Origin of the sequence: Cupriavidus sp. SHE, assembly GCF_000812445.1 — a bacterium.
In the GTDB taxonomy this organism is placed as follows: Bacteria; Pseudomonadota; Gammaproteobacteria; order Burkholderiales; family Burkholderiaceae; genus Cupriavidus; species Cupriavidus metallidurans.
The window spans coordinates 112,611-156,158 of the sequence record NZ_JWMB01000060.1; the positions used below are offsets into that span (position 1 = coordinate 112,611).

The window sequence follows — 43,548 nt, forward strand, 5'->3', positions numbered from 1 at the left end:
ATCCTTCAGGCGCAGCGTCAGGTTGCCCTGGACCGTGTCGCTCGTGATGATGTTCAGATTCGTGAAGTCCGCGAACACCTGCAGCAGCGAGCGAATGTCGATGTTCTGGAAGTTCAGGGACAGCCGCTCGCCGCGGAAGCCTTGGCCCGCGATCAGCTTGTTCGGGTCATCCTTGACCTGCCGCACCTCCACTACGAACTGGTTGTCCGTCTGGTACGAGCTGTACTCCCAGTTGCCACGCGGCTCGATCGTCAGTTTCGCGCTGCCGTTGGCATCGCTCGCGCGCATGCTCTGGATTGGCGTGCCGAAATCGGTCACATCAAAGCGGCGGCGCAGATCCGCCGGCACCGACGTGCCCATGAAGTCGACCACGAGGTTCTGGCCCTGCTGCGCGATGTTGATGCCTGAATCACGCGACGAGAGATCCACCACCACACGCCCGGCGCCATCGCCCCCGCGACGGAAATCGATGTTCCGAATCGACGGACGATTCGCTGCCATCGCCGATGTCTGCACCGTCGCCGCCGGTGCGAACGTCGGCACCGCGCCGGTTGCGGCCTGCTGGACGTTGTCCAGCATCACCACGAACTGGTTGCCGCGCACCTCGGTGCGGTATGTTGTCGACCGGCTCAGGTTCAGCACCACGCGTGTGCGGTCCCCGATCTGCATCACGTTGGCGCTCTTGAGCACCTTGCCGCCGTACTCGTACTGGGCGCGCCCCGCCGCGAAGCCCGTGTCGAAGAAGTCGATTGCGATCTTCGCCGGATTCTGCGTGGTGAAGTCCGCTGGTTTCTGCGCCAATGGTCCCTGCAGATCGACCGTAAATACGGTCTGCTCGCCAAGCACGTTGGCTTCCATCTGCTTGACCTGGTTGTTCTGCGCCAGCGCCGCCGGAGAGGCGAGCACCAGCACCATCGTTGCCGCGCCCGCGAGCGCCTTGACCCATCGTGCCGTGATCATGCCGATGCCTCCAGCTTCAGGCTGGTCATTTTCTCTTTCCACTCTGAGACCCCTTCCCGGACCAATTCGCGCAGCACGATCTCCTGATCGGTGATGCGGACCACCCGGCCATAGTTCTGGCCGAGATACTGACCCACCTTTACGTGATGGATCTTGTTATCTACGCGTACGACACCGTAGGTCTCGCCGTTTTTCTTCAGCATCCCGAGCATCTTGAAGTTCTCCAACGGATAGTCTTCAAGGGGCTCGTGCCGCCGTCCGGCCTCCGGCGACTCCGACATCGCCTTGTTCAACTCGCCGATCTTCGTCTGCGCGAAGGGCTCGGGAGATTTGGTGCCCGCATACTGGCGCGGCTCATAGGGCTTGACCTCGGGCAACGGTTCAGGCGGCGGCACCTTTGCAGCGCGCGTCTGCGCCATCCATTGCTGGAGGTGTTCATCCTCGCCGGCACCGCAGCCGGCCAGGGCGACAACGGCCAATGCCGCAACCGCCACTGCGCGCAGGGCCATGGGAGGGCGTCGGGTCAGGCGGCTCACTTGGCACCTCCCTTGGCCTTCTTCGCGGCGTCCGCGGCTGCCTTGCGCTGCGCAGCCTGCTCGTCGGGATCCAATGCACGGTAGGCCATGGCGACGGCTTCCATTGATAGCGTGCCGTCCTTGCTCACCGACATGTTCAGGTTCCCCATCGAAACAATCCGCGAGAGTGCCGCCACGTCGGCGTTAAAGAGCGCGACATCGTGGTAGCGGCCCGTCACTTTCAGGTTGACCGGGATTTCGGCGTAGTACGCCTTGATCGTGGCTGGCTGAGGCTTGAACAGTTCGAACTGCAGTCCGCGCGCCACGCCTGCGTGGTTCACATCGGCCAGCAGCGCATCCATCTCGGTGCTGTTCGGCAGTTGGTGCTCGGCAAGCGCCACGCGCTTTTCGACCTCGGCCTTCTGCGCGACCAGCGCGTCGAGGTTCGCAACCTGCGCCACCTTGGTCTGGAACTGCTGCTTCAGCGTTTCCTGCTCGGCGCGCTTGCGGTCCAGATCGTCGCTCTTGTCGCTCCAGTAGAACTGCCAGCCGAGCGCCAGCACGATGGCGGCGGCAAGCGCGGAGAAGGCCACGCGCGGCGCCGTCGGCCAGGTCTCCGGCTCGTTCAGGTTCAGGCCACGGAACTGCGCGGTCAGGTCCTGCAGGGAAATTTCGGTATTGAGCGCCATGATCAGACCTTTCGACCAGCGGGCATGCCCGCGGCGTCGGAGGCGCCCTTTTTCTTGTCGCCCGGGACGTCCGGTGCGCGATAGGAAAAGCGCATCGAGAACTCGAACAACCGGCGCTGTTCGCGCAGGTTGTTGGTCATGGTGATGGCCTTGGACTCCACCAGATCCGCCTGGTCGAGCCAGGTCACCTGGCTGATGTTGCGCAACAGCTCGGACACCCGTTCGTTGGACTGCGCCACGCCGGACATCACGAACTTGTCACCGGTCTGCTTGAGGCTGGACAGGTAGACGCCTTCCGGCACCTGACGCACAAGTTCCTCGAGCAGTTGCACCGGCAGGTTTCGCTGCGCCTGCAGGCTCTCGATCGCACGTTGGCGATCCAGCAGTGCCTCGATGTCCTTCTTCAGCGAGTTGACCCTGCTGATCGTCGCATCCATGCTGGCGTTTTCCGTCTTCAGCACCTGATTGCGTGCCGCGACGGCATCGATCTGCGAGTCGATATAGAAACCGCCGATCAGAACCACGAGCGCCCCCGCGCCCGCTGCTCCGCCCAGCATCGTGTAGACCTTCTTCCGCCGGGCCGCCTTGCGCGCCTCGTGATACGGCAGCAGGTTGACCGACGGAATGGAATTCGTCGTCGTGGACATGCTTGCCCCCCGGTGGGTTATTGCAAACCGCGCAGCGCCAGTCCCGCACTGACGATGTACGCAGGCAGGTCACGCTGGAGATAGCGCTCGTTGACCTTGCCTGCGGTCATCATGTTTGCGAAAGGATTGGCCAGCGTCGTCGTGATCTGTGTCTGTTGCTGGATAGCCGCCTGCACGCCGAGCAGGGACGCATGTCCGCCCGAAAGCAGGATCTCGTCCACACGGCCAAGGCTGGAACTGGCGATGAAGTTGCCGATGGCGCCCTGCACTTCCATGGCCAGCGCCTCGAGCGACGGCTTGAGCAGTTGCGCGCGCCACGACTCCGGCAGCGTGTTCTTGCGCTTCTTGATTTCGGCCTTGAGCGCATCGAGCGTGAACATGCGCGCGGCGCTCTGGGTGAGCTGATCGCCGTAGCTGTTCAGTGGCTGCTCGTACAGTTCCTTCCAGCCCTGGTAGAAGATCGCCTTGGAGCGGCTACCGCCAAGATGGACGACCGCCACAACCGGGAGGTCCTTGGCATCGGCTTCCGAGAGACCCTCTGGCACGCCGAGCATCTGCACGATCGAGCGCTGGACGGCGTACTCTTCGACGTCCATCACCTGAGGCTTCAGGCCAGCCATCTCGGCGGCCGTCACGCGCTCCTGCACGCGATCGCTATTGGCGGCCGTGACACGCACGCCGATGCCGCCTTCGGTTTCGCTGGGACCAATCACCGCAAAGTCGAAGTTGACCGCCTGCGAAGGCGGATAGAGGCGGTGCGCCTCGGATTCGACCTGGGAATAGAGTTCGTCTTCCGAGAGATTGTCCGGAAGACTGACCGTCTGGGACTCCGTCAGCATGGACGGCACGCCGAGCACGACTTCCTTCGTGCGGATGCCAGCCTTGCCGAGCGCGCGCTTCAGCGCGATACCCACGGCCTCGATGTTGACCACGTTGCCATCGGCAACGGCGTTGCGATCCAGCAATTCGCTGGCGCATTTTTCCAGCCTGAAGTCGTTTCTGCCTGCCCCGACGGACAGCTCCACGACCTTGACGCTAGACGACCCAATATCTACGCCGACCGTAGTCCGGCGTAGAAGACCCGACAAGATGCCCCGTCGCAAGGTGACCCCCTGACATTTGAACTCGCCCACGGCATGTCTGCTCTAACGGTGCGAGCCAGTTTCTTTGGATGAAACGTTTTGCTCTTTTATGGTCGACGATTCTTACAAAATCCAAGGGCGCTGGCAATGTGCCGGTTTAACCACGCTTTCTTTTTCAGATCGACCCTGCCAAAGCGTTGCCAAAATCCGACGCTCAACAACAACTTCGTTGCATAGCGTTGCCCCTCGCCGATTCTGCGATCCTTGCCCGTATTCCTGGCGACACTCTCGACACCACCGCTCCCGTTTCCGGCCCGCCGCGCGCGTTCCATGACGATCGCCCGCAAGGCAGGACACGCAAGCTCCCAGGCCATTACATCTTGTAACAGCGCGATAGCGCCTTTCGCGCCACAGGAACGCCGGGCGGCCGGAGGGGCGGCGATATAATCCGGGCACTCTGATTAGGTAAACCCTTATGGCCACAGCACAACAGAAGCCGTCCCTTCCCGTCCGCCGCCCATTGTGGGCACGGATCATGATCTGGGTGATCGGACTGCTTGTCGCCGGCATGGCAGCGGTAGCGCTGCTGGTTGGCTATGCGTTGGTTGTGGCGGCGCCGAACCTGCCGTCGCTGGACACGATCACCGACTACCGCCCCAAGATCCCCCTTCGGATCTATACGGCCGACAACGTGCTGATCGGCGAGTTCGGCGAGGAGCGCCGCAACTTCGTGCCGATCACCGAAATCCCCGATGTCATGAAGAAGGCAGTGCTCGCGATTGAGGACGACCGGTTCTACGAGCACGGCGGCGTGGACTTCGTCGGCGTAATGCGCGCCGGCCTGGCCAACCTGCGCGGCGGTCTGTCGCAAGGCGCCTCGACGATCACGATGCAGGTAGCGCGCAACTTCTTCCTTTCGAGCGAGAAGACCTACACGCGCAAGATTTATGAAATGCTGCTCGCGTACAAGATCGAGGCGAATCTGAGCAAGGATCAGATCCTCGAGCTCTACATGAACCAGATCTATCTGGGGCAGCGCGCCTACGGCTTCGCCAGCGCGGCGCGCGTGTACTTCGGCAAGTCGATCAAGGACGTGACGCCGGCCGAGGCCGCCATGCTGGCCGGCCTGCCCAAGGCGCCGTCGGCCTACAACCCGGTGGTCAACCCACGCCGCGCGAAGGTGCGCCAGGAGTACATCCTGCAGCGCATGCGCGACCTGCACTACATCACGCCGGAACAGTACGACCAGGCCGTGCGCGAACCGCTGAACGTGCGTAGCGAAGGCAACGAATTCTCGACCCACGCCGAGTACGTGGCGGAAATCGTGCGCCAGCTGATGTACGCGCAGTACCGCGAGGAAACCTATACCCGCGGTCTGACGGTCTACACCACGCTGACCAAGCCCGACCAGGACGCCGCCTACGAGTCCGTGCGCAGCGGCATCATGAACTACGAGCGCAAGCACGGCTATCGCGGCCCCGAAGCGTTCATCGACCTGCCGTCCGATCCGACCGAGCGTGAACAGGCCATCGACGATGCGCTGGTCGAGCATCCGGGCAGCGACGACCTGCGCTCCGCCGTGGTCACGAGCGTCACGCCGAAACAGGTCCGCGCGACTCTGCTCTCGGGCGAGGTGGCAACGATCGAAGGCACGGCGCTGCGCTTCATCGCGCCGTCGCTGGCGGCCAGCGCCCAGCCCAAGGTGAAGATCCGCCCGGGCGCGATCATCCGCGTGACGCAGGACCCGAAGGACAACTCGTGGACGGTGACGCAATTGCCGGAAGTCGCCGCCGCGTTCATCTCGATCAACCCCGAGGACGGTGCGATCCGCTCGATGGTGGGTGGCTTCGACTACAACCGGAACAAGTTCAACCATGTGACGCAAGCCTGGCGTCAGCCCGGATCGAGCTTCAAGCCGTTCATCTACACGGCTGCGCTCGAAAAGGGCTTCTCGCCGGCCACGGTGATCAATGACGCACCGCTGACGATCGGACCGGATACGGGTGGCCAGGTCTGGGAACCCAAGAACTACGACGGCAAGTTCGAAGGTCCGATGACGATGCGCCGTGCGCTGGCCAAGTCGAAGAACCTGGTGTCGGTGCGTATCCTGCGCGCGATCGGCACGCAGTACGCCCAGGACTACATCACGCGCTTCGGCTTCGAGGCCGACAAGCATCCGGCCTACCTGCCGATGGCGCTTGGCGCGGGTAGCGTGACACCGCTGCAGATGGCGGGCGCCTACTCGGTGTTCGCCAATGGCGGCTATCGCATTAACCCGTTCCTGATCCAGCGGGTCGAGGATTCGCGCGGCAAGATCGTCTCGGAGACTCATCCTCAGAAGGCTGGCGGCGATGCCGTGCGGGTGCTCGATGCACGCACCGCGTTCATCGCCGACAGCATGCTGCGCGAGGTCGTGCGTAGCGGCACGGCGAACCCGGCCAAGCAGCGCCTGGGCCGTAACGACATGGCCGGCAAGACCGGTACCACCAACGATGCTGTCGATGCGTGGTTCGCCGGCTACACGCCGAAGCTGGTGGCGATTGCCTGGATGGGCTACGACCAGCCCAAGAGCCTCGGCGTGCGCGAAACCGGTGGCGGACTGGCACTGCCAATCTGGGTCGGCTACATGAGCAAGGCGCTCAAGGGTGTGCCGGAAAGCCCGGATCGCCAGCCGCCTGAAGGTGTGGTCATGGTAGCGGGAGACTGGACGCTCGAGGAAAACGCCGGCGGCGCAGGCGTGGCATCTGTGGGCCTGGGCGACCCATGGCCTGGCAAGCCGGACGAAAGCTCGCGCCCGCCACAGGACACCGAGGCGGAAAAGAAGAAGATCCTGGAAATGTTCGGCGGAGCCTGACCGGCACCGCCTCCAACGAAAAACCGGCCCTCGCGGCCGGTTTTTTCGTTTCGGCGTGGCGTGCCGGAACGCTTACTTCAGCGTCAAGGTGACCCCTGCCTGCTGGCTCATGTACGCGGACAGCGCGGCATACAGTTCGCCACCGCCCCGCGTATCGACCCATTTGCTGCCATCGTTACGGAAATGGAAGCCACCGGCCTTGGCTGCCACCCACAGTTCCTGCATGGGCGCCTGGCTGTTGACGATGATCTTGGAGCCGTCCTCAAACTCGAGTTCCATCACGTTGCCGGTCCGATTGATTTCCACGTCGGCGTCGGCCGCATCGGCGGCGGCTTCGATCGCCGCTTCCAACTGGTCCAGTGCCTTGCTGGCCAGCGCCAGGAACTCGCTTTCACTGAGGGGGGGCATGCTACACTCCAAGGCCGCCGGCGCCCCGTTCGGAATGGGCACTCGGGCCGGCATCAATTGATGGAAAAGTCGGGAAACCTTGCGCTTCCCGCAGCCATCCGAGAACCCATCCAGACAATGAAGGACTTCCCGATGCTGCGTCGTGCTGCGATTGTATCGGCGTTTGCCGCCACACTCGCGATGCCCCTGGCCGGATGTGGCATTCGCGGCCCGCTGTACATGCCGACCGTGCCGCCCGCTCCGACGGCGCCAACCGTGGCCGATCCCGGACTGGGCAAGCCTGATGCGCCCGGAGCCGTCGAGCCCGCGCGCCCCATGTCGGAGCCGTCGACCGCCTCGCCCGTGCCCGTGGAACCGGCTCGTGGCAGTTCCGCCCCCTCAGCACGTTGAGTGCCGTTTGAATATGACCGATTTCTTTTCGCGCCGCGATGGCATTCTCGCCGTCGAGCAAGTCCCGCTGACCCGCATTGCCGACCAGTTCGGCTCGCCGACCTTTGTCTACTCGCGGGCCGCGCTGACGGCCGCGTACAACGCCTACGCGGCCGCGTGCAAGGGCCGCAACGCCCACGTGCAATATGCGGTGAAGGCCAATTCGAACCTGGCCGTGCTGCAGGTCTTCGCGCAACTCGGCGCGGGATTCGACATCGTTTCCGGTGGTGAGCTGCTGCGCGTGATCGCGGCTGGCGGCGACCCGCGCAAGGTGGTGTTCTCTGGTGTCGCGAAGAACGTCGCCGACATGGAGCTGGCGCTGAGCCACGACGTGCGCGGCTTCAACGTCGAGTCGATTCCCGAACTGGACCGCCTGAACGCTGTCGCCGGCCGTCTCGGCAAGCGCGCGCGCGTATCGCTGCGCATCAACCCGGATGTGGATGCCAAGACGCATCCGTACATCTCGACGGGCCTCAAGGCCAACAAGTTCGGCGTCGCCTTCGAGGACGTGCTGCCGACCTATCGTGCCGCCGCAGCGCTGCCGAATATTGAGGTCACCGGCATCGACTGCCATATTGGCTCGCAGATCACCGAGGTGGCGCCTTATCTGGAGGCGCTCGACAAGGTGCTCGACGTGGTCGAGGCGCTCGAGGCCGAAGGCATCAAGCTGGAACATATCGATGTGGGCGGTGGCCTGGGCATCACCTACAACGATGAAACGCCGCCGGACATCACGAAGTTCGCCACCACGCTGATCGACCGTGTGGCCGCGCGCGGCCACGGGCACCGCGAGGTCCTGTTCGAACCGGGCCGTTCGCTGGTCGGCAACGCCGGCGTGTTGTTGACCCGTGTGGAATTCCTGAAGCCCGGCGCGGCCAAGAACTTCTGCATCGTCGACGCGGCAATGAACGATCTGGCGCGTCCCGCGATGTATGAGGCATTCCACCGCATCGAGCCGGTCGCCCCTCGCAACGACGCGGGGGTGATGTACGACGTAGTGGGTCCGGTCTGCGAGTCCGGCGACTGGCTCGGCCGCGACCGCACGCTGGCCGTTCAGGCCGGCGACCTGCTGGCGGTGATGTCGGCCGGCGCCTATGGTTTCGTGATGAGCTCGAACTACAACACGCGCGGCCGCGCGGCCGAGGTGATGGTCGACGGCGATACCGTGCATCTGGTGCGCGAGCGCGAGTTGCCGGCGGACCTGTTCCGCAACGAGCGACTGCTGAAGGTCTGAGCTGAGGCCAAAGGCTTGAGGCTTGACAGGCTTTCGGCCAAAACAAAAAGGGCGACGTTCTACGTCGCCCTTTTTTATGGCACTGGCCGCCGCCTTTGCTGCCACCACCACACACGTAGCGCCAGCAGCACGAACACCACTACGGCATAGATCGAGACCTCCTGGAAATCGTTCTTGCCGGCTTTGTGCCACCAGTAGTGCAGGATCGCCAGTACGGCAATCGCGTAGATCGCCCGGTGCAGCAATTGCCAGCGCCTGCCGCCAAGCCAGCGCACCATCGCATTGGCCGATGTGGCGGCCAACGGGACCATCAGCACGAATGCCGCAAACCCCACCGTGATAAATGGCCGCTTGCCAATGTCCTTGATCATGTAGGCCACATCGAAGCCGCGATCCACCGCGAGCCACAGCATGAAGTGCTGCACGCCGTAGAAAAACGTGAACAGGCCAAACATGCGGCGCAACCGGATCAGCCAGTGCCAGCCGGTGATCCGGCGCAGCGGCGTTACCGCGAGCGTGACGCACAGCATGACTAGCGTCCAGGTGCCCGTCGATCGTGTGACGAACTCGAGCGGATTCGCGCCGAACTGCGACGTGGCACCGAGGTACATCAATCGCGCGAACGGCAGGAGCGCCAGAAGCCAGGCACAGACCTTCACCGCGCGCACGCGTGACGGCGCAAGCAACGCCACCCCACCGTGGCGCGGCGAAGCCTGCGCGGCCGACGCCTGCAGATCGCGCTCGGCCATCAGAAATTCTTCCTCAGGTCCATCCCCTGATAGAGCGACGCCACCTGCGCACCGTAGCCGTTGAACATCAAGGTCTTGCGCTTCGGCGCGAACAGGGCCGAGAAGCCGCCTCCCCCCTTGTCTTCGCCGATACGCCGTTCCGTGGCCTGGCTCCAGCGAGGATGGTCCACGTCAGGGTTCACGTTCGAGTAGAAGCCGTACTCGTTCGCCGCAGCGATGTTCCAGCTCGTCGGCGGCTGCTTGTCGACAAAGCGGATCTTCACAATCGACTTGGCACTCTTGAAGCCATACTTCCAGGGCACCACCATGCGCACCGGCGCGCCGTTCTGGTTCGGCAACACCTCGCCGTAGAGTCCGAATGTGAGAAGTGCCAATGGATGCATCGCCTCGTCCATGCGCAAGCCCTCGCTGTAGGGCCATTCCAGCACCCCGCTGCTGATACCGGGCATCTGCTTCTTGTCGGCCAGCGTGATGAACTGGACGAACTTCGCGCCCGGCTGCGGCTCGACACGCCGGATTAGCTCCGCAAGCGGATAGCCGATCCACGGGATCACCATCGACCAACCTTCGACACAGCGGAGCCGATACACCCGCTCCTCAAGCGGCGCAAGCTTCAGGAGTTCGTCGAGGTCGTAAACCTTGGGCTGCTTGACCAGCCCCTCCACCGCGACTTGCCAAGGACGCGGCCGCAGCGTAGCGGCGTATCGTGCCGGGTCGGACTTATCGGTGCCGAACTCGTAGAAGTTGTTGTAGGTCGTGACGTCCTCATACGACGTGCGTTTTTCCGTCACCGCGTAGGCATTGTTCAGCGTGGCCGTCAGCTTGGGGAGCTTGCCTGGCGAGCCCTGCGCGAACGCCTCCCGGGCAAACCAAGGCGTTGCCAGCCCCCCGGCCGTACCCGCTGCCGCCATGGCCAGCAGGCGCCGTCGCGCCGTGAATACGTGCTGCGGGGTGATCTCGGAGGCAGCGATGTCATCGCCGCGCAGCCATTTTGGAGAGGGAATCAGCATGGTTCGTACGAAGCCTGATGGAGCCTGGGGAGTTTGACAGGGAAGACTGCGGAAAGGTGCGGCGGTGCGATCATCCCCGTTGGTATTGCTGATAGACGGCGGTCGCCAGTGCCAGCAGTCGCTCACGATCGATCGGCCCCGCCAGTGCGAAACCGAGATTGTGATCAACCCAGTAAAACGCCATGGCAGCGGGCCCGGTGGATTGAGCGCCCTGCGCGGGCGCCAGCCGTTCGAGCCGGAATGCGGTATCCGGTGTCCCTTGCGCCATCCGCCGCAATTGCAGCGACAGGCGTGTCCCGGCGTCATTCTCATACATCAGGATAGCCATCGGACCGCCCTCGGCCACACCGAGCCGCCCGCCAATCAGGCGAAAGCCTTGTGCGCGGAGATCAGGAACCTGCAGCGGCGCACCGAGCCGCTTGGACAGCCAAGCGACCATGTGCGCCTCATCGCTGGCGGGTACTTCGACAACATGGCGAACCTCGGGCGCATAAACCACATGGCTGGCCAATGCGTCGCGTGCAAATCGTTCGAGTGGAGGCACGCCGCCCAGGTCGGCGTCAAAACGGCCACGCGCCATCCATCCGCTCGTGCCACCGATGATGAATGTCGCGACGCTGGCGGCCAGCGCTAGCGCCACGGGCCAGAGCGGGCGGTGAGCCGTTGTGCGCCCGCTGCCGGCGCGCAATCCGCGTGGAAGCGCGTCCAGCGGTACCGCCTCCTTGAGGACGGCGTTCAATGATGCGTGCAGCCCCGCCGTTTGGCGACGCCAGGCCTCGACCTTGCGCGCGGCTTCCGGATCGGCTGCCAGGAAGGCTTCGACTTCGGCCCGGCGCGGGCCGCTTAACTGGCCGTCCGCGTATGCATGGAGGTCGGCTTCGCCGACTGGAGTCGGGGTCACCATCATTTCACCCGCTGCAACGAGGTTGTTGCCGCAGCACTATCGGCGCCGCCATCCAGCAGGCGACGCATATGTTCGCGCGCGCGCGCCAGGCGCGACATCACGGTGCCGATCGGTACGTCGAGCACCCTGGCGGCCTCGGCGTACGAGAACTGCTCCAGGCTGACCAGCAGCAGCACCGCGCGCTGTGGCTCCGGTAACTGGCCGAGTGCCTGTAACAGATCGCGACGCAGGCCAAGGTCGGCGGTATGGGCAACCACCTCCGGCAGCGTATCCATTGCGGTCACGACATCACTCTTGCGCAGATGATTCAGGCGCAGCCGATGCATCAGTGTCAGTAACCACGGCAGCAACCCATCCGCGCCATCGCCCCATAACGCGCCGGGGCGAAGGCGAAATCTCCAGCGATAGCGCAGGGCACGCTCGAGCGTGTCCTGCACGAGATCGTCGGCCAGCATGGCATCGCCGGTCAAACCGCGGGCATGGCGCCGCAAACGCGGCGCCAGTACCACCAACTGACGTTCAAACGGTTCCATGCCGGGATTGCCTAGGGGCGATCAGGGCTTCACGGCATCGCGGCGTGCCAGACGGCGTTGAAGTTGTCGCCTGACTTGTCGCCCGCCTTGGCGTCCTTGGCAAAGCGATAAAGCGGCTTGCCCTTGTACGCCCACTGCCGGGTACCGTCATCGCGCGTGATGATCGAGTAGTCACCCGATGCGCTCTTGCCTGGCTCGGCCAGCAGCGGCGGCCAGTTGGTCGAGCACATGCCGTTGCAGACGCTCTTGCCACCGTTCGCCGGGTCACGATCGAACGTGTACAGCGTCAAGCCCTGCGGATCGGTCAGCGTGCCGTTGGTGACTTTCACGGTAGGCGGCATGTCGCCACCACCCATCCCCAAGCTGGAACAACCGGCCAGCAGGACAGTGGCAGCACCCAGCGCGAGTGCGATCGGGCGGAGCTTCGATACAGCAGTGTGACGAGAAGCCATCATGAGGGTCTCCTTCTTCAGGGCGGTGCCGACAACCGGCGCCGTTCTCTTTCAGTAAACACCCGATGTGATGTGTTTATTCCTCCCACCTCAAAAAAATGTGGCGTTCAGCGGCAGAAAGTGGCTTCTTAGATAGCTGAAAATGCCTAAAGATGCATATTCCGTAAATCAAAGTGCATTCTCTGCAAAACATGATGCGACGGTTCGGGCCTGTCCGATGTTCAGGGTCCGCTCAGAAAACAAAAAAGCCTGCCGGAGTCGGCAGGCTTCATCATCTGGATAGATGATCTGGCGGATCAGAGTTCGCCGTAGCTGTGCAGCCCCGACAGGAACATGTTCACACCGAGGAAGGCGAAGGTCGTCACCAACAGGCCAACCAGCGCCCACCAGGCAGCAACCGTACCGCGCAGCCCCTTCATCAGGCGCATGTGCAGCCAAGCTGCATAGTTGAGCCAGACGATCAGCGCCCAGGTTTCTTTCGGATCCCAGCTCCAGTAGCCACCCCAAGCCTCGGCAGCCCACAGTGCGCCGAGGATCGTTGCGATCGTGAAGAAGGCGAAACCGACCGCGATCGCCTTGTACATGACGTCGTCGAGCAGCTCGAGCGAAGGCAGACGCTCGGCCAGAATGCCACGCTGCTTGAGCAGATAGGCCACCGACACCATTGCCGCCAGCGCGAACGTGCCGTATCCGATGAAGTTCGCCGGCACGTGGATCTTCATCCACCAGCTCTGCAGGGCGGGCACCAACGGCTGGATCTCCTGGGCATTGCGGCTGACCGTGTACCACAGCAAGAAACCGACTGCCGCCGACACCACGAGCATCACGAACGGCCCAAGCGCGCGGGTTGCGTAGCGGCGCTCGTAGTACAGATAAAACAGGGACGTGATCAGCGAGAAGAGAACGAAAACCTCATAGAGGTTCGAGATTGGAATATGGCCGATGTCCGCGCCGATCAGGTACGACTCGTACCACCGCACCATCAGACCCGTGAAGCCCAGCACGACCGCAGCCCAGCAGAGCTTGCTGCCAATGCTGTAGCCGGTTTCCGACCGCGAAATCAGTCCAACCCAGTAGAACAGGGTCGAGAGGAACACCAGCGCACTCATCCAGAGGATGGCCGACTGGCTCGACAGGAAGTACTTCAGGAAGAAAGCCAGTTCGGCGCGCGCGAGGTCACCCTGATAGAGCTGGATCGCGAACAGCGAAAACGCCGCGATGCCGATCATCAGCAGACGGACGGGCTTCCAGTGCCAGCCCAGCAGCGCGAACGTCGGCACTGCGGCAATCAGCACGCCCTTGTCATAGACGTTCATCCACTGGCCGTAGCGCGAGAGCGCAAACCCGGCGCCGACCACGAGCAGCAGCGCGAAGACCCAGTCGGTCCAGCCCAGGCGGCTCAGAAACGAAGGTTCGAGATAGGCGGTGTCCTGTCCGGCTGCGTCACGGGACACATCGTCGGTTGCCGCGGCGCGCCGCGGCGACAGGCCAGGATTGACGTGATTCACATTCGAGGACATGGCATTCCTGCTCTTTGGCGCTACGCGCCTGTTTTATCTGCTGCGCCCCCGCCCGCGGGTCTCCGCACAGGCTGACGCCGGTTCATGCTCTTGTACTTTGTACTATAGCGATGACGCGTGCTTATCATCTGACGCTGATGGCCCCGATTGCGGTGCCCCTTGCGTCATCGCGGCATCATAACCAGCAGCCGCTTCCGTCACCTCGGCGCCAACGGCGCGGCCGATATCGGCGCGCAACGCCACGAATTCCTTCTCGAAATCCATCGTGCGACGCTGTGTGGACATCGCCATCAGGACGTGACTACCGCTGGAGTGTCCGGCAGCATCTGCGCCCTTGTCCTTGATCCAGATCCAAACGCGCCGTTCGCGAATGTAGAACATTGCGAACACGCCCAAGACAAGCAGCAAACACCCAAGATACACGATGTTCTTGCCCGGCGCACGAGTCATCTGGAACACGCTGGCCTGGACCTGCTGGAAGTCTTCGAGCTGCAGAAACACCGGCGCGGCGTAGAAGAAACTGTCCGAAAGCGCATTGATTGCCTGCTGCAGGAAGACGCCGCTTTTCGTGTCATTTGGGATGGCCGGCAGCTTGTCCTGCTCGCGCGCCAGTTGCCAGAGCTCCCACATCGAGCCGTTGAGAATCTTCAGCAGCACGTCTGCAGCCTTTTGCTGATCAGCCTGCGGGACCGATTTTTCCAGGAAGGCAGCGATCGCCGTGAAACCGCCCGGAGGCGCGTCGGGCGACATACGAGTGGCCCCGGCAAACAGGTCCAACGCACGCATGGCGCTTTCGGCCAGTTGCTTGCGCAGGTCCGCCTTGTCGGCGCCCGGCATCGATATCTCGGCGAATCGGCGGGCAGCTTCGCCGCGCATCCCCTTGTCCTGCAGCGCCGCGCGCAGGCGCATCCAGTCCGCCACACTACTCTGGTCATCGGCCGGAATTCTCAGGTAGCGGAATGGCTCATTCGGCGATTCGCGCATACCCGCCAGGAACACGGTCTGCCCATCCAATTGCACCGGCAGCACGTAGTTGTTGAACTCGCGCGCCTGACCATTGGCGTCGCGCAGCTTGTACTGCACCGACGGACCGACATTGCGTAGGTCCTTTTCCTTGTTGGGATTGGCGGCGGCGCCGAGGTGCTGCTCCAGCGTGCCCAGCGAGGACTTGCGCGCCACGCCACGCGCGTCGGCCTTGCCCGACGCATCCGTGACGGTCTCGACGTTCATCAGCCGGAAGTCGCTGAACTCGACGGTCAATCCATCCTTGTCGGCACCGGTGCCCGTGCCCGCGAGAGGCGCGTTGCCACCGATCGTGCCGGCAAACGGGAACGTCGCATGGGTACTGCCCGACATGGGATACCCGACGAACTTCAGGCGCGAGCCGCCGTCTTCGAAGCTCGACTGATAGATGGCCACGCCGTCGATGACCAATGGCTCATTGACCTTGATCGTCGCCTCGGTCTTCTTGCCGGTGGCCCGGTCTGTCACCACCACATCGGAGGCGAACAGCTTGGGCATCCCGGTTGAATAGAAGTCCACGGTGAACTTCTTGAGCATGATCGTGAACGGCAGGTCCTGCACCAGCGCGCCGTCGGCGATGTTGAGGATCGCGGTCGACACGGTCGCGCCTTCGGGCACGAACGCATTGCCGCGGAAGCCCGGATTGCTCGGCGAGAGCCTGTGCTTGGCAGGAATCTCGCTGATGATGGCATTGCCGTCGATCGGGCTCTTGCCGCCAAACCACATTTGCGCCCGGATCAGCATGTCGCCATCAAGCAAGCCGCCCAGGCAGATCACGACAATGGCCGTGTGCGCGAGGATGTAGCCGAGCTTGTTCGCCGAACCGGCTTTGGCAGCCAGCAACGTGGCGCCCTCGTGCTCGACGGGCTTGATGCGATAACCCCGGTTGCGCAGCAGCGCATACGCCCGGCCGGCGGCATCGGTGCGGACGCGCGATGCATCGTACTCACCCCGATGATGGAACGCGCGCAGGCTGCGCTCGCGCACGTGATCCTTCCACGAGCGCATATCGACGATCATCTTCGGCCCATTGCGCGCGATACAGAGCGACGTCGAGACAACGAGAAAGCCCAGGATCAGCAGGAACCACCAGGAGCTGTACACCTTCTGCAGGGACAGCGCGTGGAACAGGTCCGCCCAGAACGGCCCGAACTGATTGACATAGTTCGGGTACGGCTCATTCTGCTTGAGCACCGTGCCGATGATGCTGGCGATGGCAATCACCGTCAGCAGCGTGATGGCGAAGCGCATCGAGGACAGCAATTCGACGCCGTCGCGCAGCACGCGGTGATGAGTCTTCAGGTGCAGGCCTGAAGTGGAAGGGGTCGACATGTGCGGTAATACCCGAAATCCGGTTTGGTGCTTGATGTGACGCCGGTTGGGCGCCGGAAAACAAAAGAGGGTGGACGTGCTTTGGCAAGCAGGCCACCCTCTTCGATTGCTGCTGGCACGGCTGGTTCACCCCCCAAGGGGATACCCTGCCATGCCGGCCGGATACGACTTAACGGACGCCGGCGACGTAGTCCGCGACCGCCTTGATCTCGGTATCCGACATCTGGGCGGCGATCGTGCTCATGACCGAATTGTTGGTACGGGTGCCCTGGCGGAACGCCACCAGTTGCGCTTCGGTGTACTCGGAATACTGGCCGCCGATTCGCGGATATTGCGCCGGGATGCCAGCACCGGTCGGACCGTGGCAGCCAGCGCAGGCCGGCACGCCCTTGGCCGCGATACCACCGCGGTAGATCTTCTGGCCAACCTCGATCGTGTCCTTGTTCTTCGCGGTGGCAGGCTTGACCTGCTGCTTGGCGAGATAGGCGCCGATGTCCTTCATTTCCTGGTCGTTCAGCGCCGACGCATAGGGCGTCATGATGGCGTTGTTACGGCTCTTGGCCTTGAAGTCTGCCAGTTGCTTGTGCACGTACTCCGCTTGCTGGCCAGCCAGCTTAGGATTGGTGGCCGCGGCACTGTTGCCGGCTGCGCCGTGGCAGGAAAGACATGCCGGCACATTGCGATCGGGTGCGCCTTGCGAATACAGCGTCTCGCCCTTGGCGGGATCTGCCTTGGCGGCGGCCTGCTCTGCGGCAGATGCCAGCCCACTCATGGCGGCCATCGGAACGGCCAGCGCCATGACACCCAGAAGTTTCGCAATGCGGTTCATTCGTATACCTTGTCAGATTTGTTATGAACACCGTAATGCATGCCGATCTTCCCTTGCCAGGCGGTGAGGAAGCGCCTTTTCGAGCAAGGGGTGAGACCGGTATACGCAACACCCGCCAACCTGCCCCGGACATTGCTTCCCGGGCGATTTAAGGCATCGCCGATGACATCGCGCAAGGATGCCACACGTCACCTGCTCAGGAGACCGTAAACCGGGTTATTGTACAATAAATCGCTTTCCGGATTGACTTAGATCAGTCTCTATGGCGACGTCCCTTCCAGGGGTCGTATACCACCCCGCCGACTCGTCACCTGCCTCAACACTCCAGCGCATGTCCCTCCTACATCAGGCCCGCTTCTTTACGACCGTCAACCACCTCCGCGACCTGCCTGCCACGGCAGTCCCCGAGGTGGCGTTCGCCGGCCGCTCCAACGCCGGCAAGTCCACGGCCATCAACATCCTGTGCAACCAGAAGCGGCTGGCGTTCTCGTCACGCACGCCCGGGCGCACGCAGCATATCAACTTCTTCACCGTGGCGCCGGTCAAGGCGCCCGATCCTGTCGGCTTCCTGGTCGACCTGCCCGGTTACGGCTATGCGGAAGTATCTGGCAGCGCCAAGTTTCACTGGCAAGGCCTGCTTTCCGACTACGTGCAGGCCCGGACGCAGTTGTCCGGCCTGATCCTGATGATGGATGCGCGCCGCCCGTTCACGGACCTCGACTGCCAGATGGTCGAGTGGTTTCTGCCGACCGGCAAGCCGATCCACGTGTTGCTGACCAAGGCGGACAAGTTGACCACCAGCGATAATGCCAAGGCGCTGCGCGAAACGCGCAAGGTGCTTGCCGATTACGCGGCGCAGATGGAAAACCCGCCGGCGCTCACCGCCCAGTTGTTCTCCAGCCTGAAGCGTCGCGGCATCGAAGAAGCGCAGCGGGTAGTGGCGGGTTGGCTGGCGTTGCCTGAAGCGCAGCCTGCCGTTGCGAAGACCGATGCGCCCGACACGCCGCAGGGCTGAGGCCACGCATCGACTTTGAACCGGCAAAAAAAAGCCCCGTTGCGAACAACGGGGACGAACTTTCCCGCCGGTTCAGGGCGGGTACCCGCTCAGGGAGGAGTAGCGGGGGACATCCTCGCTGCGCGGAGCAACACAGGGTGTCCGCGAGTATGATAGCGGGCACGCACAAAAGTTCTTTTTTCTTTCGGCGTACTACTGCTGTTGTCTGCCGCGGGCTTCTCGCGGTGACGTGCGCCACGCATTCGTCCACGACTCTCCCAAGATTCAGCCATGTCCACGTTCCCCGAGTTCCGTCCCCGCCGCATGCGTCGCGATGACTTCTCGCGCCGCATGATGCGCGAGAATCGCCTGTCGCCTGACAACCTGATCTATCCGGTCTTTATCCTGGAAGGCCAGAACCAGCGACAGACCGTGGCGTCGATGCCCGGCGTGGAACGTGTGTCCGTGGATCTGCTGATGCCGGTCGCGGAAGACTGCGTGAAGCTCGGCATTCCGGTCATCGCGCTGTTCCCGGTGATCGATCCGTCGCTGAAAACGCCTGACGGCATCGAGGCCACGAACCCCGAAGGCCTGGTGCCTCGCGCCGTGCGAGCGCTGAAGAATCGCTTTCCCGAGCTTGGCGTGCTGACCGACGTCGCGCTCGATCCGTACACGAGCCATGGCCAGGATGGCGTGCTCGACGAGAACGGTTACGTGATCAACGACATCACCGTCGAGATCCTCGTCAAGCAGGCACTTGTCCAGGCGGAAGCAGGTGTCGACATCGTCGCGCCGTCAGACATGATGGACGGCCGTATCGGCGCCGTGCGCAACGCGCTGGAAGAAGCGGGCCACATCCACACGCGCATCATGGCCTACTCGGCCAAGTACGCGTCCGCGTTCTACGGCCCGTTCCGCGATGCGGTGGGCTCGGCCAGCAATCTGGGCAAGGGCAACAAGATGACCTACCAGATGGACCCCGCCAATACCGACGAGGCCCTGCGCGAAGTCGCGCAGGACATCATGGAAGGCGCCGACATGGTCATGGTGAAGCCGGGTATGCCGTACCTCGACATCGTGCGCCGCGTGAAGGACGAGTTTCGCTTCCCGACGTACGTGTATCAGGTCAGCGGCGAGTACGCGATGCTCAAGGCCGCCGCGCAGAATGGCTGGCTCGACCACGACAAGGTCATGATGGAATCGCTGCTGGCATTCCGCCGTGCCGGCGCGGATGGCATCCTGACCTACTTCGCGCGCGACGCCGCGCGCCTGCTGCAGGCCTGAGCGGCGGATGCAGCTGCTAGGCTTCTCGGCCAACCAGGTACATCCGCTGGACACACTCGACGCGGCACGCGACTTCCTCTCCGGAAATGCGGCCGCGCGGTTTGTCTGGGCGGACTTCGGCACCGAGGAAGTCACGCCAGCGCCCGGCGCCTGGCGCGACAGCCTGATGGCGCTGACGGGTGCCCCCATCCTCGACCTGCATCTGGCCGACGCCACCAATCCTGCGCATCCGTCGTTCTTCGATACGACCCACGCGTACGACATGGTGATCTTTCGCAAGCTCACCTTCGAAACCAGCCGGCAGTTCGCCGAGGCCGAAGCCACACAATCCGTCGCGCAGCGCAAGGCATCGCGCAAGTACGCGCCGGGTTTCCTGCCGGCGCTCGCCCGCATTGATACACAGCCAGTTGCATTCTTCGTCTTCGACAACGTACTGGTGACCGTGCGGCCCTCGCCATCACGCACTATCGAGCAGGTACGCCAAAGGCTACTCGAGAGCTGTGGCGCGCCTCGCCCCGCGTCCGCGCGTGCCGGCGGCGCGGCGGCGCTGGTGCATGGCGTCAGGCCGCCAACCCGGCCCGAAGACCTCATGCTGCGGCTGCTGAACGCGATGGTCGACCGCTACTTGGATCTGCGTGCCCCGCTGACCCGGCAGCTCGATCGCTGGCAGCGGGCGCTGCTGAGCAGTCGCCATAGTTTCTCAAGCTGGGAAGGTCTGCTGGATGCGCGCATCCAGCTCAGGCGGCTGGAGCATCTCAGTGAAGAGCAGCGGGATGCGCTGCAGGAGTTTCGCGACAGTCTGCTCGACAACCGCTATAGCGCCGAAGATGCCGAAGCTACGCAGGAAGCGAGCCGCGACGAAGTCCTGCTCGTACGTATCAACGACCTGATGGAGCACATCCTGCGCGTGCTGGCGCACGCCCGGCGACTCGAGGATTCGATCGAATCCGCGGTGCAGATCCACTTTTCCGCAGTGGCCCACCGAACCAACCGGACCATGCGCGCGCTGACCGTCATCACGGCGGTCTTCATGCCGCTGACGCTCATCACGGGCATCTTCGGCATGAACTTCGCGCGAATGCCGTGGCTGCAAGAGCCTGAAGGCTTCTGGTGGTCGATCGGGTTGATGGGAGCCGTGGTCGCCGTGATCGGTGGCGTCTGGGGTCTGGGCCGCTGGCTGGATCGCTAGGACGCGGACCGGGCCGGGTCAGGTCTGCGACCGCGGCCCCAGCGCGCGCTCTAGGCTTTCGAGGAAGCGCGATGCCGATTGATAGCCGATCACCCGCACCGGGCGCTCCTGTCCATCCTTGCCGAAAAGGATGATGCCCGGCGGGCCGAACAGACCGAAACGCTTCAGTAACGCGCGATCGTCGGCATTGTTGGCCGTCACGTCAGCCTGCAACAGGACGACGTCCGCGAGTTGCGCCCTGACTTTCGCGTCCGGGAACGTCAGCTTCTCCATCTCCTTGCAACTGACGCACCAGTCGGCATAGAAATCCAGCAGCACCGGACGCCCGGCAGCGGAGGCCTGTGCGATCCGCGCATCCAGTTCGGCGATGTTCCGCACGCGCTCGAAGCGAATCTCGGCGGCATGCGGTGGCAGCGTGGCCGCCGACAGACTCAGATGGGAAAGCGGCTGCAAGGGATTGCGTCCGCCCGACGCCACACCAACGATCTGAATCGCGCCCACCAGTGCCGCCAGCAGGCCAAGCCCCTTGCCCAGTCGCACCACGCCCCGTGGGTCCGGGCCCAGGGCATCGAACGCGCCGAGATAAACGGCCGCCACAAGCAGCAGCGCCGCCCATGCCAGCATCACGACCCAAGCCGGCAGTACGGGCGTCACCATCCAGATCGCCACGCCCAGAAGCAGGAAGCCGAAGAAGCGCTTGGTAGCCTCCATCCACTTGCCCGCACGTGGCAGCAGATTGCCGGCGCCCATTCCAACCAGCATCAGCGGCACGCCCATGCCGAGAGCCATGGCCATCAGGGCCGCGCCGCCGGTGATGGCATCGCCGGTTTGCGCGATATACGCCAGCGCACCCGCGAGCGGCGCCGTGACACAGGGCCCCACGATCAGCGCGGAAATCGCCCCCATCAGGGCCGCACCGACAAACTGCCCGCTCTGCCGGCGATTCGAGGATTCGGTCAGTCGGGCTTGCCAGCGCTGCGGCATCTGCAGTTCGTACATGCCGAACATGGACATCGCGAGCGCGACCATCAAGGCTGCGAAAGCGCCAAGCACCCAGGGCGTCTGGAGCGCCGCGGCCAGGCCTTCGCCAGCCAGACCGGCCGCTACGCCCACCGTGGTGTAGACCACGGCCATGCCAAGCACGTAGGAGAGCGACACCAGGAACGCACGCCCGCGCGTGACATGCTCGCCGACGACGATCGACGAAAGAATCGGCACCATCGGCAGCACGCACGGCGTGAATGTCAGAAGAATGCCGAGGCCGAAGAACAGGGCCCCGATCAGCGCGAGATTGCGGCTGGCGAGTGCATTGGCGATCCTATCGGTGTCGTCGACCACCTTGCTTGAACGCGTCGGCGCCGCGCGATCCGGTGCAGGTAGCACTGCGGCAGGAGCCTGCGCCTCCGGCGTCGACTGAGCCGCCGCCCCACGATCGCCGAACAAGTTGCCAAGTACGGAGCCGCCGACCTTGTAGATGCTTTCCATCGGCGGATAGCAAAGCCCCTTGTCCGCACAACCCTGGGACGTCACCACGAGCGACCAGCGGCCATCTGCGGGCGCCTGCTCAACCGGCACCTTGATCACAACGGCGCCACGATACGTCTCCATGTCCTTGCCGAAGGTCTCATCGAAATGGACCTTTCCGGCAGGCATCTCCGGCTTGCCGAGTTTTACGTCAGCCGGCTGGGCTGCGAAGGAAAAGCGCTCCCGGTACAGGTAGTAGCCATCTGCCACGTCGAAGCGAACCTCGACGGTCTTCTGGTCGACCTGTCTGGCGGCAAATCGAAAGGCCTGCTCCGGCGGCAGGAAATCGTCTTCGGTCGCCGCATGTGCAACGTTCCAGAAGAAGAGGCAGGCGAATATAGTCAGCCAAAGTGCGGCGATATGTCGCACCAGATCCCCGCGCGTTGCACCGGTTTTCCACATTGTTCCGATGCTGCTACCCGTCATTACCATGTGTTGATATTCCGATACTTGAGAAGCTTCAGAAGCTTCAGACCTTGTCGTCAGCACCTGTCGCTTCGCTCCGGACCCAGTCCAGATAAGCCGGCAAACCGGCCGCCAGCGGCCATGCGACAAGCTCCGGCACGTCGTAAGGATGCGCGGCGCGGATCAGCTTTTCCAAGGCCGCGTACTGACGCTGCGTCGTCTTGATCAGCAGCGGCCATTCCTGCGCTTGCTCCAGCCTGCCCTGCCACCAGTACTCCGACTGGCATGGTGCCATCCGGTTCACACACGCCGCTACGCGCGCCTCGAGAATGGCCGCGCTCAGGCGGATCGCCGACGCCTCGTCGGGCAGGTTCGTCATCGCAATCAGTACCGACTCCGTCGGGTCCGCCGACTGAGCGGAAAGGGAAGCGTTCGAAGCGGTCATATCCAGATTCCAGCGCAAACAAGGCACAAAACAAAAGAGCCAGGCAAAAGCCTGGCTCGATTGTAGTGCCGTGTCCAGAATCCCGTCAGCGAAAGACGGGATCAGGCATCACTTATTCCGCCGCTTCTTCAGCCGGGGCTTCGGTGATTTCCGGACGATCCACCAGCTCGACCAGCGCCATCGGCGCGTTGTCGCCCTGACGGAAGCCGAACTTCAGGATACGGGTGTAGCCGCCCGGACGGGTGGCATAGCGCGGGCCCAGTTCGGTGAACAGCTTGGTAACCATGTCGCGGTCGCGCAGACGGGCGAAAGCCAGACGGCGGTTGGCAACGGTGTCCTTCTTGGCCAGCGTGATGAGCGGCTCGACAACCTTGCGCAGTTCCTTCGCCTTGGGCAGGGTGGTCTTGATCAGCTCGTGCTGGAACAGCGAGTTGGACATGTTGCGCAGCATCGCGAGACGGTGCGACGAGGTGCGGTTCAGTTTCCGCAAACCATGACGGTGACGCATGATGATTCCTTTCGATTTCAGTGTTTAACCAGCTCTTCTATCGCCTTTGCTTACGCAACGAACGGCGCGGGCCGGTGGGGCTTCCATGCCACGGGCGGAATGCCTGTGGCGCGTGCGAAGCGTGGGGCGGCGTTACCGCTGCCCCACGACTTCAATTACTTCTCCAGACCTGCGGGCGGCCAGTTCTCGAGCTTCATGCCGAGCGTCAGACCACGCGAAGCCAGGACTTCCTTGATCTCGTTGAGCGACTTGCGACCCAGATTCGGGGTCTTGAGCAGTTCGTTCTCGGTACGCTGGATCAGGTCGCCGATGTAGTAGATGTTCTCGGCCTTCAGGCAGTTGGCCGAACGCACCGTCAGTTCGAGGTCGTCGACCGGGCGCAGCAGGATCGGATCGATCTGCGGCGCGCGGCTCGAAGCAGCCTCGGCAGCCGATTCGGTGCCTTCCAGGGCGGCGAACACCGACAGCTGGTCAACCAGGATACGGGCCGACTGACGAATCGCTTCCTCGGGCGAGATCACGCCGTCGGTTTCGATGTTCATCACCAGCTTGTCCAGATCGGTACGCTGTTCCACACGCGCCGATTCGACGGCGTACGAAACCCGGCGGACCGGCGAGAACGAGGCGTCCAGCACGATACGGCCGATCACCTTGCTGGCTTCGTCGCCGAACTTGCGAACGTTACCCGGCACATAGCCGCGGCCTTGTTCAACCTTGATCTGCATGTCGAGCTTGCCACCGGCGGACAGGTGAGCAATGACGTGACCCGGGTTGATGATCTCGACGTCGTGCGGCAGTTCGATATCGGCCGCCGTCACCACGCCTTCACCGTCCTTGCGCAGAGAAACCGTGACTTCGTCGCGGTTGTGCAGCTTGAACACCACGCCCTTCAGATTGAGGAGCAGGTTGACGACGTCTTCTTGCACGCCATCGATGGTGGAGTACTCGTGGACCACCCCAGCGATCGTGACCTCAGTCGGCGCATAACCGACCATCGACGACAGCAGCACGCGACGCAGGGCGTTACCGAGCGTATGACCGTAACCGCGCTCGAACGGCTCCATCACGACCTTGGCGTGATGGTCGCCCAGCGGTTCAACGGCGATGATTTTTGGCTTGAGGAGTGCTGTTTGCATTAGGTTGTCCTTTTCAATACCCTCGGCTCGTTACACCGATAAGGCTGACGTTTGGAACCTGAGAATCCCATCGTACGATGGGCAATAAGCCCGGCGCGCCACAGAGCGCGTCGGGCTGAAAGCGAAGCCTTGCTTGAAAGGCAAGCGCTGAACCGTTCGATGATCGATTCGGCGATTAACGCGAATACAATTCGACGATCAGGCTTTCGTTGATGTCGCCGGAGATGTCGGCGCGATCCGGGGCTTGCTTGAACGTGCCTTCGAACTTCTTGGCATCCACAGCAACCCAGGTCGGGAAGCCCGACTGCTCAGCCAGCGACAGTGCTTCGGCGATACGCACTTGCTTCTTCGACTGCTCGCGCACCGACACGATATCGCCCGCCTTGATCTGGGCCGACGGAACGTTCAGCGTCTGACCGTTCACCAGGATCGCCTTGTGCGACACCAGTTGACGCGCTTCTGCGCGGGTCGAACCGAAGCCCATGCGGTACACGACGTTGTCCAGACGCGATTCCAGCAGTTGCAGCAGCTTTTCACCGGTATTGCCCTTGCGGCGATCGGCTTCGGCGAAGTAACGGCGGAACTGACGCTCGAGCACGCCGTAGATACGCTTGACCTTCTGCTTTTCGCGGAGCTGGTTGCCGTAGTCGGACGTACGGGCGCCCGAAGTGCGACCGTGTTGGCCAGGCTTGCTGTCCAGCTTGCACTTGTCGGCCAGCGAGCGGCGTGCGCTCTTCAGGAACAGATCTGTGCCTTCGCGGCGGGAGAGTTTGGCCTTCGGGCCGATATAACGTGCCACTTTATCTTCCTTTGATCGATCACGGCGCCATCATGACGCGCCATGAGTCCGTCACCGGTTGTAACGGACGGTGGGCTTATGGTTCTTCATCCGCCAACGACAGGCAGCCTGCCGCACGGAAGCAACGCAAAAGCATGACAACACGCCGGACTGCGGAGGCAATGACCCCTTCGTCCAGACGCAAAACGAAAACCTGCTGCAATCAGATTGCAGCAGGCGAACGCGCGATACTACCACAGTCCGGAGGCAAGGGATAAAAACCCCCTTGCGATTCTCCGGCAAACCAAGCGCTTAGATACGGCGGCGCTTCGGCGGGCGGCAGCCGTTGTGCGGCACCGGCGTCACATCTTCGATCACCGCGATCTTGATGCCCAGCGCGTTCAGCGCACGGACAGCCGACTCACGGCCGGGACCGGGGCCCTTGATGCGCACTTCCAGGTTCTTGATACCCTGGTCTTGCGCAACACGGCCGGCGTTCTCGGCAGCAACCTGGGCAGCGAACGGGGTCGACTTACGCGAACCCTTGAAGCCCTGGCCACCTGCGGTCGCCCACGACAGGGCGTTGCCCTGGCGGTCGGTGATGGTGATGATGGTGTTGTTGAACGAAGCGTGGACGTGCGCAATGCCGTCGGCAACGTTCTTCTTGACCTTCTTACGCGCGCGCTGGGCGGCGTTATTCGGACCTTTTGCCATTCGATTCTTCCTATGCCTTCGGCTTTACTTCTTCAGTGCCACGCCGGCCTTGCGCGGACCCTTACGGGTACGAGCATTGGTGCGGGTACGCTGACCGCGCATCGGCAGACCCTTGCGGTGACGCATGCCACGATAGCAACCAAGGTCCATCAGACGCTTGATGTTCATCGTGGTTTCACGACGCAGGTCACCCTCGACCGTGACCTTACCCACTTCATCACGAAGCTTTTCCAGGTCGGCGTCGGTCAGGTCCTTGACCTTCTTGTCAAACGGTACACCGGTGGCCTCGCAAATCTTGCGGGCGCGCGAGCGGCCGATACCGTAAATGGCCGTCAGGCCGATTTCGGTATGCTTGTGGTTCGGGATGTTAACCCCTGCGATACGTGCCATTCGTCAATCCTCTTTCCGATTAGCCTTGGCGTTGCTTGTGGCGGGGATCCGACGAGCAGATCACGCGCACGACACCGTTGCGCTTGATGATTTTGCAGTTGCGGCAAATGCGCTTAACAGAAGCCAGCACTTTCATGATTTTCCTCTTCCTTCAATTCCTGTTCGCTTCACTTCGTCCGGAAGACGATGCGTGCGCGTGACAGATCATATGGGGTCAGCTCGACAGTCACCTTGTCACCCGGAAGAATCCGGATGTAGTTCATTCGCATCTTGCCGGAGATATGGCCCAGTACTATGTGGCCGTTTTCAAGCTTGACGCGGAACGTCGCGTTGGGGAGATTTTCCAGGACCTCCCCTTGCATCTGGATGACGTCGTCTTTTGCCATACCTGAGCCTGTCCCAACCTGTTTTTAACGCAAGGTCAGGTTACCCTTGAAATTCGCCTTCTTCAGCAGCGACTCATACTGCTGCGACATGACGTAGGACTGTACCTGTGCCATGAAGTCCATCGTGACGACCACGATGATCAGCAGCGAGGTTCCGCCGAAATAGAACGGAACGTTCCAGCGCAGCACCAGGAATTCCGGCAACAGGCAGACTAGTGTGATGTAAATCGCACCAGCCAGCGTCAGGCGCACCAAGATCTTGTCGATATAGCGCGTCGTTTGCTCGCCCGGACGGATGCCCGGAATGAAGGCACCACTCTTTTTCAGGTTATCCGCCACTTCCCGGCTGTTGTACACCAGAGCCGTATAGAAGAAGCAGAAGAAAACAATCGCAGTCGCATACAGCAGGATGTACACCGGCTGACCCGGCGACAGCGTGGCAGCCAGGTCCTTGATGAACCGACCCACCGCACTCGTCGAGTCCGACGTAAACCAGCCCGCAATCGTTGCCGGGAACAGGATGATCGACGATGCAAAGATCGGCGGGATCACCCCTGCCATGTTCAGCTTCAGCGGCAGGTGCGACGACTGACCGCCGTACACCTTGTTGCCGACCTGACGCTTGGCATAGTTCACCAGAATCTTGCGCTGGCCACGCTCGATAAACACCACGGCGAAGGTCACACCCGCAATGATCGCCACGATGAAGATCGCCGCGATGATGCTCATGGAACCCGTACGAACCAGTTCGAACAGTCCGCCAATCGCATTGGGCAAGCCCGCCGCGATACCGCCAAAGATGATGATCGAGATACCGTTGCCCAGACCACGCTCGGTGATCTGTTCACCCAGCCACATCAGGAACATCGTGCCAGTCACCAGCGTGATCACCGCCGTGGCCCGGAACATCAGACCCGGTTCCAACACGAGACCAGGCTGCGATTCCAGCGCAACCGCAATCGACAGCGCCTGGAACGTGGCCAGAACCACAGTGCCGTAACGCGTGTACTGCGTAATCTTGCGTTGCCCTGCCTGCCCTTCCTTCTTCAACGACTCCAACTGCGGCAGCACGATCGTCAACAACTGCATGATGATCGACGCCGAGATGTACGGCATGATGCCGAGCGCAAAGACGGTAAAGCGCGACAGCGCACCGCCCGAGAACAGGTTGAACATCCCGAGGATGCCACCTGACTGAGACTGGAAAAGCTTCGCAAGCTGGTCCGGATCAATCCCCGGCACCGGAATATGCGCACCGATGCGGTAGACGATCAAAGCCAGCACCAGGAACATCAACCGGCGCTTGAGGTCGCCGTACTTCGCCGTGTTCCTGGCCTGCGCGCTTGCATTGGGTTTCGCCGTGGCCAAACGATGCTCCGACTGTGACTTCGCCTATGCTGCGAATGCTACTGCGTAATTACGCTTCGATCTGGCCGCCAGCGGCTTCGATCGCAGCCTTGGCACCAGCGGTGGCGCCCAGACCCTTGATCGTCACCTTGCGGGACAGTTCACCGGCCTTGATGACCTTTGCGCTCTTGACCAGCTCGCCCACCAGGCCAGCTTGCTTCAGGACCAGCAGGTCCACTTCAGCAGCTTCCAGGCGTTCGATGTCGCGCAGGGTCACTTCGGCGGTGAAGGCCTTGGTCAGCGAGGTGAAACCACGCTTCGGCAGGCGGCGATACAGCGGCATTTGACCGCCTTCGAAGCCCACCTTGTGGAAGCCGCCCGAACGCGACTTCTGACCCTTGTGACCGCGACCAGCCGTCTTGCCCAGGCCGGAGCCGATACCGCGGCCGACGCGACGCTTAGCGTGCTTCGAACCGTCAGCCGGTTTCAGGTTGTTCAGTTGCATGTTGCTCTCCAAGTCCCGATCAGGCCAGAACCTTGACCAGGTACGAGACCTTGTTGATCATGCCGCGCACGGCGGGCGTGTCCTGCAGCTCCGAAACGGAGTTCAGACGGCGCAGGCCCAGGCCACGAACGGTGGCGCGATGATCCTCGCGCGTGCCGATCAGGCTGCGCACGAGTTGCACTTTTACGGTTTTCTGCGACATTTCGTTCACCTTAGCCGAGGATGTCTTCAACCGACTTGCCACGCTTTGCGGCGATTTCTGCCGGCGTGCTCATCTTGGTCAGACCATCGAGGGTGGCACGAACCATGTTGTAAGGGTTCGTCGAACCGTGCGACTTGGTCACAACGTTCGTCACACCCATCACTTCGAAGATCGCGCGCATCGGGCCGCCGGCGATCACGCCAGTACCTTCCTTGGCGGGCATCATCAGAACCTTGGCGGCGCCGTGACGACCAACAACTTCGTGCTGCAGCGTGCCGTTCTTCAGTGCGACCTTGACCATCTTGCGACGGGCTTCGTCCATTGCCTTCTGCACGGCCACCGGAACTTCCTTGGCCTTGCCCTTGCCCATGCCGATGCGGCCATCGCCGTCACCCACCACGGTCAGCGCAGCGAAACCGAGGATACGGCCACCCTTCACCACTTTGGTGACACGGTTGACCGAGATCATCTTCTCGCGGAGGCCGTCGTCGCGTTCGTCCTGTTGGACTTTTGCTTGCATCTTTGCCATGACGTATCTCTCTGTGAGCGCTTAGAACTTGAGGCCGGCTTCGCGGGCAGCGTCAGCCAGGGCCTTCACGCGGCCGTGGAAGCGGAAGCCAGCGCGATCGAACGCGACGGTTTCCACGCCGGCAGCCTTTGCCTTCTCGGCAACACGCTTGCCCACCACGGTGGCGGCAGCGACGGTAGCGCCGTTGCCATTCAGTTCCTTGCGCACTTCTGCCTCGGCGGTCGAAGCCGAAGCCAGCACTTGCGTGCCGCACGGCGAGTACACCTGAGCGTAAATATGCGAATTCGTACGGAACACGGTCAGACGATTCACCTTCAGTTCCGCGATCTTGGCGCGGGTCTGACGTGCACGGCGCAAACGAGCGTCTTTCTTGTTCATCATTGCACCCCTTACTTCTTCTTGGTTTCCTTCAGGATGACGCGCTCGTCAGCGTAGCGAACACCCTTGCCCTTGTAGGGCTCAGGCGGACGGTACGCGCGAACTTCCGCGGCAACCTGACCGACTTTCTGCTTGTCCGCACCCTTGATGATGATCTCGGTCTGCGTCGGCGTTTCCGCCTTCACGCCTTCCGGCATCTCATGGATCACGTCGTGCGAGAAACCAAGCTGGAGCTTCAGAGCGGCGCCCTGCAGCTGAGCGCGGTAACCCACGCCAACCAGCTGCAGCTTGCGCTCGAAACCGGTGGTCACGCCCTTGACCATGTTCGCGGCCAGCGCGCGCATGGTGCCTTGCAGGGCGTTAGCTTCGCGCGATTCGTCGGCCGGTTCGAACGTCAGCGTGCCTTCGGCAACGTTGACCTTCACCAGGCTATGAATCGGCTGGGACAGCGTACCGAGCGGGCCCTTTACGGAGAGCACGCCAGCCGCCACATTAACTTCCGCGCCTTTCGGCAGCGCGATGGGAGCCTTACCTACACGGGACATGTTTGCTCCTTACGCGACGTAGCAGAGAACTTCGCCGCCCACGCCAGTGGCACGTGCCTTGCGGTCGGTCATCAGACCCTGCGGGGTCGAGATGATCGCAACGCCCAGGCCGTTCATCACGTGGGGAATGTCGCTGCGGCCCTTGTACACGCGCAGACCGGGCTTCGAAACGCGTTCAATGCGCTCGATCACCGGACGGCCGGCGTAATACTTCAGACCAATGGTCAGTTGCGCCTTGCCGCCTTCTTCCTGCACCGAGAAGTCTTCGACGTAGCCTTCGTCCTTCAGGACTTTGGCGATCGCAGCCTTCAGTTTGGACGAGGGCATGACCACCGACGCCTTCTGCACGCCCTGGGCGTTGCGAATGCGCGTCAGCATATCGGCGATAGGATCGCTCATGCTCATACTGTTTCTCCTGTAGCCTGTGCGTAATTACCAGCTGGCTTTCGTCAGACCCGGAATTTCGCCCTTGAAGGCGATTTCACGAATCTTGTTACGCGCCAGGCCAAACTTGCGGAAGGTACCGCGGGGACGACCGGTGATCGCGCAGCGGTTACGCTGGCGAGTCGGGTTCGCGTTGCGCGGGAGCTTTTGCAGCTCGAGGCGCGCCAGATAACGCTCTTCTTCCGACTTTTCTTGGTCGTCAATAATGGCCTTGAGGTTTGCGCGCTTGTCGGCGTACTTCGCCACGAGCTTTGCGCGCTTCTTCTCACGTTCAATCAGAGCCAGTTTAGCCACGGTTACCCCTTAATTACGGAACGGGAACTTGAACGCATTCAGGAGAGCCTTGGCTTCCTCGTCGTTCTTAGCCGTCGTCGTGATGCTGATGTTCAGACCACGCAGTGCGTCGATCTTGTCGTACTCAATTTCGGGGAAAATGATCTGCTCTTTCACACCGATGTTGTAGTTACCACGACCGTCGAACGATTTGCCCGACACACCACGGAAGTCACGCACGCGCGGCAGGGCCACGGTCACGAAACGATCCAGGAATTCGAACATACGCTCACCGCGCAGGGTCACCATCGCACCGATGGGGTAGCCCTGACGGATCTTGAAGCCGGCGATGGCCTTCTTGGCCTTCGTCACCACAGGCTTCTGACCGGCGATCTTGGTCAGGTCGCCGACGGCCAGTTCAATGACCTTCTTGTCATTGATGGCTTCGCCAAGGCCCATGTTCAGGGTGATCTTGGTGAAACGCGGCACTTCCATGACCGACTTGTAGCCGAACTGCTTCATCAGCGCCGGCACAACCTGTTCTTTGTAAAACTCTTGCAGACGTGCTGTCATGCTCAACTCCTATCTGTGCCCAGAATCAAGCGGCCAGGACGGCACCGGTCGTCTTCAGCACGCGCACGCGCTTGCCGTCTTCGACCTTGATACCGACGCGCGACGGCTTGCCATTGGCATCTACGAGCGCAACGTTGGAAATATGCAGCGGCATGAGCTTGTCGACCACACCACCGGTGGTGCCCAGCATCGGGTTCGGGCGAGCGTGCTTCTTGGCAACGTTCACACCTTCAACCACGACCTTGTCACCCTGCACTGCTTGCACCGTGCCGCGCTTGCCCTTGTCCTTGCCGGTCAGCACGATGACTTCGTCGCCTTTGCGAATCTTGTTCATGGCGGCTCCTTACAGCACTTCCGGAGCGAGCGACACGATCTTCATGAAGCGCTCGGTACGGAGTTCACGAGTCACCGGCCCGAAGATACGGGTGCCGATCGGCTCGAGCTTGTTGTTCAGCAGGACAGCAGCATTGCCGTCGAACTTGACGAGCGAACCATCAGCGCGGCGCACGCCCTTGGCGGTACGCACGACGACTGCGTTGTAGATGTCGCCCTTCTTCACGCGACCGCGCGGCGCTGCGTCCTTCACGGTCACCTTGATGATGTCGCCCACGCTCGCATAGCGGCGCTTGGACCCACCCAGTACCTTGATGCACAGCACTTCGCGCGCACCGGTGTTATCGGCCACTTCGAGCCGGCTTTCTGTCTGAATCATGGTGTTATCTTCCCAACTTAATCCGCCAGACTTTCTATACGAAGCCTGCCGGTCAGTCTTGGTCCCGTCGGTACCTGGCATTGCGCCCCGCACCGCTTGGGTTGATCAACTTGGAAGTCGGTAGTGCCTGTTACCCCGTAAAACATGGAGCACCAGACCCTGGCTCGCCTCACAGGCCCGCCCGGGTGATACTGCAGGGGCAAGCGCAACAAAGCGGAAGTCCAGGATTATAGCATATAATCCTGGACTTGCAAGTCATCAATACACTGTTGTGTTTAGATGACGCGCGCAGCTTCTACCAGCCGGGAAACCACCCAGGACTTGGTCCGCGACAGCGGACGGGTTTCCTGGATCTCGACCTTGTCGCCTTCCTTGTACTGGTTGGCTTCGTCGTGTGCGTGGTACTTCTTCGAACGCAGCACGTACTTGCCGTACAGGGGGTGCTTGACGCGGTTTTCGATCAGGACCGTCACGGTCTTGTCCATCTTGTCGCTCACGACACGACCCACGAGGGTACGGCGAAGCGACGTTTCAGTCTTCGCAGCTTCAGTCATTTCGCGTTCGCCTTTTCGGTCAGCACGGTTTGCACACGCGCGATGTCCTTGCGCACCTTCTTCAGCTGGCTGGTGTTCTGCAGCTGTTGGGTGGCCTTTTGCATGCGCAGGCTAAATTGGGCCTTCAGCAGCTCGGAGAGCTCCTGGTTCAGGCCTGCGGCGTCCTTGCCGCGCAGTTCGGATGCTTTCATCCTTAACTCTCCTTACGTACCGACCTGACGCACCACGAAATTCGTGGCGATCGGCAGCTTGGCGGCCGCGAGGCGGAACGCCTCACGCGCCAGCTCTTCGCTCACGCCATCCATTTCGTACAGCATCTTGCCCGGCTGAATTTCAGCCACGTAGTATTCCGGGTTGCCCTTACCGTTACCCATACGAACTTCGGCAGGCTTCTTCGAGATCGGCTTGTCCGGGAAAATCCGGATCCAGATGCGGCCGCCACGCTTGATGTGACGGGTCATCGCACGACGTGCCGACTCGATCTGACGAGCGGTCAGGCGACCACGGCCCATTGCCTTCAGGCCGAATTCGCCGAAAGACACGGCGTTACCACGGGTAGCCTTACCCGTGTTGCGGCCCTTCTGCTCCTTGCGATACTTCCTACGCTTCGGTTGCAGCATTGTTATTCTCCACTCTTCGCATCTGCGCCAGGCGCAGCACGACGACCAGCACCGGCACCACCGCGGCGGTTGCCAGCCGGACGGCCTTCACCTTCGCGGCGACGGCCTTCCGGACGACCCGGGCGACGACGACGGTCTTCTTGCGGCTCTTCAACCACAGGCGCATCGTTGCGGCCCAGGTGATCACCCTTGTAGACCCACACCTTGACACCGATGATGCCGTAGGTGGTTTCGGCTTCGGAGAAGCCGTAGTCGATGTCGGCGCGCAGGGTGTGCAGGGGCACACGGCCTTCGCGGTACCACTCGGTACGTGCGATTTCGATACCGTTCAGACGACCCGAGCTCATGATCTTGATGCCTTGGGCACCCAGACGCATCGCGTTCTGCATCGCGCGCTTCATGGCGCGACGGAACATGATGCGGCGCTCGAGCTGCTGCGTGATCGAATCGGCGATCAGCTGCGCATCGGTTTCCGGCTTGCGGATTTCCTCGATGTTCACGTGCACGGGCACACCCATGCGACGTTGCAGCTCGGCCTTCAGCAGTTCGATGTCCTCACCCTTCTTGCCGATCACCACGCCCGGACGCGAGCTGTAAATGGTGATACGTGCATTACGGGCAGGACGCTCGATCACGACGCGGCCAACCGATGCGTTCTTGAGCTTCTTCTTCAGGAACTCGCGAACTTCGATGTCTTCTTTCAGCATGCCGGCGAACTTCGTGTTGTTGGCGTACCAACGCGAAGCCCAGTTACGGCTGACGGCCAGACGGAAGCCAGTCGGATGAATCTTCTGTCCCATCGTGACTCCTTAGTTGCCGAGCGTCACAGTGATGTGACAGGTTTGTTTCTCGATGCGGTTGCCGCGGCCCTTCGCCCGTGCGGTGAAGCGCTTGAGCGAGGTTGCCTTGTCGACGAAGATCGATTTGACCTTCAGCTCGTCGATGTCAGCGCCTTCGTTGTGCTCAGCGTTGGCGATGGCCGATTCGACCACCTTCTTCACGATCCCGGCGGCCTTCTTCGGGCTGAAAGCCAGGATGTTGAGCGCACGCTCGATCGGCAGACCACGGATCTGGTCAGCGACCAGACGCGTCTTCTGGGCGGAGATGCGGGCACCGCGATGAATCGCTTTCACTTCCATGATGGCACCTTACCTCTTCGCTTTCTTGTCAGCCGCGTGGCCCTTGAACGTGCGAGTGATCGCAAATTCGCCGAGCTTGTGGCCAACCATGTTTTCCGTCACGTACACCGGCACGTGTTGACGGCCGTTGTGCACGGCGATCGTCAGGCCGATGAAGTCCGGCAGAATGGTCGAACGACGCGACCATGTCTTGATGGGCTTCTTGTCCTTGCCGCCAACGGCCGCTTCCACCTTCTTCAGCAGGTGGCCGTCGCAGAACGGACCCTTTTTTGCGGAACGAGTCATATCTTTAGCTCCTACCTACCGATTAGCGCTTGTGGCGGCGCTGGACGATCATGCTGTCCGTGCGCTTGTTGCTGCGGGTACGGTAACCCTTAGCAGGGGTACCCCACGGCGACACAGGATCGCGACCAGCAGCAGTCTTGCCTTCACCACCACCATGCGGGTGGTCGACCGGGTTCATCACCACGCCGCGAACGGTCGGGCGAATACCGCGCCAGCGAGTTGCACCGGCCTTGCCGATGACGCGCAGGCTGTGCTCTTCGTTGCCCACTTCACCGATGGTGGCGCGGCATTCGATATGCACGCGACGCACTTCACCGGAGCGCAGACGAACCTGAGCGTACAGGCCTTCGCGGGCCAGCAGCACGGCGGAACCACCAGCAGCACGCGCAACTTGCGCGCCCTTGCCAGGCAGGATTTCCACGTTGTTGATCGTGGTACCAACCGGGATATTGCGGATCGGCAGGTTGTTACCAGCCTTGATCGGCGCTTCCGAGCCGTTCATCAGGGCTTGGCCGGCCACCATGCCCTTCGTGGCGATGATGTAGCGGCGCTCGCCGTCGGCGAACAGCACCAGCGCGATGTTCGCGCTGCGGTTCGGATCGTATTCCAGGCGCTCGACCTTGGCGGCGATGCCGTCCTTGTCGTTGCGCTTGAAGTCGACCACGCGGTAGTGGTGCTTATGACCACCGCCCTTGTGGCGGGTGGTGATATGACCATTGTTGTTACGACCCGACTTCTGGAATTGCTTTTCCAGCAGCGGAGCGTGCGGGGCGCCCTTGTGAAGGTCCTTGTTGACCACCTTCACCATCGAGCGACGACCCGGGGAAGTCGGCTTGGTCTTGACGAGTGCCATGATTACTTGGCCTCCGCTTCAAAATTGATTTCCTGACCCGGCTTCAGCGACACGTAAGCTTTCTTCACGTGGTTGCGACGGCCCATGAAGCGGCCAAAGCGCTTTTGCTTGCCCTTCTGGTTCAGGATCTGAACGGACTGCACCTCGACCTTGAACAGCAGTTCGACTGCGGCCTTCACTTCTGCCTTGTTGGCATCGCGAGCCACTTCGAACACGACTTGTTCATTCTTGTCGGCTACCAGGGTTGCCTTTTCGGAAACCACCGGCGCGAGCAGCACCTGCATCAAACGATGATCGTTCTTGGCTACTTGCGTCATTTCAGCAACTCCTCGATCTGCGCGACAGCCGCCTTCGTCACCAGCACCTTCTTGTAGTGCACGAGCGACAGCGGATCAGCATGACGCGGCTCCACGACTGCCACGTTCGGCAGGTTGCGCGAAGCCAGGTAGAGGTTCTCGTCGAGGTTGTCGGTGATGATCAGCACCGAGTCCAGGCCCATGGCCTTGAACTTGTCGGCCAAGAGCTTGGTCTTGGGCGCGTCGACAGCGAAACCGTCCACCACGTTGATACGACCTTCACGTGCGAGCTGCGAGTAAATCGAGCGCATACCAGCACGGAACATCTTCTTGTTGACCTTCTGGCTGAAGTTCTCTTCCGGCGAATTCGGGAAGATACGGCCACCGCCACGCCACAGGGGCGAGGACGACATACCGGCACGAGCACGGCCCGTACCCTTCTGGCGCCACGGCTTCTTGGTCGTGTGCTTGACCTCTTCACGATCCTTCTGCTTACGGTTACCGCTACGCGCGTTGGCCTGGTAAGCGACGACGATCTGGTGAACGAGGGCTTCGTTGTAGTCACGGCCGAACACTTCGGCAGACGCGGCAACGCCGGCGCCGATTTGACCGTTGTCCTGGAGGAGCTTGAGTTCCATTACATGCGCTCCTTAAGCTTTGGCCTTGACGGCCGGGGTCACGATGACCTTGCCGCCCTTGGAACCGGGGATGGCGCCCTTGACCAGCAGCAGCTTGCGCTCTGCGTCGATCTTGGCGATCTCGAGGTTTTGCACGGTGCGGGTAGCGTCACCCAGGTGACCCGTCATGCGCTTGCCCGGGAACACGCGGCCCGGATCCTGTGCCATACCGATGGAACCCGGAACGTTGTGCGAACGCGAGTTACCGTGGGTGGCACGACCCGATGCGAAGTGGTGGCGCTTGATGGTACCGGCGTAGCCCTTACCGATGCTCACGCCCTGCACGTCGATCTTCTGGCCAACCTGGAACAGGTCGACGGAGAGCGAGCTGCCAGCTTGCAGCTCGGCAGCCTTGGCTGCATCGATGCGGAATTCTTTGATGACTTCGCCAGCTTCCACACCGGCTTTGGCGAGGTGACCCGCCAGCGGCTTGGTAACGCGGCTTGCGCGTCGGCTGCCAAAGGTGACTTGAACGGCGGTGTAACCGTCGGTCTCGTCCGTCTTGATTTGCGTCACGCGGTTGTCGCCGACCTCGACCACGGTAACGGGAATCGAATCACCGTCGTCCGTGAAAATACGGGTCATGCCAACCTTGCGACCTACAAGGCCAAGGCTCATGGTTTGCTCCATTCCCAGCTGCGATTGGCCGGGGCTGATTGATACACGAAAACTGTGTGAGTGCGGGTTGCGCGAAAGAAATTGCGCACGACCAAAACGGTCCCCGCTACCCGGAGAAACGGGTAGCCTTACACTATAACGCAGGAGCTTGGAAAGGGCAAGTTCAATTGCCGAATCCCGCGCAGAACCACGTCCGTAGCGGCAGAATTCGGCGAAATTGCGGCGTAAAGCCAACTCGTGGCGGCGCGATGGCCGCCGAAGTGTGCATTTCAGGCGGCCACGCGGACGAAATCACCCCCATAGAACACCAGCGGATCACCTTCCGAGGCGGCAAAATCCTCTACCGCACCGACGATCAGCAGGTGATCGCCGAGCGGGTCGGCGCGCTCGACACGGCACGAAAGCGTCGCGAGCGCCTCGTCAAGATACGGCACGCCACGCGGACAGCGCCAATGCGGCACGCCGGCGAACTTGTCGGGCTGTGGCCTGGCGAAGCGACGCGCCAGTTCGTCGTGCCCGGCCCGGAGGATGCTCACGCCGAACGCCTCTCCTGACTGAAACAGTGCCGCATTGGGCGAATGGCGCGCCAGGCTCCAAATGATCAACGGCGGATCCAGCGACAGCGAGGCGAACGAGTTCACGGTCAGCCCCACCGGCCGGCCTTGCGGGGCGCACGCGCCAATGATCGCCACGCCCGTCGCGAACCGTCCGCAGACCCGTCGCAGGGCCCGGGGATCGGGCGCGCCCGATGACGCGCTTCCGACTATCTTGGTCGAGTCCATGTCACGCTGCCTTGGCCAGTTGCTGGTCGATCAACTGCTGACATGCCACCGGATCGGACCACCACGGGAAGAAATCCGGTGGATTGTCGAATCCGTTGGCAATGCGCGCGGCCAAAGCCGGCAACTGGCCCGCGGCGCCCAGGAGGCCGAGGATATGAGGCGGCGGCGGGGTCAGCAGCGAGTTGGTCCAGTTGACCACATCGCCCGCATACGCCCAGTACCGCTCGAACGTCTGGTTCATCCAGTCCGCGTCATAGGGAAGCCCGTCCCGCGCGAGGATGGCATCCAGATAGACCTTGCAACACTTGGCGGCGTTGTTCGAACCCTGGCCAGTGATGGGATCGTTGACGACCACGGCGTCGGCCATGCCGAACACCAGTCGACCGGAAGGCAAGGTCAGTACCGGCTTGCGCACCGTCGGCGCGAAGCGGCCCGACAGGATGCCGTTGGCATCGGTCAGCGCCACGGCATCGCAACGCTCGGCCTCCCAGGGTAGATAGGTACGCAGGATGCGCAGGCTCTCCTCGAGGTGTGCTTCCGGCGTGCGCGCTTCGGACCAGCGGTCCATGTCGCCGCCCGGTACCCCTTCGAACACCATGATCTCGCATGGCCCGGATAGCGTAAGCGCTGGGAACACGAAGTACTCCCCTACCCCCGGGATGAGGTTGAAGCAAACCCGCGAGAAGGGTGTGCGCGGCAACATGCCGGTGACGTACGTCAGCGCCAGCGCGCGTTGTGGCGCGCTGAAAGGGCTGCGTGCGGCGTCGCGCTCGAAGCGGCTGACGATCTCTCCCTTGCCGGCGGCCAGCAGCACCAGGTCGTGCTCGAGCGTCAGGGCCTCCAACTCATCCAGCCCAACATCGACAATGCGCAGATCGCCGCCGCGTTCGACAAAGGCATCCATCCACGCCGGCATCTTCAGACGCTGGTCCACTGCCTGCGCCACGCGGTCCAGCGGGGCCGCCCAGTCGATCAGCTTCTCGCCACGTCGTTCAGGATGGGGAATGGCCAGGCCGATACCTTCCACCGGCGGGCAGGCATCCTCCCACCAGTTGAGATCGAGATCGCGCTCGGTCTGCAACGCGCGGTCGAACATGCATTGGCTGGACATCACCTTGCCCGCGCGAATCTGGTCCGCGGTGCGATTAGACAGCAAGGTCACCCGATAGCCTCTGGCCTGCAGCCCCAGGGCCATCTGTAATCCGGACTGGCCGGCACCGACGATGGCAATACGTTGGCTCATGGTTGTCTCCGTGATCTGTTTTCGGAAGGCGATTCAGCCAGCCAGCTTGCCGATGGCCGGCACGTTCTGTTCAGGGCCCATGGCGGCGTATCCGCCATCCACCGCGTAGTCCGCTCCGGTGACGAAGCTGGCGTGATCCGAGCAGAGAAACAGGACTACCTGTGCGACCTCGTCGGGCTCGCCAACGCGTCCGAGCATGTGGAAGGGCGCGGCCACGGCATCGGTGCGCGCGCGGTTGCCACCGCTGACTTCGTCCATCAGCCGGCACCAGGTCCATCCCGGCGAGACGGCATTGACGCGGATGCGGTCCGGCGCGAGGTCCATCGCCATGCTGCGCGTCAGTTGCGCCATGGCGGCCTTGGATACCGGATAGAGCCAGCGCCCGGTCTGCGCGACCCGCGCCGAGATGCTGGTGAAATTGACGATGGCACCGCCGCCACGCGTGCGCATGTGCGGGTGCACGGCCTGCGCCAGCATGACGCCGGACACCACGTTCACATCGAGTGCCGCCAGCCAGTCAGCGCGGGAAGAGCGAAAGCCATCATCCAGATAGGTGCAGGCCAGGTTGACCAGAAAATCCACGCCGCCGAAGCGGCTGACCACCTGCGCCACCGCGCTGCGGACCTGATCGTCCTGGGTGATGTCGGTGGGCACGAACATGGCCATCGGTCCCAACGACGCCGCCACGCGCTCGCCGCCGGCGGCGTCGATATCGAGAATCGCCACGCGGGTGCCCGCTTCGGCAAATGCGCGGGCAACCCCCGCGCCGATCAGTGTGGCGCCGCCTGTGACGATGGCTACTTTGTCCTGCAAGCCTTGCATGATGGTGTCTCCTCTGTTGATGTGCGGGGCGGCCTCTGACGTGCCGTCCCCGCGTTCAGCCCGTTCCGCGACGTGGGCCGGGGGCGTTACTTGCCTTCGCTCTCGCTCCAGCGCGCCATCAGCGTGTTGGATGGCAGGGTTTCGTCCAGCAGCTTGCGTGCCGTCTCGATTCCGGCCACGGGCAGCCCCTTGGGATCGAGCAGGCCGACCTGTACCAGCACGCTGGCCTGGTCCCAGTAGATATGCTCGTGATAGAGCTTGTCGCCACGGAACTTGATGATGGCGATCAGCGGGATCTCTACGCGCTTGCCGGTTGGAGGCACGCCGGGGAGCATCCAGTCGATCTCGCAGGTGTGGGTAAAGCAGAAGAGGATCTCGTCCACTACCTGGCTGGCGCCGATCGTGCGGGACAGCGGAATCAGCGTGGTGTCGGGCGGATTGCTGTGGACGAAGTGGTGCTGGTAGAAGCGCTTGAGCTGCCGGTAGCCCACGCCACCGGTCATCGTCGGGATGTGGTTGACGTATGGCTCGGCCACCATCGTAGCCATCGTGGCATCGACATCGCGCGTGGCGAATTCGTACTCGCAATGCTTATCCCACAGCGCGGAGAAATCGTAGTGCGGGCCCATCTCGGCGCGGAACGCCGCGATCGAACGCTGGTGCGCCATCAGGGCCGAGGCCTTGTCGAAGTGCTCGCCGCCGGTGCGCGCGAACGCGTGATCCATCCCCGGATAGACGTACAGTTCGACACCGGGTTGGCCGGACAGCGCTTCGCGGATGCTCGCCTGCGCCTCGGGCGGGCAGAAGCCATCGCGCTCGGCGACATGCAGTACCAGCCGGCCACGGATGTTTTTGGCCTCGCCAAGCGCGCGCTCGATACCAACCCCGTAGTAGCCGACGGCACAGGCTACGTCCGGCAGTCGGCACGCCGCCAGATAGGCCAGCTTGCCGCCGAGGCAGAAGCCGAGCACACCGGTCTGGCCAGCGCATTCGGGGCGTTGGCGCAGCGTGGCGAGGGCGGCGCCGACGTCCTGCACGCCCTTATCTTCGTCAAATTGCTGGTACAAGCCGAGCGCACGCTGGAAGTCCGCCCCACGGTCGGATAGCTCGATCCCGTGCTCGATGCGCCAGAACAGATCCGGCACCAGCACGGTATAGCCTTCCTCGGCGTAGTAGTCGGCCACCTGCCGCATGGTGGCGTTGACGCCGAAGATCTCCTGGCACAGCACGATGCCCGGGCCCTTACCTACTGCCGGAGTGGCGAGATAGCCACTGAAGTTGCCGTCCTGGGTCTGGATCTGGATGGTCTGGCCCATGCCTTTTGCTCCTGTATGTTTTGTGGGTATGGCCGCCGTGCGTGCCCCGCCGTTGCCTTCATGATCGGAGACCCGCACCGCAGCAAACTAGCCGCCTAGTGCAGCGGCTATCCGATTAGTGCAGGAAAGTGCGTCCCCGTTCAAGGGGGACGTGGGGGCCGGAGACGAATCCGCTATAGTGGTGCGCAGCGAATCAGCCGCTGCGCACTGTGCCAGCCGGCTGACAACAGCCGGAATCACGCGGCGCGCACGTTCGGTCAAGGTGGCGATCCACCGGCAGAAGCGGCAGCGCCCAGGCCGGCCCCGCCAGGAGCGAGACATGCCGCAGATGCCCCCCACTGCCCCGGCCATGGTGCCGCTGGCAGGTGCCCTGCTTCACGACACCGGCCGTCTGGTGTTCGATTCGGACGACCTCGACACCACGCGTGCACGGGTTGCGTCGGTCTTCAAGCCCCATCGACTCACCCTGCATGGCAATGCGCTGCGTGCGCGAATGCATCACGTGCCCGTGGGCGCAGTGTCCTTCAACCGGCTCAGTTACGGCGGAGACGTGACCATCGACCCAGGCCCGCTGGGCGATTTCTTGCTGATACAGATGCCGATGGCTGGCCAGGCGGATATTCACTGCGGCGGGCAGCACGTTGTCTCGGATTCGGAATGCGCCTCGGTGCTGACACCGAGCGAACCCCTGCGGATGCGGTGGAGCGCCGACAACGACCAACTCATCGTACGCATCGAGCGCAGCGCACTGGAACGCGTTTGCGCGGCATATCTGGGCCGGCGACCGAACCAGCCGCTGCGCTTCCAGCTCGGCATGGCCTGGCGCAACACGGGGTGGCAGTCGCTCGTCCAGTATCTGGCCGACACCTTGAACCACGCGCCGCAAACCGCGAGCCACCCGCTAACTGCCTGCCAGCTCGAGCAATTGGCAATCGGCACATTGCTGACGTTCCAGCCGCACAGCCTGTCCGACGTGTTACGCGAACATGGCAAGCCGCTGGCGCCAAGGCACGTGAAGGTTGTCGAGGAATACATCCATGCCCACGCCGATGCAGCGGTGACGCCCGCGCTGCTCGCCGAGATGGCGGGGGTCAGTCTGCGCAGCCTGTATGCGGGATTTCGCGAGCATCGGGGCCTGAGCCCGATGACCTATCTGCGCACGGTCCGCCTGGAACGCGTGAGGCAGGATCTGCTCAATGACGCAACGCTGTCTTCGGTAACGGCCGCCGCGTTGCGCTGGGGCTTTGCTCACCTGGGGCGATTCAGCGTCGAATACCGGCGTGCGTTTGGGGAGTGCCCAGGAGAAACCTTGCGACGACGCGGTCGGGGCTGAGCCAGGCAAGAAACCGGGTCACCACAAAACAAAAACGGCGAACCGAAGTTCGCCGTTTTGCTGCAACAGGCCGCCGATGCGGCCCGAAACATATTTACACCTTGATCTCGACGTCCACGCCTGCCGGCAGGTCGAGCTTCATCAGCGCGTCGACGGTCTTATCGGTCGGGTCGACGATGTCCATCAGGCGCTGGTGAGTGCGGATCTCGAACTGATCGCGGCTGGTCTTGTTGACGTGCGGCGAACGCAGGATGTCGAAGCGCTGGATACGGGTCGGCAGGGGCACGGGACCCTTGACGATAGCACCGGTACGCTTGGCGGTATCCACGATTTCGGCTGCCGACTGGTCGATCAGGCGATAGTCGAAAGCCTTCAGGCGGATACGGATCTTCTGGTTCTGCATGATTGTTCCTTAAAAGAGCGATGGGCCAGTGGCCCGGATAAAAGGGGACATGCCCGCGGGCATGTCCCAGGAAGATTGCTTAGTCGAGGATCTTTGCCACAACGCCGGCGCCGACGGTACGGCCACCTTCGCGGATAGCGAAGCGCAGACCTTCTTCCATGGCGATCGGGGCGATC

The 43,548-nt window shown here is 62.4% G+C and carries 56 protein-coding genes and 1 pseudogene (1 of these 57 cut by a window edge); 7 read left to right on the forward strand and 50 right to left on the reverse strand.

The features are described 5' to 3' along the window. The 5 genes in view from pilQ to pilM are tightly spaced (at most 23 nt apart) and all read right to left on the reverse strand, a layout consistent with a single transcriptional unit that may run on beyond the window. Positions 1 to 960, reverse strand: the 5' portion of a protein-coding gene (gene pilQ / locus RN01_RS27285; RefSeq protein ID WP_017513337.1) for a type IV pilus secretin PilQ. It extends 1,173 nt beyond the left edge of the window; the window shows 960 of its 2,133 coding nt (coding positions 1–960); its start codon is at positions 958 to 960; its stop codon lies off the left edge, out of view. After that, complete coding sequence (locus RN01_RS27290) at positions 957 to 1,469, reverse strand: pilus assembly protein PilP (RefSeq protein ID WP_008643012.1); 513 nt, start codon at positions 1,467 to 1,469, stop codon at positions 957 to 959. The genes pilQ and RN01_RS27290 overlap by 4 nt, the downstream gene beginning before the upstream one ends. A 23-nt stretch (positions 1,470 to 1,492) precedes the next feature. Continuing rightward, on the reverse strand, positions 1,493 to 2,164 hold the full coding sequence (locus RN01_RS27295; protein ID WP_008643011.1) for a type 4a pilus biogenesis protein PilO: 672 nt from the start codon (positions 2,162 to 2,164) through the stop codon (positions 1,493 to 1,495). 2 nt (positions 2,165 to 2,166) lie between these two features. Further along, positions 2,167 to 2,811: a PilN domain-containing protein gene (locus RN01_RS27300; RefSeq protein WP_024570325.1), complete on the reverse strand. Its 645-nt coding sequence runs from the start codon at positions 2,809 to 2,811 to the stop codon at positions 2,167 to 2,169. A 17-nt stretch (positions 2,812 to 2,828) separates the two neighbouring features. Further along, positions 2,829 to 3,899, reverse strand: a complete 1,071-nt coding sequence (pilM, locus tag RN01_RS27305; RefSeq protein ID WP_029308627.1) for a type IV pilus assembly protein PilM — start codon at positions 3,897 to 3,899, stop codon at positions 2,829 to 2,831. Between the two features lie 469 nt (positions 3,900 to 4,368). On the opposite strand from pilM, the gene RN01_RS27310 reads away from it, so the two are divergent. Further along, on the forward strand, positions 4,369 to 6,747 hold the full coding sequence (locus tag RN01_RS27310) for a penicillin-binding protein 1A (RefSeq protein ID WP_024570579.1): 2,379 nt from the start codon (positions 4,369 to 4,371) through the stop codon (positions 6,745 to 6,747). A gap of 72 nt (positions 6,748 to 6,819) precedes the next feature. Here the strand turns inward: RN01_RS27310 and cyaY are convergent, their stop codons facing one another. Further along, positions 6,820 to 7,155, reverse strand: a complete 336-nt coding sequence (gene cyaY, locus RN01_RS27315; RefSeq protein ID WP_017515071.1) for an iron donor protein CyaY — start codon at positions 7,153 to 7,155, stop codon at positions 6,820 to 6,822. A gap of 132 nt (positions 7,156 to 7,287) precedes the next feature. Between cyaY and RN01_RS27320 the strand changes: the two genes are divergently transcribed. Together RN01_RS27320 and lysA are read left to right on the forward strand one after the other, a co-directional pair. Beyond that, on the forward strand, positions 7,288 to 7,545 hold the full coding sequence (locus tag RN01_RS27320) for a lipoprotein (RefSeq protein ID WP_024570580.1): 258 nt from the start codon (positions 7,288 to 7,290) through the stop codon (positions 7,543 to 7,545). 13 nt (positions 7,546 to 7,558) lie between these two features. Continuing rightward, on the forward strand, positions 7,559 to 8,818 hold the full coding sequence (lysA, locus tag RN01_RS27325) for a diaminopimelate decarboxylase (protein ID WP_011517750.1): 1,260 nt from the start codon (positions 7,559 to 7,561) through the stop codon (positions 8,816 to 8,818). A 74-nt stretch (positions 8,819 to 8,892) separates the two neighbouring features. On the opposite strand, the gene msrQ is transcribed toward lysA, so the two are convergent. From msrQ to RN01_RS27365, 8 genes are all read right to left on the reverse strand, one after another. Continuing rightward, the gene (gene msrQ / locus RN01_RS27330; protein WP_017512857.1) at positions 8,893 to 9,567 is read right to left on the reverse strand and encodes a protein-methionine-sulfoxide reductase heme-binding subunit MsrQ; all 675 of its coding nucleotides are present in this window, start codon (positions 9,565 to 9,567) and stop codon (positions 8,893 to 8,895) included. Next, on the reverse strand, positions 9,567 to 10,577 hold the full coding sequence (msrP, locus tag RN01_RS27335) for a protein-methionine-sulfoxide reductase catalytic subunit MsrP (RefSeq protein WP_017512856.1): 1,011 nt from the start codon (positions 10,575 to 10,577) through the stop codon (positions 9,567 to 9,569). The genes msrQ and msrP overlap by 1 nt, the downstream gene beginning before the upstream one ends. Positions 10,578 to 10,647: 70 nt before the next feature. Continuing rightward, positions 10,648 to 11,481 carry an anti-sigma factor gene (locus RN01_RS27340; protein ID WP_024570581.1) on the reverse strand — a complete coding sequence of 278 codons (834 nt, stop codon included), beginning with the start codon at positions 11,479 to 11,481 and terminating at the stop codon, positions 10,648 to 10,650. Beyond that, a complete protein-coding gene (locus RN01_RS27345; RefSeq protein WP_017512854.1) occupies positions 11,481 to 12,014 on the reverse strand; it encodes an RNA polymerase sigma factor in 534 nt (177 codons plus the stop codon). Before RN01_RS27345 ends, RN01_RS27340 begins: the two co-directional genes overlap by 1 nt. Positions 12,015 to 12,043: 29 nt before the next feature. After that, positions 12,044 to 12,469 carry a hypothetical protein gene (locus tag RN01_RS27350; protein ID WP_017512853.1) on the reverse strand — a complete coding sequence of 142 codons (426 nt, stop codon included), beginning with the start codon at positions 12,467 to 12,469 and terminating at the stop codon, positions 12,044 to 12,046. A gap of 293 nt (positions 12,470 to 12,762) precedes the next feature. Continuing rightward, positions 12,763 to 13,986 carry a c-type cytochrome biogenesis protein CcsB gene (gene ccsB, locus RN01_RS27355; RefSeq protein WP_017512852.1) on the reverse strand — a complete coding sequence of 408 codons (1,224 nt, stop codon included), beginning with the start codon at positions 13,984 to 13,986 and terminating at the stop codon, positions 12,763 to 12,765. Positions 13,987 to 14,088: 102 nt separating this feature from the next. Then, positions 14,089 to 16,341, reverse strand: a complete 2,253-nt coding sequence (locus tag RN01_RS27360) for a cytochrome c biogenesis protein ResB (RefSeq protein ID WP_024570582.1) — start codon at positions 16,339 to 16,341, stop codon at positions 14,089 to 14,091. Between the two features lie 169 nt (positions 16,342 to 16,510). Then, positions 16,511 to 17,170 (reverse strand): cytochrome c, encoded by a 660-nt coding sequence (locus RN01_RS27365; RefSeq protein WP_011517758.1) that lies wholly within the window; start codon positions 17,168 to 17,170, stop codon positions 16,511 to 16,513. 331 nt (positions 17,171 to 17,501) lie between these two features. On the opposite strand from RN01_RS27365, the gene yihA reads away from it, so the two are divergent. The 3 genes from yihA (at position 17,502) to RN01_RS27380 (ending at position 20,637) form a co-directional block, all read left to right on the forward strand. Beyond that, on the forward strand, positions 17,502 to 18,185 hold the full coding sequence (gene yihA, locus RN01_RS27370) for a ribosome biogenesis GTP-binding protein YihA/YsxC (protein WP_024570583.1): 684 nt from the start codon (positions 17,502 to 17,504) through the stop codon (positions 18,183 to 18,185). A 270-nt stretch (positions 18,186 to 18,455) separates the two neighbouring features. Beyond that, positions 18,456 to 19,448, forward strand: a complete 993-nt coding sequence (gene hemB / locus RN01_RS27375) for a porphobilinogen synthase (RefSeq protein ID WP_017514284.1) — start codon at positions 18,456 to 18,458, stop codon at positions 19,446 to 19,448. Between the two features lie 7 nt (positions 19,449 to 19,455). Beyond that, on the forward strand, positions 19,456 to 20,637 hold the full coding sequence (locus RN01_RS27380; RefSeq protein WP_017514283.1) for a magnesium transporter CorA family protein: 1,182 nt from the start codon (positions 19,456 to 19,458) through the stop codon (positions 20,635 to 20,637). An 18-nt stretch (positions 20,638 to 20,655) separates the two neighbouring features. Here RN01_RS27380 and dsbD read toward each other — a convergent pair whose 3' ends face one another. The 34 genes from dsbD to RN01_RS27550 form a co-directional block, all read right to left on the reverse strand. After that, positions 20,656 to 22,563, reverse strand: a complete 1,908-nt coding sequence (dsbD, locus tag RN01_RS27385; RefSeq protein WP_017514282.1) for a protein-disulfide reductase DsbD — start codon at positions 22,561 to 22,563, stop codon at positions 20,656 to 20,658. A 67-nt stretch (positions 22,564 to 22,630) separates the two neighbouring features. Beyond that, a complete protein-coding gene (cutA, locus tag RN01_RS27390) occupies positions 22,631 to 23,011 on the reverse strand; it encodes a divalent-cation tolerance protein CutA (protein WP_017514281.1) in 381 nt (126 codons plus the stop codon). A 112-nt stretch (positions 23,012 to 23,123) separates the two neighbouring features. Further along, a complete protein-coding gene (gene rplQ / locus RN01_RS27395; RefSeq protein WP_008642987.1) occupies positions 23,124 to 23,519 on the reverse strand; it encodes a 50S ribosomal protein L17 in 396 nt (131 codons plus the stop codon). 155 nt (positions 23,520 to 23,674) lie between these two features. Beyond that, complete coding sequence (rpoA, locus tag RN01_RS27400) at positions 23,675 to 24,655, reverse strand: DNA-directed RNA polymerase subunit alpha (RefSeq protein WP_008642968.1); 981 nt, start codon at positions 24,653 to 24,655, stop codon at positions 23,675 to 23,677. 175 nt (positions 24,656 to 24,830) lie between these two features. Continuing rightward, positions 24,831 to 25,454 carry a 30S ribosomal protein S4 gene (rpsD, locus tag RN01_RS27405; protein ID WP_017513071.1) on the reverse strand — a complete coding sequence of 208 codons (624 nt, stop codon included), beginning with the start codon at positions 25,452 to 25,454 and terminating at the stop codon, positions 24,831 to 24,833. Between the two features lie 291 nt (positions 25,455 to 25,745). Continuing rightward, positions 25,746 to 26,147, reverse strand: coding sequence for a 30S ribosomal protein S11 (rpsK, locus tag RN01_RS27410; protein WP_008642963.1), 402 nt, complete (start codon positions 26,145 to 26,147; stop codon positions 25,746 to 25,748). Between the two features lie 24 nt (positions 26,148 to 26,171). Further along, a complete protein-coding gene (gene rpsM, locus RN01_RS27415; protein ID WP_008642961.1) occupies positions 26,172 to 26,537 on the reverse strand; it encodes a 30S ribosomal protein S13 in 366 nt (121 codons plus the stop codon). Positions 26,538 to 26,556: 19 nt separating this feature from the next. Beyond that, on the reverse strand, positions 26,557 to 26,673 hold the full coding sequence (rpmJ, locus tag RN01_RS27420; RefSeq protein WP_008642959.1) for a 50S ribosomal protein L36: 117 nt from the start codon (positions 26,671 to 26,673) through the stop codon (positions 26,557 to 26,559). A gap of 31 nt (positions 26,674 to 26,704) precedes the next feature. Then, positions 26,705 to 26,923, reverse strand: a complete 219-nt coding sequence (gene infA, locus RN01_RS27425) for a translation initiation factor IF-1 (protein ID WP_008642956.1) — start codon at positions 26,921 to 26,923, stop codon at positions 26,705 to 26,707. Between the two features lie 24 nt (positions 26,924 to 26,947). Beyond that, complete coding sequence (gene secY, locus RN01_RS27430) at positions 26,948 to 28,291, reverse strand: preprotein translocase subunit SecY (protein WP_008642955.1); 1,344 nt, start codon at positions 28,289 to 28,291, stop codon at positions 26,948 to 26,950. Positions 28,292 to 28,340: 49 nt separating this feature from the next. After that, complete coding sequence (gene rplO, locus RN01_RS27435) at positions 28,341 to 28,775, reverse strand: 50S ribosomal protein L15 (RefSeq protein WP_008642954.1); 435 nt, start codon at positions 28,773 to 28,775, stop codon at positions 28,341 to 28,343. Between the two features lie 19 nt (positions 28,776 to 28,794). Continuing rightward, positions 28,795 to 28,977 carry a 50S ribosomal protein L30 gene (rpmD, locus tag RN01_RS27440; protein WP_008642953.1) on the reverse strand — a complete coding sequence of 61 codons (183 nt, stop codon included), beginning with the start codon at positions 28,975 to 28,977 and terminating at the stop codon, positions 28,795 to 28,797. Positions 28,978 to 28,987: 10 nt separating this feature from the next. Further along, a complete protein-coding gene (rpsE, locus tag RN01_RS27445; protein ID WP_008642951.1) occupies positions 28,988 to 29,506 on the reverse strand; it encodes a 30S ribosomal protein S5 in 519 nt (172 codons plus the stop codon). 21 nt (positions 29,507 to 29,527) lie between these two features. Then, the gene (rplR, locus tag RN01_RS27450; protein WP_008642949.1) at positions 29,528 to 29,884 is read right to left on the reverse strand and encodes a 50S ribosomal protein L18; all 357 of its coding nucleotides are present in this window, start codon (positions 29,882 to 29,884) and stop codon (positions 29,528 to 29,530) included. Between the two features lie 11 nt (positions 29,885 to 29,895). Beyond that, entirely contained in the window at positions 29,896 to 30,429 is a 534-nt protein-coding gene (gene rplF / locus RN01_RS27455) for a 50S ribosomal protein L6 (protein ID WP_011517766.1), read from the reverse strand. Between the two features lie 9 nt (positions 30,430 to 30,438). Next, positions 30,439 to 30,834, reverse strand: a complete 396-nt coding sequence (gene rpsH / locus RN01_RS27460) for a 30S ribosomal protein S8 (protein WP_011517767.1) — start codon at positions 30,832 to 30,834, stop codon at positions 30,439 to 30,441. A 27-nt stretch (positions 30,835 to 30,861) separates the two neighbouring features. Then, positions 30,862 to 31,167: a 30S ribosomal protein S14 gene (rpsN, locus tag RN01_RS27465; RefSeq protein WP_008642942.1), complete on the reverse strand. Its 306-nt coding sequence runs from the start codon at positions 31,165 to 31,167 to the stop codon at positions 30,862 to 30,864. Between the two features lie 9 nt (positions 31,168 to 31,176). Further along, a complete protein-coding gene (gene rplE, locus RN01_RS27470) occupies positions 31,177 to 31,719 on the reverse strand; it encodes a 50S ribosomal protein L5 (RefSeq protein WP_008642941.1) in 543 nt (180 codons plus the stop codon). Positions 31,720 to 31,744: 25 nt separating this feature from the next. After that, positions 31,745 to 32,053, reverse strand: a complete 309-nt coding sequence (gene rplX / locus RN01_RS27475; protein WP_008642940.1) for a 50S ribosomal protein L24 — start codon at positions 32,051 to 32,053, stop codon at positions 31,745 to 31,747. 9 nt (positions 32,054 to 32,062) lie between these two features. Further along, positions 32,063 to 32,431: a 50S ribosomal protein L14 gene (rplN, locus tag RN01_RS27480; protein WP_006576237.1), complete on the reverse strand. Its 369-nt coding sequence runs from the start codon at positions 32,429 to 32,431 to the stop codon at positions 32,063 to 32,065. 275 nt (positions 32,432 to 32,706) lie between these two features. Further along, entirely contained in the window at positions 32,707 to 32,985 is a 279-nt protein-coding gene (gene rpsQ / locus RN01_RS27485; RefSeq protein WP_008642939.1) for a 30S ribosomal protein S17, read from the reverse strand. Next, positions 32,982 to 33,176: a 50S ribosomal protein L29 gene (gene rpmC / locus RN01_RS27490; protein ID WP_008642937.1), complete on the reverse strand. Its 195-nt coding sequence runs from the start codon at positions 33,174 to 33,176 to the stop codon at positions 32,982 to 32,984. Before rpmC ends, rpsQ begins: the two co-directional genes overlap by 4 nt. A gap of 12 nt (positions 33,177 to 33,188) precedes the next feature. Further along, positions 33,189 to 33,605, reverse strand: a complete 417-nt coding sequence (rplP, locus tag RN01_RS27495; RefSeq protein WP_006576240.1) for a 50S ribosomal protein L16 — start codon at positions 33,603 to 33,605, stop codon at positions 33,189 to 33,191. Positions 33,606 to 33,607: 2 nt separating this feature from the next. Further along, complete coding sequence (rpsC, locus tag RN01_RS27500) at positions 33,608 to 34,405, reverse strand: 30S ribosomal protein S3 (protein WP_008642932.1); 798 nt, start codon at positions 34,403 to 34,405, stop codon at positions 33,608 to 33,610. A gap of 9 nt (positions 34,406 to 34,414) precedes the next feature. Continuing rightward, positions 34,415 to 34,744 carry a 50S ribosomal protein L22 gene (gene rplV / locus RN01_RS27505; protein WP_008642930.1) on the reverse strand — a complete coding sequence of 110 codons (330 nt, stop codon included), beginning with the start codon at positions 34,742 to 34,744 and terminating at the stop codon, positions 34,415 to 34,417. A gap of 9 nt (positions 34,745 to 34,753) precedes the next feature. Further along, complete coding sequence (gene rpsS, locus RN01_RS27510) at positions 34,754 to 35,029, reverse strand: 30S ribosomal protein S19 (RefSeq protein WP_008642928.1); 276 nt, start codon at positions 35,027 to 35,029, stop codon at positions 34,754 to 34,756. 22 nt (positions 35,030 to 35,051) lie between these two features. Next, positions 35,052 to 35,882 carry a 50S ribosomal protein L2 gene (gene rplB, locus RN01_RS27515; RefSeq protein WP_008642926.1) on the reverse strand — a complete coding sequence of 277 codons (831 nt, stop codon included), beginning with the start codon at positions 35,880 to 35,882 and terminating at the stop codon, positions 35,052 to 35,054. Between the two features lie 2 nt (positions 35,883 to 35,884). After that, positions 35,885 to 36,199 (reverse strand): 50S ribosomal protein L23, encoded by a 315-nt coding sequence (rplW, locus tag RN01_RS27520; RefSeq protein WP_006576245.1) that lies wholly within the window; start codon positions 36,197 to 36,199, stop codon positions 35,885 to 35,887. Beyond that, a complete protein-coding gene (rplD, locus tag RN01_RS27525; protein WP_008642923.1) occupies positions 36,196 to 36,816 on the reverse strand; it encodes a 50S ribosomal protein L4 in 621 nt (206 codons plus the stop codon). Before rplD ends, rplW begins: the two co-directional genes overlap by 4 nt. A 12-nt stretch (positions 36,817 to 36,828) precedes the next feature. After that, positions 36,829 to 37,473 carry a 50S ribosomal protein L3 gene (gene rplC / locus RN01_RS27530; protein WP_011517768.1) on the reverse strand — a complete coding sequence of 215 codons (645 nt, stop codon included), beginning with the start codon at positions 37,471 to 37,473 and terminating at the stop codon, positions 36,829 to 36,831. 269 nt (positions 37,474 to 37,742) lie between these two features. Then, the gene (locus tag RN01_RS27535; protein WP_024570585.1) at positions 37,743 to 38,255 is read right to left on the reverse strand and encodes a flavin reductase family protein; all 513 of its coding nucleotides are present in this window, start codon (positions 38,253 to 38,255) and stop codon (positions 37,743 to 37,745) included. 1 nt (position 38,256) lies between these two features. After that, positions 38,257 to 39,498: a styrene monooxygenase/indole monooxygenase family protein gene (locus tag RN01_RS27540; protein ID WP_017513610.1), complete on the reverse strand. Its 1,242-nt coding sequence runs from the start codon at positions 39,496 to 39,498 to the stop codon at positions 38,257 to 38,259. 33 nt (positions 39,499 to 39,531) lie between these two features. After that, on the reverse strand, positions 39,532 to 40,320 hold the full coding sequence (locus RN01_RS27545) for an SDR family oxidoreductase (protein ID WP_008642904.1): 789 nt from the start codon (positions 40,318 to 40,320) through the stop codon (positions 39,532 to 39,534). 86 nt (positions 40,321 to 40,406) lie between these two features. Continuing rightward, entirely contained in the window at positions 40,407 to 41,636 is a 1,230-nt protein-coding gene (locus tag RN01_RS27550; RefSeq protein WP_024570586.1) for a dienelactone hydrolase family protein, read from the reverse strand. A gap of 319 nt (positions 41,637 to 41,955) precedes the next feature. On the opposite strand from RN01_RS27550, the gene RN01_RS27555 reads away from it, so the two are divergent. Then, positions 41,956 to 42,969, forward strand: coding sequence for an AraC family transcriptional regulator (locus tag RN01_RS27555; protein WP_008642902.1), 1,014 nt, complete (start codon positions 41,956 to 41,958; stop codon positions 42,967 to 42,969). A 94-nt stretch (positions 42,970 to 43,063) separates the two neighbouring features. On the opposite strand, the gene rpsJ is transcribed toward RN01_RS27555, so the two are convergent. Next, positions 43,064 to 43,372, reverse strand: a complete 309-nt coding sequence (gene rpsJ, locus RN01_RS27560) for a 30S ribosomal protein S10 (RefSeq protein ID WP_006160488.1) — start codon at positions 43,370 to 43,372, stop codon at positions 43,064 to 43,066. A 79-nt stretch (positions 43,373 to 43,451) separates the two neighbouring features. Next, positions 43,452 to 43,548, reverse strand: a pseudogene (locus RN01_RS33370) (elongation factor Tu); the annotation flags it as partial.

Bases quoted from the DNA above. Each gene is read 5' to 3' on its own strand.
- rpsK (WP_008642963.1), bottom strand. From the start codon at position 26,147: ATGGCAAAAGGTCCGAATAACGCCGCCCAGCGCGCGCGTAAGAAGGTC.
- RN01_RS27545 (WP_008642904.1), bottom strand. From the start codon at position 40,320: ATGCAAGGCTTGCAGGACAAAGTAGCCATCGTCACAGGCGGCGCCACA.
- rpsQ (WP_008642939.1), bottom strand. From the start codon at position 32,985: ATGACTGAAGCTGCGAAGACTGAAACGTCGCTTCGCCGTACCCTCGTG.
- RN01_RS27300 (WP_024570325.1), bottom strand. From the start codon at position 2,811: ATGTCCACGACGACGAATTCCATTCCGTCGGTCAACCTGCTGCCGTAT.
- RN01_RS27295 (WP_008643011.1), bottom strand. From the start codon at position 2,164: ATGGCGCTCAATACCGAAATTTCCCTGCAGGACCTGACCGCGCAGTTC.
- infA (WP_008642956.1), bottom strand. From the start codon at position 26,923: ATGGCAAAAGACGACGTCATCCAGATGCAAGGGGAGGTCCTGGAAAAT.
- RN01_RS27340 (WP_024570581.1), bottom strand. From the start codon at position 11,481: ATGGTGACCCCGACTCCAGTCGGCGAAGCCGACCTCCATGCATACGCG.
- rpsH (WP_011517767.1), bottom strand. From the start codon at position 30,834: ATGAGCATGAGCGATCCTATCGCCGATATGCTGACGCGCATTCGCAAC.
- rpmJ (WP_008642959.1), bottom strand. From the start codon at position 26,673: ATGAAAGTGCTGGCTTCTGTTAAGCGCATTTGCCGCAACTGCAAAATC.
- rplV (WP_008642930.1), bottom strand. From the start codon at position 34,744: ATGGAAGTGAAAGCGATTCATCGCGGTGCCCGCATCTCCGCCCAGAAG.
- rpsE (WP_008642951.1), bottom strand. From the start codon at position 29,506: ATGGCAAAGATGCAAGCAAAAGTCCAACAGGACGAACGCGACGACGGC.
- lysA (WP_011517750.1), top strand. From the start codon at position 7,559: ATGACCGATTTCTTTTCGCGCCGCGATGGCATTCTCGCCGTCGAGCAA.
- rpsJ (WP_006160488.1), bottom strand. From the start codon at position 43,372: ATGCAGAACCAGAAGATCCGTATCCGCCTGAAGGCTTTCGACTATCGC.
- cutA (WP_017514281.1), bottom strand. From the start codon at position 23,011: ATGACCGCTTCGAACGCTTCCCTTTCCGCTCAGTCGGCGGACCCGACG.
- ccsB (WP_017512852.1), bottom strand. From the start codon at position 13,986: ATGTCCTCGAATGTGAATCACGTCAATCCTGGCCTGTCGCCGCGGCGC.
- rpsC (WP_008642932.1), bottom strand. From the start codon at position 34,405: ATGGGACAGAAGATTCATCCGACTGGCTTCCGTCTGGCCGTCAGCCGT.
- RN01_RS27535 (WP_024570585.1), bottom strand. From the start codon at position 38,255: ATGGACTCGACCAAGATAGTCGGAAGCGCGTCATCGGGCGCGCCCGAT.
- rplF (WP_011517766.1), bottom strand. From the start codon at position 30,429: ATGTCCCGTGTAGGTAAGGCTCCCATCGCGCTGCCGAAAGGCGCGGAA.
- rplC (WP_011517768.1), bottom strand. From the start codon at position 37,473: ATGAGCCTTGGCCTTGTAGGTCGCAAGGTTGGCATGACCCGTATTTTC.
- rpmC (WP_008642937.1), bottom strand. From the start codon at position 33,176: ATGAAAGCATCCGAACTGCGCGGCAAGGACGCCGCAGGCCTGAACCAG.
- rpsS (WP_008642928.1), bottom strand. From the start codon at position 35,029: ATGACTCGTTCCGCAAAAAAGGGTCCGTTCTGCGACGGCCACCTGCTG.
- RN01_RS27345 (WP_017512854.1), bottom strand. From the start codon at position 12,014: ATGGAACCGTTTGAACGTCAGTTGGTGGTACTGGCGCCGCGTTTGCGG.
- rpmD (WP_008642953.1), bottom strand. From the start codon at position 28,977: ATGTCGCAGAAAACCGTAAAAGTGCAACTCGTGCGCAGCCTGATCGGC.
- RN01_RS27290 (WP_008643012.1), bottom strand. From the start codon at position 1,469: ATGGCCCTGCGCGCAGTGGCGGTTGCGGCATTGGCCGTTGTCGCCCTG.
- rplD (WP_008642923.1), bottom strand. From the start codon at position 36,816: ATGGAACTCAAGCTCCTCCAGGACAACGGTCAAATCGGCGCCGGCGTT.
- rplO (WP_008642954.1), bottom strand. From the start codon at position 28,775: ATGCAACTGAACAACCTGAAACCGGCTGACGGTTCGAAGCACGCTAAG.
- RN01_RS27380 (WP_017514283.1), top strand. From the start codon at position 19,456: ATGCAGCTGCTAGGCTTCTCGGCCAACCAGGTACATCCGCTGGACACA.
- msrP (WP_017512856.1), bottom strand. From the start codon at position 10,577: ATGCTGATTCCCTCTCCAAAATGGCTGCGCGGCGATGACATCGCTGCC.
- RN01_RS27310 (WP_024570579.1), top strand. From the start codon at position 4,369: ATGGCCACAGCACAACAGAAGCCGTCCCTTCCCGTCCGCCGCCCATTG.
- hemB (WP_017514284.1), top strand. From the start codon at position 18,456: ATGTCCACGTTCCCCGAGTTCCGTCCCCGCCGCATGCGTCGCGATGAC.
- RN01_RS27350 (WP_017512853.1), bottom strand. From the start codon at position 12,469: ATGATGGCTTCTCGTCACACTGCTGTATCGAAGCTCCGCCCGATCGCA.
- rplQ (WP_008642987.1), bottom strand. From the start codon at position 23,519: ATGCGTCACCGTCATGGTTTGCGGAAACTGAACCGCACCTCGTCGCAC.
- rplW (WP_006576245.1), bottom strand. From the start codon at position 36,199: ATGACGCAAGTAGCCAAGAACGATCATCGTTTGATGCAGGTGCTGCTC.
- RN01_RS27320 (WP_024570580.1), top strand. From the start codon at position 7,288: ATGCTGCGTCGTGCTGCGATTGTATCGGCGTTTGCCGCCACACTCGCG.
- RN01_RS27360 (WP_024570582.1), bottom strand. From the start codon at position 16,341: ATGTCGACCCCTTCCACTTCAGGCCTGCACCTGAAGACTCATCACCGC.
- RN01_RS27365 (WP_011517758.1), bottom strand. From the start codon at position 17,170: ATGAACCGCATTGCGAAACTTCTGGGTGTCATGGCGCTGGCCGTTCCG.
- msrQ (WP_017512857.1), bottom strand. From the start codon at position 9,567: ATGGCCGAGCGCGATCTGCAGGCGTCGGCCGCGCAGGCTTCGCCGCGC.
- RN01_RS27550 (WP_024570586.1), bottom strand. From the start codon at position 41,636: ATGGGCCAGACCATCCAGATCCAGACCCAGGACGGCAACTTCAGTGGC.
- RN01_RS27540 (WP_017513610.1), bottom strand. From the start codon at position 39,498: ATGAGCCAACGTATTGCCATCGTCGGTGCCGGCCAGTCCGGATTACAG.
- RN01_RS27555 (WP_008642902.1), top strand. From the start codon at position 41,956: ATGCCGCAGATGCCCCCCACTGCCCCGGCCATGGTGCCGCTGGCAGGT.
- rpoA (WP_008642968.1), bottom strand. From the start codon at position 24,655: ATGCAAACAGCACTCCTCAAGCCAAAAATCATCGCCGTTGAACCGCTG.
- rplP (WP_006576240.1), bottom strand. From the start codon at position 33,605: ATGCTGCAACCGAAGCGTAGGAAGTATCGCAAGGAGCAGAAGGGCCGC.
- yihA (WP_024570583.1), top strand. From the start codon at position 17,502: ATGTCCCTCCTACATCAGGCCCGCTTCTTTACGACCGTCAACCACCTC.
- rplX (WP_008642940.1), bottom strand. From the start codon at position 32,053: ATGAACAAGATTCGCAAAGGCGACGAAGTCATCGTGCTGACCGGCAAG.
- rpsM (WP_008642961.1), bottom strand. From the start codon at position 26,537: ATGGCACGTATCGCAGGGGTTAACATCCCGAACCACAAGCATACCGAA.
- rplE (WP_008642941.1), bottom strand. From the start codon at position 31,719: ATGACAGCACGTCTGCAAGAGTTTTACAAAGAACAGGTTGTGCCGGCG.
- rplR (WP_008642949.1), bottom strand. From the start codon at position 29,884: ATGAACAAGAAAGACGCTCGTTTGCGCCGTGCACGTCAGACCCGCGCC.
- rplB (WP_008642926.1), bottom strand. From the start codon at position 35,882: ATGGCACTCGTCAAGACCAAGCCGACTTCCCCGGGTCGTCGCTCGATG.
- cyaY (WP_017515071.1), bottom strand. From the start codon at position 7,155: ATGCCCCCCCTCAGTGAAAGCGAGTTCCTGGCGCTGGCCAGCAAGGCA.
- dsbD (WP_017514282.1), bottom strand. From the start codon at position 22,563: ATGTGGAAAACCGGTGCAACGCGCGGGGATCTGGTGCGACATATCGCC.
- rplN (WP_006576237.1), bottom strand. From the start codon at position 32,431: ATGATTCAGACAGAAAGCCGGCTCGAAGTGGCCGATAACACCGGTGCG.